Origin of the sequence: Pseudonocardia phyllosphaerae, assembly GCF_046546475.1 — a bacterium.
Classification (GTDB): Bacteria; Actinomycetota; Actinomycetes; order Mycobacteriales; family Pseudonocardiaceae; genus Pseudonocardia; species Pseudonocardia phyllosphaerae.
The window spans coordinates 115,343-169,198 of sequence record NZ_JBKGXS010000002.1; the positions used below are offsets into that span (position 1 = coordinate 115,343).

The 53,856-nt window shown below is 72.2% G+C and carries 60 protein-coding genes, 8 tRNA genes and 1 riboswitch (1 of these 69 running past the window's edge); of the genes, 36 read left to right on the plus strand and 32 right to left on the minus strand.

From position 1 onward, the window contains the following. Nucleotides 1-160, plus strand: partial view of a MerR family transcriptional regulator gene (locus ACLE50_RS05795; RefSeq protein ID WP_410942356.1) — the end only. Its footprint begins 572 nt before the window's first position; 160 of the gene's 732 nt are visible here — the last part of the coding sequence; its start codon lies off the left edge, out of view; its stop codon occupies nt 158-160. 113 nt (nt 161-273) lie between these two features. On the opposite strand, the gene ACLE50_RS05800 is transcribed toward ACLE50_RS05795, so the two are convergent. Next, nucleotides 274-1,731, minus strand: a complete 1,458-nt coding sequence (locus ACLE50_RS05800; protein WP_410942357.1) for a dienelactone hydrolase family protein — start codon at nt 1,729-1,731, stop codon at nt 274-276. A 126-nt stretch (nt 1,732-1,857) separates the two neighbouring features. Further along, nucleotides 1,858-1,920: riboswitch (Fluoride riboswitch) on the plus strand. 19 nt (nt 1,921-1,939) lie between these two features. On the opposite strand from ACLE50_RS05800, the gene ACLE50_RS05805 reads away from it, so the two are divergent. The 3 genes from ACLE50_RS05805 (at nt 1,940) to ACLE50_RS05815 (ending at nt 3,381) form a co-directional block, all read left to right on the plus strand. After that, complete coding sequence (locus ACLE50_RS05805; RefSeq protein WP_410942358.1) at nt 1,940-2,209, plus strand: DUF3040 domain-containing protein; 270 nt, start codon at nt 1,940-1,942, stop codon at nt 2,207-2,209. Nucleotides 2,210-2,219: 10 nt separating this feature from the next. Beyond that, nucleotides 2,220-2,657 (plus strand): DUF6153 family protein, encoded by a 438-nt coding sequence (locus ACLE50_RS05810; RefSeq protein WP_410942359.1) that lies wholly within the window; start codon nt 2,220-2,222, stop codon nt 2,655-2,657. Nucleotides 2,658-2,724: 67 nt separating this feature from the next. Beyond that, nucleotides 2,725-3,381, plus strand: coding sequence for a DUF305 domain-containing protein (locus ACLE50_RS05815; RefSeq protein ID WP_410942360.1), 657 nt, complete (start codon nt 2,725-2,727; stop codon nt 3,379-3,381). A gap of 146 nt (nt 3,382-3,527) precedes the next feature. Here the strand turns inward: ACLE50_RS05815 and ACLE50_RS05820 are convergent, their stop codons facing one another. After that, nucleotides 3,528-5,147 carry a DUF222 domain-containing protein gene (locus ACLE50_RS05820; protein ID WP_410942361.1) on the minus strand — a complete coding sequence of 540 codons (1,620 nt, stop codon included), beginning with the start codon at nt 5,145-5,147 and terminating at the stop codon, nt 3,528-3,530. 154 nt (nt 5,148-5,301) lie between these two features. Between ACLE50_RS05820 and ACLE50_RS05825 the strand changes: the two genes are divergently transcribed. Then, nucleotides 5,302-5,847 (plus strand): DUF1990 family protein, encoded by a 546-nt coding sequence (locus ACLE50_RS05825; RefSeq protein ID WP_410942362.1) that lies wholly within the window; start codon nt 5,302-5,304, stop codon nt 5,845-5,847. On the opposite strand, the gene ACLE50_RS05830 is transcribed toward ACLE50_RS05825, so the two are convergent. Beyond that, nucleotides 5,816-6,349, minus strand: a complete 534-nt coding sequence (locus tag ACLE50_RS05830) for a helix-turn-helix domain-containing protein (RefSeq protein WP_410942363.1) — start codon at nt 6,347-6,349, stop codon at nt 5,816-5,818. The genes ACLE50_RS05825 and ACLE50_RS05830 overlap by 32 nt on opposite strands. A gap of 56 nt (nt 6,350-6,405) precedes the next feature. Between ACLE50_RS05830 and ACLE50_RS05835 the strand changes: the two genes are divergently transcribed. Beyond that, on the plus strand, nt 6,406-7,575 hold the full coding sequence (locus ACLE50_RS05835; RefSeq protein WP_410942364.1) for a benzoate/H(+) symporter BenE family transporter: 1,170 nt from the start codon (nt 6,406-6,408) through the stop codon (nt 7,573-7,575). Between the two features lie 41 nt (nt 7,576-7,616). Continuing rightward, entirely contained in the window at nt 7,617-8,006 is a 390-nt protein-coding gene (locus ACLE50_RS05840) for a hypothetical protein (RefSeq protein WP_410942365.1), read from the plus strand. On the opposite strand, the gene ACLE50_RS05845 is transcribed toward ACLE50_RS05840, so the two are convergent. From ACLE50_RS05845 to ACLE50_RS05855, 3 genes are all read right to left on the minus strand, one after another. Continuing rightward, complete coding sequence (locus tag ACLE50_RS05845) at nt 8,003-8,260, minus strand: GNAT family N-acetyltransferase (RefSeq protein ID WP_410942366.1); 258 nt, start codon at nt 8,258-8,260, stop codon at nt 8,003-8,005. The two genes, ACLE50_RS05840 and ACLE50_RS05845, sit on opposite strands and share 4 nt — an antisense overlap. An 89-nt stretch (nt 8,261-8,349) precedes the next feature. Then, entirely contained in the window at nt 8,350-8,544 is a 195-nt protein-coding gene (locus ACLE50_RS05850) for a hypothetical protein (RefSeq protein ID WP_410942367.1), read from the minus strand. A gap of 57 nt (nt 8,545-8,601) precedes the next feature. Next, nucleotides 8,602-9,054 (minus strand): anthrone oxygenase family protein, encoded by a 453-nt coding sequence (locus ACLE50_RS05855; protein WP_410942368.1) that lies wholly within the window; start codon nt 9,052-9,054, stop codon nt 8,602-8,604. A gap of 94 nt (nt 9,055-9,148) precedes the next feature. On the opposite strand from ACLE50_RS05855, the gene ACLE50_RS05860 reads away from it, so the two are divergent. Together ACLE50_RS05860 and ACLE50_RS05865 are read left to right on the plus strand one after the other, a co-directional pair. Continuing rightward, a complete protein-coding gene (locus tag ACLE50_RS05860) occupies nt 9,149-9,709 on the plus strand; it encodes a TetR/AcrR family transcriptional regulator (RefSeq protein WP_410942369.1) in 561 nt (186 codons plus the stop codon). A gap of 44 nt (nt 9,710-9,753) precedes the next feature. Beyond that, complete coding sequence (locus ACLE50_RS05865; protein WP_410942370.1) at nt 9,754-10,593, plus strand: MBL fold metallo-hydrolase; 840 nt, start codon at nt 9,754-9,756, stop codon at nt 10,591-10,593. Here ACLE50_RS05865 and ACLE50_RS05870 read toward each other — a convergent pair. Continuing rightward, nucleotides 10,565-11,443 (minus strand): helix-turn-helix domain-containing protein, encoded by an 879-nt coding sequence (locus ACLE50_RS05870; RefSeq protein ID WP_410942371.1) that lies wholly within the window; start codon nt 11,441-11,443, stop codon nt 10,565-10,567. The two genes, ACLE50_RS05865 and ACLE50_RS05870, sit on opposite strands and share 29 nt — an antisense overlap. 102 nt (nt 11,444-11,545) lie before the next feature. Here ACLE50_RS05870 and ACLE50_RS05875 point away from each other — a divergent pair, with 102 nt between their 5' ends. Further along, entirely contained in the window at nt 11,546-12,955 is a 1,410-nt protein-coding gene (locus ACLE50_RS05875) for an MFS transporter (RefSeq protein ID WP_410942372.1), read from the plus strand. Nucleotides 12,956-12,983: 28 nt separating this feature from the next. On the opposite strand, the gene ACLE50_RS05880 is transcribed toward ACLE50_RS05875, so the two are convergent. Together ACLE50_RS05880 and ACLE50_RS05885 are read right to left on the minus strand one after the other, a co-directional pair. Further along, nucleotides 12,984-13,715: a 2-phosphosulfolactate phosphatase gene (locus tag ACLE50_RS05880; RefSeq protein ID WP_410942373.1), complete on the minus strand. Its 732-nt coding sequence runs from the start codon at nt 13,713-13,715 to the stop codon at nt 12,984-12,986. Between the two features lie 31 nt (nt 13,716-13,746). After that, complete coding sequence (locus ACLE50_RS05885) at nt 13,747-14,517, minus strand: SDR family oxidoreductase (RefSeq protein WP_410942374.1); 771 nt, start codon at nt 14,515-14,517, stop codon at nt 13,747-13,749. A gap of 50 nt (nt 14,518-14,567) precedes the next feature. Here ACLE50_RS05885 and ACLE50_RS05890 point away from each other — a divergent pair, with 50 nt between their 5' ends. Next, a complete protein-coding gene (locus tag ACLE50_RS05890) occupies nt 14,568-15,164 on the plus strand; it encodes a TetR/AcrR family transcriptional regulator (RefSeq protein ID WP_410942375.1) in 597 nt (198 codons plus the stop codon). Nucleotides 15,165-15,316: 152 nt separating this feature from the next. Further along, on the plus strand, nt 15,317-16,075 hold the full coding sequence (locus ACLE50_RS05895) for an SDR family NAD(P)-dependent oxidoreductase (protein WP_410942376.1): 759 nt from the start codon (nt 15,317-15,319) through the stop codon (nt 16,073-16,075). A 26-nt stretch (nt 16,076-16,101) separates the two neighbouring features. Here ACLE50_RS05895 and ACLE50_RS05900 read toward each other — a convergent pair whose 3' ends face one another. Further along, a complete protein-coding gene (locus ACLE50_RS05900) occupies nt 16,102-16,995 on the minus strand; it encodes a LysR family transcriptional regulator (RefSeq protein ID WP_410942377.1) in 894 nt (297 codons plus the stop codon). Nucleotides 16,996-17,044: 49 nt separating this feature from the next. After that, nucleotides 17,045-18,997, minus strand: a complete 1,953-nt coding sequence (locus ACLE50_RS05905) for a DUF6541 family protein (RefSeq protein ID WP_410942378.1) — start codon at nt 18,995-18,997, stop codon at nt 17,045-17,047. Nucleotides 18,998-19,191: 194 nt separating this feature from the next. Here ACLE50_RS05905 and relB point away from each other — a divergent pair, with 194 nt between their 5' ends. The 3 genes from relB to ACLE50_RS05920 all read left to right on the plus strand — a co-directional run bounded on the left by relB (nt 19,192) and on the right by ACLE50_RS05920 (nt 21,228). Next, on the plus strand, nt 19,192-19,413 hold the full coding sequence (gene relB / locus ACLE50_RS05910) for a type II toxin-antitoxin system RelB family antitoxin (protein ID WP_410942379.1): 222 nt from the start codon (nt 19,192-19,194) through the stop codon (nt 19,411-19,413). A 65-nt stretch (nt 19,414-19,478) separates the two neighbouring features. Continuing rightward, a complete protein-coding gene (locus ACLE50_RS05915; protein WP_410942380.1) occupies nt 19,479-19,934 on the plus strand; it encodes a helix-turn-helix domain-containing protein in 456 nt (151 codons plus the stop codon). Nucleotides 19,935-20,031: 97 nt separating this feature from the next. Continuing rightward, nucleotides 20,032-21,228, plus strand: a complete 1,197-nt coding sequence (locus tag ACLE50_RS05920) for an MFS transporter (protein ID WP_410942381.1) — start codon at nt 20,032-20,034, stop codon at nt 21,226-21,228. A gap of 42 nt (nt 21,229-21,270) precedes the next feature. Here ACLE50_RS05920 and ACLE50_RS05925 read toward each other — a convergent pair whose 3' ends face one another. Next, complete coding sequence (locus ACLE50_RS05925) at nt 21,271-22,314, minus strand: TroA family protein (protein WP_410942382.1); 1,044 nt, start codon at nt 22,312-22,314, stop codon at nt 21,271-21,273. Next, entirely contained in the window at nt 22,311-24,407 is a 2,097-nt protein-coding gene (locus ACLE50_RS05930) for a S9 family peptidase (RefSeq protein WP_410942383.1), read from the minus strand. Before ACLE50_RS05930 ends, ACLE50_RS05925 begins: the two co-directional genes overlap by 4 nt. A 110-nt stretch (nt 24,408-24,517) precedes the next feature. On the opposite strand from ACLE50_RS05930, the gene ACLE50_RS05935 reads away from it, so the two are divergent. Then, nucleotides 24,518-25,348 carry an AraC family transcriptional regulator gene (locus ACLE50_RS05935; RefSeq protein ID WP_410942384.1) on the plus strand — a complete coding sequence of 277 codons (831 nt, stop codon included), beginning with the start codon at nt 24,518-24,520 and terminating at the stop codon, nt 25,346-25,348. Nucleotides 25,349-25,367: 19 nt separating this feature from the next. Here ACLE50_RS05935 and ACLE50_RS05940 read toward each other — a convergent pair whose 3' ends face one another. The 9 genes from ACLE50_RS05940 to ACLE50_RS05980 all read right to left on the minus strand — a co-directional run bounded on the left by ACLE50_RS05940 (nt 25,368) and on the right by ACLE50_RS05980 (nt 31,701). Then, nucleotides 25,368-25,937, minus strand: coding sequence for a hypothetical protein (locus ACLE50_RS05940; RefSeq protein ID WP_410942385.1), 570 nt, complete (start codon nt 25,935-25,937; stop codon nt 25,368-25,370). 429 nt (nt 25,938-26,366) lie between these two features. Continuing rightward, nucleotides 26,367-27,026 (minus strand): class I SAM-dependent methyltransferase, encoded by a 660-nt coding sequence (locus ACLE50_RS05945; RefSeq protein ID WP_410942386.1) that lies wholly within the window; start codon nt 27,024-27,026, stop codon nt 26,367-26,369. 354 nt (nt 27,027-27,380) lie between these two features. After that, on the minus strand, nt 27,381-27,818 hold the full coding sequence (locus ACLE50_RS05950; protein WP_410942387.1) for a YdeI/OmpD-associated family protein: 438 nt from the start codon (nt 27,816-27,818) through the stop codon (nt 27,381-27,383). 486 nt (nt 27,819-28,304) lie between these two features. Then, complete coding sequence (locus tag ACLE50_RS05955; protein WP_410942388.1) at nt 28,305-28,715, minus strand: type II toxin-antitoxin system VapC family toxin; 411 nt, start codon at nt 28,713-28,715, stop codon at nt 28,305-28,307. Continuing rightward, on the minus strand, nt 28,712-28,966 hold the full coding sequence (locus tag ACLE50_RS05960) for a FitA-like ribbon-helix-helix domain-containing protein (protein ID WP_410942389.1): 255 nt from the start codon (nt 28,964-28,966) through the stop codon (nt 28,712-28,714). Before ACLE50_RS05960 ends, ACLE50_RS05955 begins: the two co-directional genes overlap by 4 nt. Nucleotides 28,967-29,296: 330 nt before the next feature. Then, nucleotides 29,297-29,368 (minus strand) — tRNA-Val (locus ACLE50_RS05965). A gap of 73 nt (nt 29,369-29,441) precedes the next feature. Continuing rightward, the gene (locus ACLE50_RS05970) at nt 29,442-29,876 is read right to left on the minus strand and encodes a TIGR02611 family protein (protein WP_410942390.1); all 435 of its coding nucleotides are present in this window, start codon (nt 29,874-29,876) and stop codon (nt 29,442-29,444) included. A gap of 173 nt (nt 29,877-30,049) precedes the next feature. Next, nucleotides 30,050-31,039 (minus strand): anti-sigma factor domain-containing protein, encoded by a 990-nt coding sequence (locus tag ACLE50_RS05975; protein WP_410942391.1) that lies wholly within the window; start codon nt 31,037-31,039, stop codon nt 30,050-30,052. After that, a complete protein-coding gene (locus ACLE50_RS05980) occupies nt 31,036-31,701 on the minus strand; it encodes an RNA polymerase sigma factor (protein ID WP_410942392.1) in 666 nt (221 codons plus the stop codon). The genes ACLE50_RS05975 and ACLE50_RS05980 overlap by 4 nt, the downstream gene beginning before the upstream one ends. 275 nt (nt 31,702-31,976) lie before the next feature. On the opposite strand from ACLE50_RS05980, the gene ACLE50_RS05985 reads away from it, so the two are divergent. The 12 genes from ACLE50_RS05985 to ACLE50_RS06040 all read left to right on the plus strand — a co-directional run bounded on the left by ACLE50_RS05985 (nt 31,977) and on the right by ACLE50_RS06040 (nt 36,218). Continuing rightward, entirely contained in the window at nt 31,977-32,405 is a 429-nt protein-coding gene (locus ACLE50_RS05985) for an SsgA family sporulation/cell division regulator (protein WP_410942393.1), read from the plus strand. Nucleotides 32,406-32,557: 152 nt separating this feature from the next. Further along, a tRNA-Gly gene (locus ACLE50_RS05990) sits at nt 32,558-32,630 on the plus strand. A 24-nt stretch (nt 32,631-32,654) separates the two neighbouring features. Continuing rightward, nucleotides 32,655-32,726: transfer RNA gene (locus ACLE50_RS05995), tRNA-Cys, on the plus strand. Nucleotide 32,727: 1 nt separating this feature from the next. Next, nucleotides 32,728-32,802: transfer RNA gene (locus tag ACLE50_RS06000), tRNA-Val, on the plus strand. Nucleotides 32,803-33,065: 263 nt separating this feature from the next. Further along, nucleotides 33,066-33,138 (plus strand) — tRNA-Gly (locus ACLE50_RS06005). Between the two features lie 32 nt (nt 33,139-33,170). Continuing rightward, a tRNA-Cys gene (locus ACLE50_RS06010) sits at nt 33,171-33,242 on the plus strand. 1 nt (nt 33,243) lies between these two features. Continuing rightward, nucleotides 33,244-33,318, plus strand: a tRNA-Val gene (locus ACLE50_RS06015). A gap of 115 nt (nt 33,319-33,433) precedes the next feature. Beyond that, nucleotides 33,434-34,324 carry an SMP-30/gluconolactonase/LRE family protein gene (locus ACLE50_RS06020; protein ID WP_410942394.1) on the plus strand — a complete coding sequence of 297 codons (891 nt, stop codon included), beginning with the start codon at nt 33,434-33,436 and terminating at the stop codon, nt 34,322-34,324. A gap of 58 nt (nt 34,325-34,382) precedes the next feature. Continuing rightward, nucleotides 34,383-34,455: transfer RNA gene (locus tag ACLE50_RS06025), tRNA-Gly, on the plus strand. A 100-nt stretch (nt 34,456-34,555) separates the two neighbouring features. Next, nucleotides 34,556-35,206, plus strand: coding sequence for a VOC family protein (locus ACLE50_RS06030; RefSeq protein ID WP_410942395.1), 651 nt, complete (start codon nt 34,556-34,558; stop codon nt 35,204-35,206). Nucleotides 35,207-35,249: 43 nt separating this feature from the next. Continuing rightward, a complete protein-coding gene (locus tag ACLE50_RS06035; RefSeq protein WP_410942396.1) occupies nt 35,250-35,669 on the plus strand; it encodes an NUDIX hydrolase in 420 nt (139 codons plus the stop codon). Between the two features lie 57 nt (nt 35,670-35,726). Then, the gene (locus ACLE50_RS06040) at nt 35,727-36,218 is read left to right on the plus strand and encodes a pyridoxamine 5'-phosphate oxidase family protein (RefSeq protein WP_410942397.1); all 492 of its coding nucleotides are present in this window, start codon (nt 35,727-35,729) and stop codon (nt 36,216-36,218) included. A gap of 63 nt (nt 36,219-36,281) precedes the next feature. Here ACLE50_RS06040 and ACLE50_RS06045 read toward each other — a convergent pair whose 3' ends face one another. After that, entirely contained in the window at nt 36,282-36,710 is a 429-nt protein-coding gene (locus ACLE50_RS06045; RefSeq protein WP_410942398.1) for a hypothetical protein, read from the minus strand. Between the two features lie 74 nt (nt 36,711-36,784). On the opposite strand from ACLE50_RS06045, the gene ACLE50_RS06050 reads away from it, so the two are divergent. Then, nucleotides 36,785-37,033, plus strand: a complete 249-nt coding sequence (locus tag ACLE50_RS06050; RefSeq protein WP_410942399.1) for a type B 50S ribosomal protein L31 — start codon at nt 36,785-36,787, stop codon at nt 37,031-37,033. 129 nt (nt 37,034-37,162) lie between these two features. Further along, entirely contained in the window at nt 37,163-37,450 is a 288-nt protein-coding gene (locus ACLE50_RS06055) for a hypothetical protein (protein WP_410942400.1), read from the plus strand. 264 nt (nt 37,451-37,714) lie between these two features. On the opposite strand, the gene ACLE50_RS06060 is transcribed toward ACLE50_RS06055, so the two are convergent. Both ACLE50_RS06060 and ACLE50_RS06065 read right to left on the minus strand, forming a co-directional pair. Further along, nucleotides 37,715-39,040 (minus strand): FAD-dependent oxidoreductase, encoded by a 1,326-nt coding sequence (locus ACLE50_RS06060; RefSeq protein ID WP_410942401.1) that lies wholly within the window; start codon nt 39,038-39,040, stop codon nt 37,715-37,717. After that, entirely contained in the window at nt 39,037-39,987 is a 951-nt protein-coding gene (locus tag ACLE50_RS06065; RefSeq protein ID WP_410942402.1) for a metallophosphoesterase family protein, read from the minus strand. Before ACLE50_RS06065 ends, ACLE50_RS06060 begins: the two co-directional genes overlap by 4 nt. A gap of 117 nt (nt 39,988-40,104) precedes the next feature. On the opposite strand from ACLE50_RS06065, the gene ACLE50_RS06070 reads away from it, so the two are divergent. Next, nucleotides 40,105-41,451 carry a cytochrome P450 gene (locus ACLE50_RS06070; RefSeq protein ID WP_410942403.1) on the plus strand — a complete coding sequence of 449 codons (1,347 nt, stop codon included), beginning with the start codon at nt 40,105-40,107 and terminating at the stop codon, nt 41,449-41,451. A 90-nt stretch (nt 41,452-41,541) separates the two neighbouring features. Here ACLE50_RS06070 and ACLE50_RS06075 read toward each other — a convergent pair whose 3' ends face one another. Further along, entirely contained in the window at nt 41,542-42,042 is a 501-nt protein-coding gene (locus tag ACLE50_RS06075; RefSeq protein ID WP_410942404.1) for a DUF6069 family protein, read from the minus strand. A gap of 259 nt (nt 42,043-42,301) precedes the next feature. Here ACLE50_RS06075 and ACLE50_RS06080 point away from each other — a divergent pair, with 259 nt between their 5' ends. After that, complete coding sequence (locus ACLE50_RS06080; protein WP_410942405.1) at nt 42,302-42,781, plus strand: SRPBCC family protein; 480 nt, start codon at nt 42,302-42,304, stop codon at nt 42,779-42,781. A gap of 28 nt (nt 42,782-42,809) precedes the next feature. Here ACLE50_RS06080 and ACLE50_RS06085 read toward each other — a convergent pair whose 3' ends face one another. The 3 genes from ACLE50_RS06085 to ACLE50_RS06095 are packed head-to-tail and all read right to left on the minus strand — an operon-like array spanning nt 42,810 to nt 44,700. Beyond that, a complete protein-coding gene (locus ACLE50_RS06085; RefSeq protein ID WP_410942406.1) occupies nt 42,810-43,250 on the minus strand; it encodes a DUF3037 domain-containing protein in 441 nt (146 codons plus the stop codon). Further along, on the minus strand, nt 43,247-44,170 hold the full coding sequence (locus ACLE50_RS06090; RefSeq protein WP_410942407.1) for a HipA family kinase: 924 nt from the start codon (nt 44,168-44,170) through the stop codon (nt 43,247-43,249). Before ACLE50_RS06090 ends, ACLE50_RS06085 begins: the two co-directional genes overlap by 4 nt. Nucleotides 44,171-44,199: 29 nt before the next feature. Continuing rightward, entirely contained in the window at nt 44,200-44,700 is a 501-nt protein-coding gene (locus tag ACLE50_RS06095; protein ID WP_410942408.1) for a DoxX family protein, read from the minus strand. Between the two features lie 334 nt (nt 44,701-45,034). Here ACLE50_RS06095 and pgi point away from each other — a divergent pair, with 334 nt between their 5' ends. Continuing rightward, nucleotides 45,035-46,729: a glucose-6-phosphate isomerase gene (gene pgi / locus ACLE50_RS06100; protein ID WP_410942409.1), complete on the plus strand. Its 1,695-nt coding sequence runs from the start codon at nt 45,035-45,037 to the stop codon at nt 46,727-46,729. After that, nucleotides 46,726-47,382: a phosphatase PAP2 family protein gene (locus ACLE50_RS06105; RefSeq protein ID WP_410942410.1), complete on the plus strand. Its 657-nt coding sequence runs from the start codon at nt 46,726-46,728 to the stop codon at nt 47,380-47,382. The genes pgi and ACLE50_RS06105 overlap by 4 nt, the downstream gene beginning before the upstream one ends. A 99-nt stretch (nt 47,383-47,481) precedes the next feature. Here ACLE50_RS06105 and ACLE50_RS06110 read toward each other — a convergent pair whose 3' ends face one another. Continuing rightward, nucleotides 47,482-48,090, minus strand: coding sequence for a hypothetical protein (locus ACLE50_RS06110; RefSeq protein ID WP_410942411.1), 609 nt, complete (start codon nt 48,088-48,090; stop codon nt 47,482-47,484). A 147-nt stretch (nt 48,091-48,237) separates the two neighbouring features. On the opposite strand from ACLE50_RS06110, the gene ACLE50_RS06115 reads away from it, so the two are divergent. Beyond that, entirely contained in the window at nt 48,238-50,046 is a 1,809-nt protein-coding gene (locus ACLE50_RS06115; protein ID WP_410942412.1) for an NHL domain-containing thioredoxin family protein, read from the plus strand. Nucleotides 50,047-50,062: 16 nt separating this feature from the next. On the opposite strand, the gene ACLE50_RS06120 is transcribed toward ACLE50_RS06115, so the two are convergent. Together ACLE50_RS06120 and ACLE50_RS06125 are read right to left on the minus strand one after the other, a co-directional pair. After that, a complete protein-coding gene (locus ACLE50_RS06120; RefSeq protein WP_410942845.1) occupies nt 50,063-50,704 on the minus strand; it encodes a response regulator transcription factor in 642 nt (213 codons plus the stop codon). A 20-nt stretch (nt 50,705-50,724) separates the two neighbouring features. Next, complete coding sequence (locus ACLE50_RS06125) at nt 50,725-52,293, minus strand: sensor histidine kinase (protein WP_410942413.1); 1,569 nt, start codon at nt 52,291-52,293, stop codon at nt 50,725-50,727. A gap of 234 nt (nt 52,294-52,527) precedes the next feature. On the opposite strand from ACLE50_RS06125, the gene ACLE50_RS06130 reads away from it, so the two are divergent. Continuing rightward, on the plus strand, nt 52,528-53,685 hold the full coding sequence (locus tag ACLE50_RS06130) for an acyl-CoA dehydrogenase family protein (protein ID WP_410942846.1): 1,158 nt from the start codon (nt 52,528-52,530) through the stop codon (nt 53,683-53,685). The last annotated feature ends 171 nt before the right edge of the window (nt 53,686-53,856 follow it).

Here is a 53,856-nt window from a genome sequence, read left to right on the forward strand (position 1 = left end):
CACCTACCCGCAGATCCGCGAGGCCGACACCGGCGGCCCGCACGACAAGCGGTTCGCCCAGCGCACCGTCGCGGCCGCACTGCAGGAGCTGTACAACCCGGCACAGATCGACGTCATCCGGCGGGCCGACGAACTGGCGCGGCAGGATCCCGACGACTGAGTGGCTGCCTGACCGAGTGGCTGCCTGACCGAGTGGCTGCCTGACCGAGTGGCTGTCTGGCTGAGTGGCCGGCTGACCGAGTGGCCGGCTGACCGGCAGCCCGAGTGGACCGGTCAGCCGGACCGGACCGGCCGCTCGAACAGGTTCCCGCCGAGATAGGCCTTCCAGTCCTCGGCCTTCAACCCGTGGTCACCGGAGCGCAGGTGGTAGCTCATCGCCGCACCGCGGAACGGGGTGTCGAGGGCGGGCTTCCAGCCCGTCGTCGCCAAGCCGGTGTCGCCGAGGCCGTAGAGCGCGTACACCGGTGCCGCGGCGCGGTAGGACAGGAACTCGCCCTGCGGGTCGGCGTTGTGGTCGTCGGCGGCGCTGCCGATCACGAGCCGGCGCGGCGCGGCGAGCGCGAGCAGCTCGTGCTGGTCGACGGGCAGCTCGTCGACCCGGTCGCCGTAGTCCTGGTAGGTCTGCGGGAACCAGTGCGGGAACGATGAGTTGATCTTCGAGTTGGTCTCCGCGCCGACGCCGCCGTCACCGCGCCGGGCCGGTTTCGTGCCGGTCGAGCCGGCGTTGTTGGCGATCACCGCGGCGAACCGGGTGTCCTGCGCGCCCGCCCAGAGCGCAGCCTTCGCCCCGCGCGAGTGCCCGATGACGGCGACCTTCCCCGGGTCGAGGTCGCGGTCGGTCTGCAGGTAGTCCATGGCGCGGCTCGCGCCCCACGCCCAGGCGCTGATCGTGCGCCCGGCGTCGGCGGGCAGGTCCCGGCCCTTCGGGTGGAACAGGTCGATCGCCTTCGAGCGGTAGGTCTCGGCGTCGTCCGGTGCGACGGCCTTGGCGTCGAGTACGGCGAGCGCGTACCCGGCGCGGGTCACCGTCGAGATCGGCGCGAACTCCGAGGACTCGTCCGGGGAGTCGCCCGCGGAGCCGCGGTGGTCGATGAGCAGGAACGTGCCGCGCGGCGCCGTGTTCTTCGGGGCGTTCTTCGGGGCATTCTTCGGGGCGGACATGGCCTTCGGGATGAACACGGTGAGCGGGATCGAGCCGCTGCCCTGCGGCCCGGTGATGCCGATGCGCACCTTCTTGCGGGTGACACCGTCCTCGGGGGTGGCACCGTCCTCGGGGGTGGCACCGTCCTTGCCGGTGGCACCGTCCTTGCGAGTGGCACCGCCGACGTCGGTGGTGTCGACGTCGAAGGTCTCCTTCTGCGGGCGCGGCAGGCTCTGGCCGAAGACGTGCTCGCGGAAGTCGTCGAGCAGCTCGCCGCGGCGGGTGCGCTCCCACTCCGCGGTACTGCGGACCGGGCGGCCGTTCTTCATCCGCAGCGGGTCCGGGTACGCGACGCCACCGATGTCCACGATGCCGCCGCCGTCGTCGTCGGGAGTGCTCGCAGCGGCGCGCTGCACGGGTGTGACGGCCTGCGGACCGACCGAGCCGCCGATCGTGGCTCCGTCGGTGTCTCCGGCTCGGGCTCCGGTAGCGGTTCCGATACCGGCCACGACGCCCGTCAGCACGGCGACCGCGACTGCACGACGGCACGCCTGCAGCCCGGCGGAACGGCGTCGTGATGCGGTGCCCATGTGACAGGAGAGTACCGAGCGCACAGTGATACCGAAGTGCACGAAGTGGTGGATGTGACGCACGAAGGACTGACGGTCGAGAGCGTTCCCGGCACTCGGTGAGCGCCGGATCCGGGTGTAGCATCGACGGCGAAAGGTGATGGGGCTCACCTCAACCGCCCGTCCCGGGCTGATGGCTCCTGCGGCTGACCGATGCCCAGGAGACGCCATGCTGTTCCACGAACGTCGTGAGCTCGCCGTACTGAGCCGCCGGCTCGAACGCGAGGATCCTGCGCTGGCCCGGCTGCTCACCCATCACCCCGGCGCCGCGTCGATGATCGCGACGGCCCTCGGGCGCGCGATGGCGGTCGCAGGACCGGTCGTGCTGACGGTCGGCGTGCTCGGCGACGCGCACGTGGTCTCCGCCGTCGGGGTCCTGCTACTGGGGCTGTGCTGGCTGCCGCAGCTGCTGGCGTACGGATCGGGGCGGCGTGGGTAGCCTGATGGCCGTGTCGGACAGGCGGTGCGGACGGCGGCTGGTGCTGCTGGTCCTGCCCGTGCTGTTCGGGTTGCTGGGCATGCACGCGCTGGTGGCGCCGGGCTCGACGGGACCTGCTTCGGCGGCGCTCCACGCAACCCACGCCGATCATTCGTCCGCACACACGGCACCCACCGTCGTCGGAGAGCAGGCCGACGATCACTCCGGCCGTTCCGCAGGCCACCCCGGTGGCCACGACGGCCACGACGCCGCCGGGCACGCGCTGCATCTCTGCATGGCCGTCCTGGGCGGTGCCGGGATCGCGTTGCTGCCGCTCCTGGCGCTGCTCGCCGTCGTCGTACCGCCCGTGCCGCCGCTGCCGATCCGACGCGGCGGCCGGGGCGAGCCCGCGGAACGACCACCACCAGTCCCGCGGCGGCTCGCGCAACTCTGCGTCCTGCGGACGTGATCGGCCCCCGGTGCGGCAGAGCACCGGCGCAGGCCATCACCCGTTCCGAACGACGGAGCCACACCTGATGAAGATCTCGAACACGGCGGCCGCCGCCGTGGCACTGACCGCTGCCCTCGTCCTGACCGGCTGCGGGGGCGGCGACGCGCCCGCCCCACCTGCGGCCTCGGCGTCCCAGCACACCGACGCCGACGTCGCCTTCACCCAGGGCATGATCCCGCACCACCAGCAGGCCGTGGAGATGGCGAAGCTCGCCGACGGCCGCGCCGGCGACGACGTCCGACGTCTCGCCTCGCAGATCGACGACGCGCAGGGCCCGGAGATCGCGCAGATGCAGCACCTGCTGAAGGACTGGGGCGCACCGGACTCCGGCGGGATGCCCGGAATGGACCACGGCTCGATGGACCACGACTCGATGGATCACGAGAGCTCGGATCACGCGGGCACGGATCACGCGGCCATGGACCACGGGGGCGCGGACCACGGTTCCGGTGGCCACGACGGCATGATGACCGCGGACCAGATGCGCGGCCTCGAGCAGGCCCGCGGCCCGGCGTTCGACCGGCAGTTCCTCACGATGATGATCGGCCACCACGAGGGTGCGGTCCGCATGTCGCAGACCGAGCTCGCCGACGGCACCAGCCCGGACGCGAAGGCCCTCGCCCAGAAGATCGTGGACGCGCAGAACCGCGAGATCGGCGAGATGAAGCGGATGCTCGGGTAGGGCCTCGGCCCGGGTGGCCGCCGGGCATCAGCTGACGTCGGCGCAGCGGAAGTCGGCGACGGCGACCAGCGACCTGGTGCGCGACAGCAGCCGGCTTCGGAAACGGTCGACTGACGCCGTCGTCGCACGCCCTCTGGCCCCGGCGGTCACGACGGGTCCTCCTCGAGTCCGGAGAAGTTCGCGACCCGCACGGTGCGGCGGGGTGCGCCCTCGCGGCAGGCCTGCTCGACGCGGTCGAAGTCGAAGACCCGGTAGGTCGGGGCAGGTTCGGGTGGGGTGATCTCGTCGAACGGGATCACCTTCCGCAGTTCCGGCTCGGCCCCGGGCTCGGTCCCGGGCTCTGCTTCGGGCTCGGGTTGAAGTTCGGTCCGTAGTTCAAGTTCGGGCTCGGGTTCAAGGGCGCGCTCGGTCCCAGGGGCGGGCTCGGGGACTTGTGGTGGGCCGGTATCGCCCGGTGGCCTCGGCGCGGGGACGGTGATCGGGGCCTGGTTGAGGTTGGGTCGCCGTCGCGGTTGCTGTCGTGGGTCGATCCAGGCGGGTGGGAGGAACTCGGGGATGCCGTCGGTGAGGCGCACGGTCCAGCCGGCGTGGTGGACCTGGCCGTGGTGGACACGGCACAGCATGACCAGGTTCGACACGGCGGTGGGGCCGCCGATCTCCCAGGCGATGATGTGGTGGATTTCGCACCAGGAGGGTGGGCGGTCGCAGCCGGGGTGGGCGCAGCCGCGGTCGCGGGCGGCCACGGCGCGCCGGATCGCCCGCGGGATGGTGCGCCGCGCCCGGCCCACGTCGAGGGGCTGTCCGGCGCCGTCGAGGACGACGGGGATCACGGCGGCGTCGCAGCACAGCATCCGCAGCGCCGACGCGGAGAGTCCGCCGGTGTGGTCGAGCAGCGCGGATCGGGCGCGGTTCTGCAGGTCGTCGAGCCGGACGGTGACCGTGACCTGGGGCCGTTGCCCACCGGTGTCGGGCAGCAGCTCGCCGCCGGCGTGTTCTAACCCGTATCCGCAGATCTCGGCGAGGGCTTCGGCCTGGCGTTCCGGATGGGATCGGGGGTCGTCGGGGTGTCCGGGGCCGGTGAGGGCGTCGACGGCGGTGCGGATGCGTTCGAACATCTCGGCGTCGTCGAAGCGGCCGCGCAGGATCCCGCCGGGCCGGCTGCCGCGGTGGGAGGTGAGGCGGAGTTCGTTGATCTGTGGTGCGGGGCGGTCGTCGGGTTCGGGGCCGTCCTGGTCGAGGTCGGCGAGTAGTTGCCGTCCCCAGGTCTGCAGCTCGGCCGGTGTGCACAGGACCGCCTGGGCGGCGAGCTGTATCTCGGCTCCGGCCCACACAGCGGGGTCGAGGCGCCCGGCCTCGGCGGTGTCGAGCAGGGTCGCGACGACCTCGGCGTGGCGCAGCGAGATCTCTCCGGCGGCGAACACCTGCGCGGTCGCCGGGAGGCTGGGGTCGAGGGGTTGTCCGTCGAGGGTGGTGCGGGGTGCGAGCTGCTGCGCTGCGGTGGTGAAGCGGCGGGAGTGGCGGGGGTCCCAGCGCAGCAGGTCGGCCAGGGCACCTGCGGTGGAGCGGTAGCCGCGGGCGGCGTAGAGGTCCTCGCGTTCGGCCTTGGCGACGGCGCGGACGGCGATCTGGTCGAGGCGGCGTTGCAGGGATTCCACGGCGAGCTGGACCGCGCAGATCTCGGTGCCGGTGGCGGTGGTGAGGGTGTCGGCGAGCGCGTCGACGGCCGCGGCGATGCGGTCGCAGGCGGTGGTGACGCGCTCGGTCATGGGCTCCATGATACTCGAACTGGCGTTCGATGTGTGGTCCGTCGTCGCAGGTCAGCGACCACTCGGCGCAGCAGAGAGCCACGCATCCGAGCAGCTACTCCGAACGGCCCAGCCCGCTCCCCTGCACTCCCGCGAATCCGTCAGAATCGGCGCCGTGAGCGTCGACCCGGGCCTGCTCGCGCGCGCCCACGCCCGCGCGGAACATCTGTCGCCGCGCGTCGTCCCACCGCACGACGACCGCGATCGCCGCATCTCCCGCACCCGCCTCGTCGGCACCGGACGACCGGCATTCGAGCGCGTCGCCACCGCACTGCTGGCCATGGAGATCCACCGCCGGGCAGGCGTGGCCGTCACTCCGGACGGTGACGTCACTCCCGGCGCCACCGTCGTCCTCGGTATCGGACTGCGCCGGCTCGCGGTCGTCGCCCCGTGCTGGGTCCGCACCGTCCGACGCGACACGAGCAGCGCCGGCTTCGTCTACGACGCACTCGACGGTCATCCCGTCATCGGCTGGGAGCACTTCACCGTCGCGATCGTGAACGACGCCGTCACCTTCTCCGTCGAGGCCGAGTCCCGGCCGGCGTGGCCACTCCCCCGGCCGACCCGGCCACTGCAGAACCTGGTGCAGGACACCATCATCCGGCGCTACCTGCGCGCAGCCGAGCGGGTCAGCCGCGACCTGCCGCTGCGCTCCGGATGACCAGCACCGCCTCCGCTGTCCGGTCGCCGAGCGCGCGGTAGCTGTGTTCGACGTCGCTGACCCACTCCACCTGCTGCCCGACGCCGAGATCGGCCTCGGACCCGGTGCGGCCGACCCGGGCCGCGCCGCGGGTGACCAGCAGATGCTCGACCACACCTGGTCCGTGCGCGGCCGAGACGTGCGTCGCACCGGGCGTGAGACTGAGCGCGTAGACCTCGACGGTGCCGTCGTCGTCGGTCGTGGTCTCCAGCAGTCGCGCGACGATCCCCGGCGACGCGACCTCGGCGCCCGGCCGGTCGGCGAGCAGCTGCGACAGCGGCAGGTCCAAGGCGTTGGCCAGCGTGTACAGCGTCGACAGCGTCGGGTTGCGGGTGCCGTTCTCGATCTCCGACAACGAGCCCTTGCCCACCTCGGCCGCCGTCGCGAGTGCCCCGAGCGAGAGGCCGCGTTCGCCGCGGGCGGCGCGCAGACGTTCGCCGACGGCCTTCCGGAGCGGATCCACGACGACGACCCTAGCCGGGGTTCTGTTCATGGAACGACTCCCGTAGGGTTCTGTTTGTGGAACGATCCTGGATGCAGCCGGTGTCGGTCGGCGTCGTCGCGGCGGTCGTCGGCGTCACCAGCTCGTTCGCCGTCGTGCTCGCCGGACTACGCGCGGTCGGCGCGGACCCGGCGCAGGCGGCCTCCGGGCTGGTGGCACTCACCCTGCTCCAGGGAGCCGGCACGATCTGGCTGAGCCGCCGGTTCCGGCGTCCGCTGACGATCGCCTGGTCGACGCCCGGCGCGGCGCTGCTCGCCTCGACCGGCGCCGTCACCGGTGGCTGGCCCGCGGTCGTCGGAGCGTTCGTCGTCACCGGGGTGTTGATCGTCCTCACCGGACTGGTGCGGCCGCTCGGGCGGCTGGTCGCGTCCATCCCGACGCCGGTCGCGCAGGCGATGCTCGCCGGTGTCCTGCTGCCGCTGTGCCTGGCGCCGGTCCGTGCGCTCGGCGAGCGGCCGTGGCTGGTCGCGCCGGTCGTCGTCGTGTGGGTGGTGCTGCATCGCGTCGCCCCGCGATGGGCGTCGCCGGCCGCGTTCGGACTGGCCATCGGCATCGCGGTCGCGACGGCGGGGAGCACCGACTGGCTCCGCGCGCCGGTCCTGGCGCCGACCGTGCCGACGTTCTCGCCGGCCGCGATCGTCGGTGTCGCGCTGCCGCTCTACGTCGTCACGATGGCCTCGCAGAACGTCCCGGGCGTCGCCGTGCTCTCCGCCGCCGGGTTCGAGGTGCCGTGGCGGCACGCGATGGTGGTGACCGGCGCCGGAACGATGCTCGGCGCACCGGTCGGGGCGCACGCGATCAACCTCGCCGCGATCACCGCGGCCCTGCCCGCGTCACCGGAGGCACACCCGGACCCCGCGCGGCGCTGGATCGCCTCACAGGCCAACGGCTGGACCTGCGTCGTGCTCGCCCCGGTCGCGACGACGCTGGCCGCGCTCGTCGCCGTCGCCCCGCCCGGGCTGATCGAGGCGGTCGCCGGCCTGGCGCTGCTCGGGACGTTCGCCGCGTCGCTCGGGTCGGCGTTCGGGCACCCCGAGGGCCGGATCCCCGCGGCGGCCACGTTCCTGGTCGCCGCGAGCGGGCTCGTGGTCGCCGGGATCGGGGCGGCGTTCTGGGGGCTGGTGGCGGGAGTGGTGCTGTACGCGCTCGACCGTGCCCGCCGACGGGATCCTGTCGGATCATCGTGAGATGATCGAGCCACCGACCGGCGACTCAGGACGGGGACGACATGACCACGGGTGCACGTACGCACGGAGAGCGGTCCAGGTTGGTCGCGTTCGACCGTCCGATCGAGATGTGGTCCGGCGGGTCGGCCAAGGTCGAGTCCGCGATTCTCACCGGCTGCCACCTGCTCGTCCGGACGCAGGTCGAGTTCACCCTCGGAACAGCGGACGTGGAACGACCGGACAAGGTCATCAGCGCCATTCTCGAGCAGAACGGCGAAACGGTCCCCTGGGAGCGGAAGGGTGCGTCCGCAGGCCAGTGGCAGGCCCAGCTCGCCCACGAGGTCGACGTCGACCCGGATCTGGGGCCGGTCACGATCACCTACCGGAACGCGCAGTCCGAGGTCAGCACGACGTTCGAGATCGATCTGGAGCAGGATCTCCTGGGGCGCTAGTCCCGATTGCTTCTCCGCATGTGCAGCAACGGCAACGGTCGCCCCTGATCGTCGCGTTCCGATCGCTCGACCACTACGAACCCCTGGCGCCCGCAGAACTCGACTGCCGATGGGTTCTGCTCGTTCACATCCAGCGCTACCTCCGGCATCCCCGCCGTCGCGGAGGCCGGCAGGGAAGCTCCGATCCCCTGCCGGTGGGCGGTGGGGTCCACGAAGAGTGCCTCGACGTCATCTAACTCTGGGAGAGCGCACATCCGGATCTCGTGGTCGTCCAGGACCGCTGCACGTAGACCGGAACCTCGTCATCCACGAATTCGCGCTCCGAGCGACCGGGACCAGCCGCCTACGCCTCGCCCTCCACGACCCGCCGATGGTTCTCCGCACGCCACGCGTCGTACTCGGTCCGGTCGGGGTTCGTCCCGATCTGCGCGATGCAGTCCGGGCAGAACTCGGCGAGCCGCAGCAGCGCCGTGTTGCTGCAGCGACCGCACGGGCGCGGCTCGGCGAGCCGGTCGGACGCGGAGACGTCAACGCTCATGCGCACACGCTACCGAGCGCGGCGCACGGCTTGACAGCGAGAACGGGACCGAGGAGGTCATCGCATCGCTGCGCCCACCGTGACCAGCACGAAAGCCGCCACGATGATCACGACACGGACATAGTGCAGGCGGTCCCAACGTTGCTGCTGTTGGCGCCAGTCAGCCGGATGGTCGTCCGCGGTCCATGTCGCCGAGCGGTCGTTGATCGGCACCAGCAGGACGACGGACATGACGATGCCGACCGTCAGCAGCAGCACGGCGACGAGCGTCGCTGTCGCAGCCGGAGTACCCCACAGAAGTACGGTGAGCACTGCGGTCAGGACGAGGGATCCGATGTACCAGAACGGCATCGCGCGCCCCATCACGCGCGCGCCGTCCGCCCGTGCCGCCAGCGATGCCGCGGTAGGTAGCCGCAGCGTCATCGGGTGGACGACGAAGGCGACCGCGAGCTCGACACCGACCATGAGGCCGACGACCGTCACCGTGCTGACCGCGAGCACCACGGACATGACAGACACCCCTCTGAACCTAGCACTGCTAGATTTCTAGCGGCGCTAATCTAGCGTTGCTCGCACGGAGACCACAAGAGAGAGAGGTGGGTCGATGCCCGGGGTAACCACGCGGGAGCAGCGCACCCAGGAACGACGCCGTCGCATCCTCGACGCCGCCCGCGACCGCGCCGACGCCGAGGGATGGGCGGCCGTGACGACCCGCCACCTGTCCGACGCGATCGGTTTCAGCCAGCCGGTTCTCTACGGCCACTTCCCCGGCGGCAAGCCGGAGATCATGTCGGCGGTCGCCCTCGACGGTTTCGTCGACCTCGCGGAACGCTGTCGCGCCGCGCTCGGCGACGCGCAGGGCACGAGTGCGATCGAGGCCGTCGCCGTCGCCTACCTGGACTTCGGCGACGAGCATCCCGCCGTCTACGAGGCCATGTTCCAGCAGCCCATCGACGCCGAGTTCGCCACCAACGGCACCCGGCCCGAGATGCGCGCGGCGTACGACGTCCTCGTCGACACGATCGCCGACGACGGCGACGGCACCGCGACCGAGGTGTTCTGGGGCGCCCTCGACGGCATCAGCAGGCTGGAACGTGCCGGGCGCATGCGCCCCGGCCATCGTGCCCAGCGGGTGGCCGAGCTGAGCCGGCGCTTCTTCACGTAGCCGGCGCTTGACCTCGAGTCCGGTTCATGTCCGACCCTGCATCCGTGAACACCCCGGGAACGCCGACGGAGCCGGACCTCATCAGCTGCCTGACCTGCGGCGTCGAGTACGGCACCGACGTCTCGGCGCTCCCGGCCGTGTGCCCGATCTGCGCCGACGAGCGCCAGTACGTCCCCGCGTCCGGCCAGCAGTGGACGACACAGGCCGAGCTCGCCGGACGCACCGAGGTGCGGATCGCCGAGCTCGGCAGTGGCCAGTGGGGCGTGACCGCGGCGGGAGTGGGCATCGGGCAGACGATGCAGGTGCTCCGGACGGCGGCCGGAACGCTGCTCTGGGACCCGATCGGCCTCGTCGAGTCCGCCGCCGTGGAGTTCGTCCGCAGCCTCGGCCCGGTACTCGCGATCGTGCCCAGCCACCCGCACATGTACGGCGCGCAGGTCGCCTGGTCCCGTGCCCTCGGCGGTGTTCCCGTCCTGGTCAACACCGCCGACGACGAGTGGGTGCAGCGCCGCGACCCGGCCCTGACGGCCTGGTCGGGCGAGCACCGGATCGCCGACGAGCTCACCATGTACACCCTCGGTGGCCACTTCCCCGGCAGCGCGGTCGCACACCGGACGTCCGGCGACGGCGTCGTCCTCGCCGGCGACACGATCATGGCCAACCCGGACCGGCGGACGGTGAGCTTCGAGCGCAGCTACCCGAACCGGATCCCGCTGTCGGGTGCGGTCGTCGCCCGGATGGCGAGGACGATCGCCCCGCTCCGGTTCGGGCAGCTCTGGTCGAACTTCGGCAACGCCATCACCTCCGACGCCGACGCCGCGGTGCAGCGTTCCGCGGAACGCCACGTGCAGTGGGTCAAAGGCACGTTCGACGCACTGACCTGAGGGCGGACGTACCCGGCCGGTCCAGCAGTCGGAGTGCGTCCGCCGAGGCGGTGTCGGCTGCGATCATCGTCAGCAGCGACTGTCCAGGCGCAGCGGCGACCGTGAACGACTGCTGGGTTACCGAGAGCGTCCCGATCACCGGATGGTGCAGCACGTAGGCGGCAGCGTCGCAGACACGGATTCGATGGTCGGACCACATCGCAGCGAAATCAGCATCGGTGATCGTGAGATGCCCGACCAACGCGGCGAGCACCTCGTCGTCGGGATCGTGACCGGCGGCCGCCCGTAGATTCCCGACCACAGCGCGCGCCTTGCGGTCCCAGTCGTCGTAGAGCTCGCGACCGTGCGGATCATCGAAGATCAGCTCAGCGGTCGTCGGCCGCGCTCGCGGGTCGTCGACGGCACCGAACGGCACGTGCCCCGCGATCAGCCCGTGTGCCAGCCGGTTCCACGCCAGGATCTCCGTACGCGGTCCCTGGACCCAGGCCGGTACGGCCGGAATCGCGGCGAGCAGCTCGCGCGTCGCCGGGTGTACCTGTTGGAAGCTTCGACGCCGACTCACACGACGGGCCGGGGGCGTCGCGAGACGCCGAAGATGGTCCCGCTCGGCGTCTCCCAGACGCAGCGCCGTAGCCAGGGCCTCGAGCACCTCGGCGGAGGCATGCCTGGACTGCCCCTGCTCGAGACGGGCGTAGTACGAAGGGCTCACCCCCGCGACCAGCGCCAGCTCCTCGCGCCGGAGGCCCGGGACCCGGCGTCGTTCGCCGTACGTGGAAAGCCCGACGTCCTCCGGCCGTAGCTGAGCGCGGCGCGCGGCGAGAAACTCGCCGAGGTGGGACGGACCGGGCATGTATCCAGTATCGGCGCGACCGATCCTGCGCTGCCACACCCTCGTGGGGAGAGGATCGTCCGGGGCTGGCTGCCGGCCTGCCTCGACTCCACGGTGTGCGTCGTGACCACCTACGTCTCGACCGTGACCCGCTGGTGGGTGCTCACCGGTGTGAGCATCGTCAGCTTCCTCGGCTGCCTGGACCTGACGATCGTGAACACCGCAGGACCCGAGATCGGACGGGACCTCGGCGCAGATATCACCACTCTCCAGCTGGTGGTCAACATCGTCGTGGTCGCGCTGTCGATGTTCATGGTGACCGCGGGACGCGTTGGCGATCTACTGGGCCGTCGCACCGCGCTCTACATCGGGACAGTCGCGTTCGGAGTGGCCTCGCTGGCGGCCGGGTTCGCCCCGACTGCTGCCTGGCTGATCGGATCCCGGTTCGTCCAGGGCGCGGCGTGCGCGTTCCTCTACACCAGCTCGAGCACGATCGTCTCCGACGTCTTCGGTGACGCACAGCGCGGACGGGCGATCGGGACCCTGTTCGCGGTGAACGGACTCGGCCTGGCCGCTGGACCGCTGCTGGGTGGCCTCGTCGTCGGCTCTCTCGGCTGGCCGTGGATCTTCTGGCTCAACGTCCCCCTGGCCCTGCTCTCGCTCGCCATCTGCCTGCCGACCGTCCCGCCGAACGTCCCGGACAAGACCCCGGCAGGTCTCGACTGGCCGGGCCTCGCGCTGCTGACCCTCGGTCTTTCCGGACTGCTGTTCGGGCTGACCTTCTTCGACCTCTTCCCAATCACGGCCTGGTCTGCCCTCGCCGTCGGCGCGCTGACCCTCCTCGCGTTCGTCCAGGTGGAGCGCCGCGTACCGGATCCGATCGTCCCGTTCGCGCTGCTGCGCCGCCCGCTGTTCCTCGCCGCGATCACCGCGGAGTTCGCGCTGGCGTTCTTCTACACCACGGTGCTGTTCCTGACACCGTTCTTCCTCGGCCTCACCCGCGGTCTCGACGCAGTTGGGGTGGGACTGTGGATGCTGCCGATCACTGCGACGATGGCTGTGTTGTCGCCGCTGGTCGGGCGAGTTGTCGAGCGGGTCGGGCCTGTCCGCGTGATCGCGGCCGGGTTCCTCGCCTTCCTTCTGTCGGCGGCGCTCCAGATCGCGGTCGGTCCTGCCGACGACTCGGTTGTGCTGTTCGTCGCGTTCGCCTGCATGGGCGTGGGTTGGGCCTGCGTGCTCGGTCCGTCGGCGGTCGCGGCGCTGTCGTCGGTGCCCACGAGCCACGGTGGGCTGGCCGTCGGCGCGGGGTGGACCTTCCACAATGTCGGCGGCGCCATCGGCTTGGCGCTGAGCCTCGGCCTCTACCGCGCAGTCTCCGGAACGACGTCGGTCACCGCGATCCCGATCGAGAACTTCGTCGCCGGACACCGCGCCGCCCTGGCTCTCGTCGCCGTGGTCGCCACCGTCGCATCGGTTGCCGTACTCCTGCTGGGCCGGTCCGCGACACGACCAGGATCAAGACACGACCGGTGACGTGGGGACCCGGACGGCGATGAATGTGTCAGCTCGAGATGCTGGGCACGAACACCCCGTCGCACAGCACCGGCAGCGCCGACGAGGCGTCCAGCTCCGCCGCGACGTCGACGTCGTCACCCCACCCGGCTGCGATCAGCTCCCGCCCACTCGCGCACGCGCGCAATGCATCCCGCGGATCGCCGAGGACCGGCCCCGCGGCAGCGACGGCGGCGCGCGCCTCCGGTGAGAGCAACTCGGCCGGGAACGAGGACAGCACCGCCCCGGCGCCCCACAGGTCCTCGACGGCCGGGCGCAGCGACCCGTCGGGCCATCGCTCGCCGGAAGCGATGACGACAACCGTCGCGCCGTCGTCCAGCCGCTCCCCCAACCACGACGACGCCGCGGCCCGGTTCCGTAACGACACCCCGAGCACCGGGCCGGTGGCCGCTGCGGAGATCGTCGCCCCGTTCGGCGAGGGCAGGACCAGGCGCTCCAGCCCGTCGGCCGCACGCACCGAGCCGGGCGAGAGGGACACCCCACCGCAGCCGCGCGGGCCGGCCCGGGTGGCGTCGTACTGCACGGCGAGCGCGTCCGCGCGGTTGTCGCGCCAGCGGCACGGGATCACCGGGACGCCGCGGTCGGCGGCGACCGTCAGCGTCGTCGTGAAGCTCAGGACGTCGACGACCACGAGCAGGTCCGCCGTGAGCGCCCCGGCGGCGGACGGCCCCCAGTCGAACCGCACCCGGTACGACGTCTGTCGATGCTCGCTGTCGCTCATGTCGAGGCCGGAGCCTAGAACGCCGTCAGCTCTAGAACGTCGTCGTCAGCCCACCGTCGACGGCGATGCTCTGCCCGGTGACGAAGGTGGCGGCGGGCCCGGCGAGGAAGACCACGGCGCCGGCGATCTCCTCGGGTCGCCCCCAGCGACCGAGCGCGGTGCGCGAGTCGAGCCACGCCGTCCACTCCGGGTCGTCGGCAAGCTCCGCGTTGACCTCGGTGGCGAACGTGCCCGGCGCCACGGAGTTGACGGTGATCCGGTGCGGCCCCAGCTCGGCGGCCAGCGCGCGGGTCATGCCGTCGAGCCCGGCCTTCGCCACCGGGTAGGCGATGTCCCCGCGCCGCCCGAGGCGGCCCATGACCGACGAGACGTTGATGATCGCGCCGGGCTCACCGCGCTCGACCAGGCCGGTGGCGACGAGTCTGCTCAGCGCGTAGCTGCAGGTCACGTGCACATCGACCAGATCGCGCAGCGCCTGCGCCGTGACCTCGCCGAGCCCGCGGCGGTTCCGGTGGCCGACGTTGTTGACCAGCACGTCGACCGGCGGGCCGGCGGCCATGGCCGTGGTGGCGGCGTCCACATCGGTCACGTCGAAGCTGGCCGCGTGCGCGTCCAGGCCGTCCTCGCGCAGATGCCCGACCGCGTCGTCCACGGTGCCCGGGTCGCGGCCGTTGACCAGCACTCGCGCCCCGGCGGTGGCCAGGCCGCGGGCCATCGCCAGCCCGAGGCCGCGGACCGATCCGGTCACCAGGGCCGTCCGGCCGTCGAGGGAGAACATCGCGCCACTGCCGTCCGACGTCATCGCCCGACCTCCGCTGAAACAAGTGTTTCAGTCGACGGTAGCATCGGCGCGTGCCGACCGAGGAGCTGCCGATGAGCGACGCCGGCCCGCCGGTTCCGGAGTCACCGCGCCGGGCCGAGCTGCTCGACCTGGCCTACGGCTACGTGCTCGACCACGGCATCGAGTCGCTGTCGCTGCGGCCGCTGGCGAAGGCGATCGGCAGCAGCCCGCGAGTGCTGCTCTACCTGTTCGGCAGCAAGGACGAGCTGGTGCGCGAGCTGCTGGCCCGCGTGCGGACCGAGCAGCTCGCCGGGCTGCGCGCCGCCTTCGACCGGCCCGCCGACGCCGCCGGCACCGACCCCGGGGTCGACGAGCTCGTCGACCGTGTCTGGACTGTCCTGGGCGCACCGGAGCAGCGGCCGCTGGTCCGGCTCACCTACGAGGCCTTCCTCGGCGCCCTGCGCCCTGACGCGGGGCCGTGGACCGGGTTCGCCGCGGAGCAGCTCGGTGACTGGCTCGACGTGCTGCGCGACGCCCAGCCCGCCACCGCGCCGCGGGTCGCCGACGCCCGCGCGACCCGCGCGCTCGCGATCGTGCGCGGGCTGCTGCTGGACCTGCTCGCGCGCGACGAGCCCGACCGCGTGCGCAGCGCCCTCCGGCAGAGCTGAACCCTCCGGCAGAGCTGAGCCTCGGCACCGCCGAACACCCGAGGAGCACGCGATAGTGGCTCCGGCTATGGCGTCATGTGTTCCGCGTCTTGGACGACGCCCCGACGCTCCTGATCTGCTGCTGACTCATCATCTCCAGGGTCGGGGGGCGCATGAACCAGTTCGATCTGCAGGGCCGGCGCGCGATCGTGACCGGCGGGGCCAGTGGCCTGGGACGCGCTGTCGTACAGCGGTTCCTCGAGTCCGGGGCGTCGGTGGTCATCTGGGACCTGGCCGAGGATCTCCTCGCCGAGGCCCGCTCCTCCCTCGAGCAGTACGGCCACGTCGAGACCGAGGCCGTCAACGTCACCGACGTCGACGACGTCGACCGGGCCGCAGCCGCCGCCGAGGAGAAGCTGGGCGGCGGCATCGACATCCTGGTCAACAGCGCCGGCGTGACGTGCGCACCGCAGGCGATCGACGGCTACCCGATCGACGACTGGAAGCTGGTCATCGACGTGAACCTGTCGGGGTTGTTCTACTGCTGCCGCGCCGTGATCCCGGGAATGATGTCCCGCGGCTACGGGCGGGTGGTCAACGTCGCCTCGATGGCAGGCAAGGAGGGCAACCCGCAGGAGACCGCGTACTCGGCGGCGAAGGCCGGCGTGATCGGCCTGACCAAGTCGCTGGGCAAGGAGGCCGCCGTCAAGGGGGTCCTGGTCAACGCGGTGGCGCCCGGTGTCTTCGAGACGCCGATGCGGACGAGCGGGGCGTCGAAGGACCTCGTCGGGCAGCTGCTGGCACGCATGCCGGTCGGCCGGGCCGGCCACGAGGAGGAGCTCGGAGCGCTGGTCACCTGGATCGCCTCCGAGGACTGCTCGTTCACCACCGGCTTCTGCTTCGACGCCTCGGGCGGCCGCGCCACCTACTGAGCCGGCGGACGGAGCCGGACGTGCCGTCACGCGGGCGGTTGCCCGGCCAGCGTGGCGAAGTTGAGCACGAGCTGGTTGACCGTCCCCGCGCGGTAGGCGAGGGCGAGGCCGACCCGCGGGACCGGATCGGTCAACCGTCGCAGGGTCACACCGGCGACGCGCAGTCCCTCGGCGCGGTGCTCGGGCACCGTCGCGAGGCCCGCCCCGTCGGCGACGGCGCGCATCAGCTGCTCGTCGTCGGGCTCCTCACGCACGACGATCGGGCCGTCCTGCGGCCAGACCTGGGCGCGGATCTCGTCGTACCAGCCCGCGCCGTTGTCCCGTGACCAGAACACGACGGGCTCGCGGGCGATCTCGCACCGGTCGATCCGCTCGCGCGCGGCCAGCGGGTGGAAGTCCGGCAGGGCGATCAGGATCTCCTCGGTCCCGATGATCTGGACCGTGAGTGCCGCAGCGACGACGGGCGGGCGCACGAACGCGATGTCGATCGCATCCTCCTCCAGCCGCTCGATGTTGCGGCTGGTCCAGCCGGTCTCGGTCTCGATCCGTACCTGCGGGTGGCGCTGCCGGTAGGCCGACACCAGCGCACCGGCCTGCGGCCCCGGGGCGGAGCGGGTGTAGGCGATCCGCAGGCAGCCGGACTCCCCGCGGCCGGCCGCGCGGACACGGTGGCTCGCCAGCTCGACCTGGTCGAGCAGTGCCTTCGCCTCGGTGGCGGCGACGTACCCGGCCTCGGTGAGCCGGAACCGCGGACCGTCGCGGTCGAGCAGCGCGACGCCGAGCTCGCGTTCCAGGATGCGGATCTGCTGGCTGAGCGACGGCTGGGAGACGTGCAGGCGCACCGCGGCCCGGGTGAAGTTCAGCTCGTCGGCGAGGACGGTGAAGTAGTACCACCGCCGAAGGCTCACGTCGGGCCCCATGCGGCGACTATAGGCAGCGCCCGGCCGCGGCGGAGCCCAGGAGTTGCGGCTACGCGTCGGCGTCGCTCGGGACCTCGGCGTCGCACGCGGTGATCCGGTAGAGCGTACTCGGCCCCTCCCCCGCCATCGGCTCGAACCCGGGCACGCCGCGCAGGTCGTCGAGACCGGGGAACGTGCGCGACTGCGGGTCCCACGACCACAGCGTCGGCGGCCCGGTCAGCGCGTAGCCGGTGCCGGTGGCGCGCACCGCGGCGCAGACGGCCGGGTCGGTCGCGGCGTCGCGCAGCCGTTCGGCGATGATCCGCTGCTCGGGCGTCCACTGGCCGGTGAGGTGCGGGAACAGCACCTGCCGGTCGGCGAGTGTCCACAGCAGCGCGTTGCCGGTCCACGGGTTCTCGGCGACGACGGCGTCGGGCGGCAGCATCGCCCCGGCGCGGGTCAGGAACTCCTGCTGGCCGGGCAGCAGCAGGACCTCGCTGGGGTGCTGGTAGATCCCGGCGAGGCTCTCCGCGTGCGCGCGCTGGTACAGCCCGCCGGAGGCGGCGACGAGCGCGGCCAGCGCCGCCGCCGACGCCACCGCGGGCCGCATCGTGACCTGCACCCGGGGCAGCGACGCGGCGGCCCGGCGGACCAGACCGGCGAGCGCGAGCGTCCCGAGCACGGCCAGCGGCACGGCGACGACCGGCACCATCGCGGCCAGGCGGGGCGAGTCGTTGTACCAGACCCCGGTCCACTTCGACGACGGCGTGACGGCCGCCATCACGTAGAGCGCGCCGGTCGTGATCCAGGCCGCGACCAGCCAGCTCGTCCGCGCGCGGCGCAGCGCCGTGACCGCTCCGGCGACGACGAGCGCGGAGATCGTCCAGGCGGCGGTGAAGTCGTTCGGCGAGCTGGTCAGCACGCTGTACCAGCCCGACGCCCAGGTCTCGAACGGCTGCCACTCGTAGCCGCGGATGCCGTCGAGCACCGGCCAGACGACCATCACCCAGTACGCCGCCGCCAGCGTCCCGGCCGCCACCGCGACCAGCGCGGACGCCGTGATCCACCGGTGCGCGAGCAGCCGTCGCAGGACGGCGCCCGCCGTGCCCCAGATCAGCGGCCACATCGCGACGACGGCGAGGCCGAACACCGCGTTCGGATGCCCGAACCCGACCGCGGGCACTCCGACGACGGTCAGCGCCAGCGCCCCGCGCCTCGACAGTGATCCACCGCGGACGAGCCCGGCGAGCACCGCCACGACGGCGACGGCGGCGGGCATCAGCGCGACACCGAGCAGGTTCGGCCACAGCGCGCCGTAGGTGACCAGCGCCCACGGGAACGCGCCGAACCCGAGCGCCAGCAGCGGCGTCGCGAGTGCGGCGCCGGCCGACGGACCGACCAGCTGGCGTACGAGCAGCAGCTGGGTCGCGGGCCACACGACGACGGCGACCGCGAGCGCGGTCATGTTCGACGCGGTGACGATGCCGGCGCCCGACGACGCGACGAGCGAGACGACCGCGTGCCAGCCCGCCGGGTAGAACGACGGCGAGTTGACCAGGCCGCCGAGGGCGAGCGCCGAGGCGTCGCCGGTGTCGAGGATCCGGGCGACGGCGTTGTAGTGGAAGCTCGCGTCGAACGTCTGGGACACCGCGTCGGGGCGCCCCATCCCGACCAGCGCCGCGGTCAGCCCGATCCCCGCGGCGACGACCGATCCGGCGGCCGCGGCCGGGCCCGTCCAGCGCCCGTCGGGCTCGCGTACGCCGCGCCCGCTGCGGAACCGGCGGGCGCCGAACGCACCGACGGCGACCAGGACCGTGGCGAGGATCGGCACCGCCGGCCCCCATCCGATGCCGAGCTTCCCGCCGACGACCGCGGACCCGGCCAGCACGCCGACCGACACCAGCGGTGCCGCGCCCCAGGCGGTGACCCCGCGCAGCCCGGCCGCGCGGACGACGGCCAGCCCGGGCAGCTGCAGCCATCCGGCGGCGAGGAGCAGTACGCCGACGGCGGCCGTCCAGCTCATCGGGCGGCCTCCTCGGGGCGGGCTGACGACAGGGAGAACCCGGGCGTAAGGGACGCGCCGGGTGTGTCCTCCACGTTACCGAGTCGCCCGGCGAGGGGTCCGAGGGCCGGGCGCCAACGGCAGGCGGGGTCGTCGGAACCGCCCGACGACTGCCCGGTCGCGCTACGATACGTGTATCGCAGGAGGTGGTCCCCATGCCGTTGTCGGTCCGGCTGACCGAAGACGAGGAAGCACGCCTGGACGCGCTCGCGAAGCGGACCGGCCGATCCAAGACGTTCTACGTTCGCCAGGCGATCCAGGCCCACCTCGCCGAGCTCGAGGAGCGCTACTGGGCCGACGCCGCCGTTCGCGAATGGGAAGCGTCCGGCCGGAAGTCCCGCCCCGCCGAACAGCTCTGGGATGAACTGGATGTGTGAGCCGGTGGCGTCTCGAGACCTCCCCTCAGTGCGACCGGGCGACGCATCGACGAACGGAGAACGGCATGGCCGGGGACGCGTCCGAGCTGGCCACGATCGGTGAGGTCGCCGAGCGGTTCGGCCTGACCACGGCCACCCTCCGGTACTGGGAGGACCGCGGCCTGATCACACCGGAGGAGCGGCGATCGGGAAGACGGCGGTATGGGCCCGACCAGATGCACCGGATCGGCCTGATCCAGATGTGGCAGAACACCGGCCTCATGAGCCTCGACGAGATCGGCGCGATCCTGACCGGCGGCGTGCCGGCGGACGGCGGCTGGCGCGCCGTCGTCCTGGATCGCATTCAGGCCATCGACGAGCAGCTCCGCATCCTTGCGACCGGCCGAGCTCATCTCGAGCATCTCCTGACCTGTCCTCGTGACAATCCGGCGGTGCAGTGCGAACGGCTGCGCACGACGGTCCAGGAACGCATGGCCGGAAACGACGTCACCCCGGACCAGGTTCCCGCGCCCCGACCGTGACGGGGACTCCGAGCCTTGACTTCATGTCGACATGAAGTTGAAGACTCCCCGGCGATCGAGATCGCCGAGATGATGCGCTGCGGCGCCGGGGAGAGTCATGAGCCGAGCACACGGCATGGCGGGCACGCCTGTTCCGGACCGTTCCCGGCGAGGCCCGGGAGCGCTCGTCGTCGCCGCATTCGTCCTGCTCAGCCTGAACCTCCGCATCGTGTTCGGTGGCGTCGGGCCGCTGATTCCGAACCTGCAGCTGAGCCACACCGCCACCACGGCACTGACGACGTTGCCGCCGCTGTGCATGGGACTGTTCGCGCCCGTCGCCGCATCGCTGCGCGGGCGACTCGGTGACGAGCGGTCGCTGTTCGCCGCGATGGCCGTACTGGTGATCGGCATTCTGATCCGGTCGTCGGGCACGACCGGACTCTTCGTGGGCACCGTCGTCGCCAGCATCGGCGTCGCGGTGATGAACGTGATCACGCCGGTGCTGGTGAAGAAGCGGTTCCCGCCCGAGCGCATCGGCGTGATGATGGGTGTCTACGCGATGATGATGGGCGGTGGCGCGGCCGTGATCGCCGCGTTGACGGTCCCGATCTTCCGCGCCTCCGGCGGCTCGGCATCCACGGCCCTCGGCGTCGCGGTGGTCCCGGCGGTTGTCGCTCTGGCCGCGCTGACGACGCAGCTGCGGCATGGGCCGGACCGCAGCCGAGGAGGCTCGGTGAGCTGGACCGGGCTCCTGGCCAACCGGATCGCCTGGAGCACCACCTGCTTCTTCGGACTCCAGTCGCTGATGCTCTACACCGTCTTCGCCTGGCTGCCGACGATCTACGTAAGCAACGGTGCCGACCCCGCCACCGCGGGCGTCTACCTGTCCCTGTGTGTGATCGCGGTGTCCCTGGGTGGCTTCTTCGGTCCGAGCCTGGCCGGCCGACGCGCCGACCAACGACCGTACGTCCTACTCACGGCGGCCCTGTGCTTCGTCGGAATCGCCGGTGTCCTGTGGGCGCCACTGTCCAGCGCGCCGGTCTGGTCGGTCGTCCTCGGTATCGGTCTGGGTGCAGGACAGGGCATTCCGGGCGTCCTGTACGTCGCGCGGGCCCGGGACCGTCAGACCGCGGCGGCCCTGTCCGGTATGGCCCAGACCATCGGCTACGTCATCGCCGCGACCGGACCGATCCTGACCGCTGCGCTGTTCGCGGCGTCCGGGACATGGACGATGCCGCTGGTGCTGCTGCTCGTGCTGCTCGTGCTCAACGCCGTGGTCAGCCTGCCCGCGGGACGTCCGGGGACGGTCGACTGAGCACCGGACCTCGTCCGTCGTTGTCCGAGATGGTCCCGTCCGTCACCGTGGAGCCTTCAGCAACGGCGCCAGCGACGTGTCGATCGCGTCGAGCGTCGCGCGTGCCCCGCCGTAGGTGGTGGCCTCGGTCAGCCGGAGCGGAAAGGTCCGCTTCGCCTTCACCCCGGGCAGCGTCGCCCACAGCGGCGTGTCGAGCACCTGCTTGACGGGGTCGGGCACGGAGCCATCCGGGTTCACCGAGTAGGTGATGGCGTCGGCCTGGCCGAGGCTGGGGACGAGCTCCTCCAGCGAGGTGTACTCGCTCACCGCGCGGGCGCCCGGTCCGGGCTCGCGCACCTGGCCGTAGTAGTTGACGCCGATGTCCTGGGCGATGTTGGTGCCGCCGGAGTTGGCGTACTCGCGCTGGAACGTGCCCTGCGCGATCTGCCCGTAGCTGCCGACGTGGCCGAACTTCAGGCCGGGCAGCACCCGCTGGTACTTCGTGCGGAGCTCGGCGGCGCGGGCCTCGTAGGCGGTGCGGGCGGCGTCGAATCCGGCCAGCGACGCGGCCGCGTCGGCCTGCTGACGGGAGTAGTTGCGCCAGTCCGACGGGACCAGAGGCCCGATCGCGACGACCGGGGCCGTCGGCGTCAACTGGTCGAGAGCGACGCCGCCGACGGCGACCTTCGGCACTCCCAGCACGATGAGGTCCGGCTTCAGCGCGGCGATCGCCTCGTAGTTGATGTCGGTGTTGGTGTCGCCCGCGACGCGGGGCAGCGAGTCGTAGGTCTTGCGCTGCTCGGGGGTCAGGAACGGCAGGGCCCGCGCGAAGTCGGAGATCCCGACCAGCGGTGTGCCCGCCTCCAGCAGCGTCGGGACGGCGTAGCCGATCGCGATCACCCGCTTCGGCTGGACCGGGATGGTGACGGTCCCGTTGTCCGCCTGGAACTCCCGGGTCGGACCCGCGTCCTCCTGCGCAGCGGGACCGGAGGCGCACGACGCGACCAGCGTCAGCAGGGCGATCAGCAGGGCGAGCGCCCATCGCGCCCGCGCCGATCCGTACCGGTCCATGTGGTCCTCCACGTTCACGATCCCGTTCTGGTTCACGATCCGACCTCGACCAGGTGCCGATACAGCCATCGCCACTCGCGGCGCTCGACGTACTCGCGGTGCCGCCGAGCGAGCACGTGGTCGCTGCCGGGGACGAGCAGCATGTCGACGTCGCGGTCCGCGCCCATGAGGGCGTCGATCAGCCGCCAGGCGTGATGCATCGTCACCTGGGTGTCGGACTCCCCGTGCACGACGAGCACGTCCCCGGTGATCAGTGGCGCATAGCGGACCGCGTCGGCACGGGCCCAGCTCGCCGGATCGTCCGGGTGGTCGTAGGCCTCGAGGATCATCGCCATGACCAGGCGTCCGTCGTAGCGGCCGGACGCCAGGATCCCGGCGCGGTAGAGCTCGGGGAACCACGCCATCGCCATGGCCGCGGCGTAGCCACCGGCGGAGTGGCCGTAGACACCGGCCCTGTCGAGGTCGAGGTAGGGGCGTTCCGCGGCGAGCGTGCGCAGGACGGCGGCGTGGTCGTCGAGCCCGGCGCCGGCCAGCGCGGAGAAGGAGGCGTCGTGGAAGGCGCGGCCCCGCCCGGGCGTCCCGCGGCCGTCGATGGTGACGCCGACCAGTCCGAGCGCGGTGAACGGTTCGACCTCGTCGGCGGCGAACCACGGGGCCGCGCGGAACACCTGCGGCCCCGGGTACAGGTGGTCCAGTACGGGCCAGCGGCGCCCGGCGTCGAAGTGCGGCGGGAAGTGCAGGGTGCCGTGGATCGTCGTCCGCCCGTCCGCACCGAGTGCGCGGAACCGCTCCGGCGGCGTCCAGCCCAGTGCGACGAGCTGGGAGACGTCCGCCTCGGCGACGGTGGCGAGCTCCGCGCCGTCCCAGCCGCGCACCGTGGTCACCGGCGGGTCGGACACGGTGGAGGCGACGTCGATGAAGCCCGGGAGATCGTCTCCGCGTCGCGGCAGGCCGGGGTGGGCGTGGTCGAGGTCGGGGTCGACGAGCGGGACGAGCGGCTCCCCGCCGGGTGCGCCGTCGAGCGAGACCCGGCACACGGTGCGCCGGTACGGGTCCGTCGCGCACAGCCCGGACACCGAGATCCAGGCGGTCCGCGACGCCGCATCCACCCGCAGGATCGCCTGGGTCACGATCTCGCCGGAGGTGATGCGCCGCAGGCACTCCCCCGTCACGGCGTCGTAGAGGTAGAGGTGACCCCAGCCGTCGCGCTCGGAGAACCAGAGGACCTGGGACGGCTCCCCGGCGTCGTCGGCGAGCACCCGCACGACGGCCGGGGTGTGGAACTGGTCGGCCGGCCGCACCCGGCGCCCGGTCTCGGTGGCCAGGACGCGGCTCGCTCCCGTGGCCGGGTCGATCGCGAACAGCCGCAGGGTGCGCCAGTCCCGGCTGCTGTGCAGGGCGTAGACGTACTGCCCGTCCGGCTGCCACCACACGTCGCCGCGGGCCAGCGGGGTCGTGTGTGTGCTCGGCAGCCCCGGCACGTCCGGCTCGACGACCCGTCCGGTGGCGGCGTGCACGACGAGCAGCTCCGCATGCGGGACGTACGGGTCCCCCGCGTAGGCCTCGTGGAACACGAGCTCCTGCGGGGGACCCCCGTCGGCGGGTGCGGAGTCGGTGACCCGCCGCTGCGCCACCCCCTCGGTGCGCAGTCGCTGGGTCACCACCATCGACCCGTCGTCGGACCAGATCGCGATCGTGCGTTCGGACAGCCCGTCGATCTGACCGGGGGCGCGGGGTGCGCCGTAGCGGGCCTCAGGCGTGCCGTCGGTGGTCAGGACCCGGCGGCTCCCGTCTGCGTCGTCGAGGACGAGGTCGTCACCGTTGCGGCCCAGGGTGTCGGCGCCGTCCGGGGAGGTCCTCCGGAACTGCTCGGGGACGAGCAGGCGGTGCGCCTCGCGCTCTTCGGTGTCGGTGGCGGGGCGCCGCTCGCCGTCGGCCGGGTCGAGCACGGTCAGGGAACCCTGCGGGGCGGCGGAGGTCCGGTAGGCGAGCCGGGGCGGGTCGCGGAGCCACACCGCGGTCTCGACCAGACCGTCCACCAGCGACGAGCGGTGCCGCGGGAGGAGCTGGTCGGCGAGCCGGAGCCGGTCGGCCATCGGGTCGTCGACGCCGTCGCTCACCTCGCGCACCTCCGGCTCCCCCGCCTCTCCCCACCCGCCCGATCGCTGGTGAGGCTAGCCTCGCCATACAGCACAGACGTGTCGCTGGACAGACACCCGATGTAGGCAGGAGGACTCGCATGGGACGTCCGCTGCTGGGCCGCGGGCTCGATCCGGCCGAGCCCGCGCGCTACGACGAGTTCGGCTACGGCCTCGGCCGGGCGGACGGCATCTACATCCTGCGGTACCGGGTCGACGACGTCCTGGACTTCACCGGCACCCGCCAGGACTTCCTGCACCAGCTCTACGTCGCCCCGGCCGGGATGCTGTCGGTCCGGCGCGGGACCGCGTTCGGCTTCGTCGGGCCCGGCGAGGCGTTCTGGGCGTCGCGCGCGGCCCGCCACGAGGTGTGGGCGTCCGGGGCACAGACGGTGCACCGGGTGTGCCTGCGCGAGCCACCGCCTGCACTGCGCGACGTGAACAGCGGGATCGTCCGGCTCGACCATGCCGCCGCCGACGCCGTCGTCGCGATCAGCCGAGACGGCGTCTCCGAGGACGAGGGGCTGCGTGCCCGCGCCGTGATACTCGACGGCGTCGACCCGCCCGCCGGCGACGACCCGCCCGGTCACCCCGACGACGGCCCCGCGCTGCTCGTCGCCCGCCGGATCGCTCACGACCTCGCCGACCCGCGTCCACTGCAGGAATGGGCGGCGGAGCTGCACCTGAGCGGCCGGACCCTGCAACGCGACTTCCACCGCGTCTTCGGCACCACGTTCGCCCGGTGGCGCACGGGATTCCGACTGGAGGCGTCGAAGACCCTGCTGCACCTGGAACCGTTGTCCACAGTGGCCCGGCGGGTCGGTTTCTCCGGGGCGTCGTCGTTCGTGGCCGCGTTCCGGACGGCCTTCGGGGAGACGCCGATGGCCTACCGGCGACGGACGTCGTCGCACCTCGGGAGGATCACGACATGACCCGCATCGGGATCACCGGCTACCCGCCGCAGACCGATGCGACAGGGTTCTTCACGCACGTGCGGTACTCCGCCGAGCCCGGCGCGTAACCGCCGCCGACCGGGACGAGGCCATCAGCGATCAACTTCCGCTGCGTGGCCTCGCTGGGCGGCCCAGGGTTGACCGACCGTGACTGCTGCAGGCCGTACTCCCGCTGAGCCCGTTCCTTGGCCGCGTTCAGCGCGGGGCAGTCCTTGTTCACGATGATGTTGCCGACGAGGCGGGCAGCTGCCTGCGGCTCGCACGTGAACTCGAGCCCACCGGTCGTGGGCTGCGGCTTCTCGACAGCCTCGACCTTCCGGACGCGATCCGCCTCTGCTGCCTTCCGGGCGCGCTCAGCTGCCGTCACCGCCCGGCTCGCGTCCGCGACCACCTCTGCAGCCACGCCCCGCTCGGCCGGAACGATCGACACCGCGCGCGCCGAGACCGAAGGCTGGGCGATGACACTCTCGGCGGCGGCAGGGGCAGGGCGGGCCACCGTCACCGCTGCGCCGGCGGCTACCGAGGCGCCGACGACGAGGCCGGCCAGGGAGCGGGTGATCGTGTTCATGGCAGCCTCGTGTGAGCGTCGGGACCCCGACTCGGTGTCGGCGTCTCTCACCCGGCTCATCGGCCCGCCGAACGCCGTATTACCCGCCGCTGACCAGCGTCAACAGTTCTGACGAGCTGAGCCTCGAAGGCTCTGACTCCGCGCGTAATGCCGGTTCGCCTTCGCCCGGTTGCCGCACGACGTCATCGAGCTGCGGAGCCCCCGAATCGGGATCGCCTTCCCCCTCAGCGGGGGCCGACCTCGAATGCCAAGTCCGTTTCCCGCCGGAACTCATCGCTCGGCTGGGGTGTGATCGACATCGATTAGAACCGCTGCATCCCGGACCGACCTGAGGAGACCCCCGATGGCCGCAACGACCGGTCGTCTACAGCGGCGCCCCGACCGGCTGCTCGTCCAAGAGCCATCGGTCTGATGCGAGTTCTCGCGGGGCTACCTCTGGCCGTCATAAATGGGCTTCCTCCATGTCACGCAGTACCGCCACATCGAGAGCCTTCGCCAGCGGCTTCCGGGCAGCGTTGCTTCCGCGACTGCGCGGACCTCTGAATAGGTGTGTGCCGGCGGCCAGACCATTGGAGCGCTGTGCTCCCACCAGCCGTACCGACGACGGAGGACCGCGTGCTGTGCCATCCCCGCGATATCGAACATCCGGTCGACGGGCCCCCCAGAGCGTGCGAGCCCGACGTTGACGACGACACCACCGGGAGCGGCCAATTCTGCAAAGCGGCGAAACGCCTGCTCCACATGCGGAAGGTGGTGGACCGTGGCGGCCGAGGCGACCACGTCGAATGAGCCCGGCACGAAGGGATAAGACATCACGTCGCCGTGGACCCAGTTGACGGACGGGTCCTCGGTGCGAGCGGTCACAAGCACTGCGGCGTCCTGGTCGACAGCAGTGACGGAAGGGACCCTCCGCCGGAGGTCAGCGGCGAGGAGACCGTTGCCGGTTCCGACGTCGAGCGCAGTGCGCGCCCCGTCGGGTACGACATTCAGGATCTGCCGGTGGTAGTGAATGTTGTGGTTCCACCGGCCCTCGAGCGTGCGCGACATCCGCACAGTCTGCCAGGGCAGGTAAGCATGGGAGACGATCATGTCTCGGTGGTAGGCCGCCAACCTTCTTCGGTTACGGCGACAAGATCGTAGAGATACGACTTATGACTCTTCCAGCTGCGCCAAGGGCCCGTTGGGGGATTCGTCCCATGCGAGGGATGGAGCGGCCAACCATTATACGTGCCGTCGGCACCGACTATGCACCAACCCCGTGGATCAACATATCGACATTCGACCAGACCATCCGAGCGACGGAAGATCCCGCGATTTCGCGCCATGCTCGAAAGAGCAAAGATATATTGGAACCCGTCGAGCCGACGTCGAAGGACGAAAAAGTCCATGGCGCCAGAGTACGCCCGACTCGCCGCCGTCGAGGTTCGTTGACGTTGGGCCGCGCTATGGGCGCAGCTCGTCGACGACCTTCTGTATGCGTCGCTGTCGGGTTGGCGCCTGCTTCGCTGCCTCGACGCTGTTGACTCGCTCTCGGCGCTTGCTGAACGACAAACCGTCGAACGTGTCCCGGAGCCCGGCGTCGTCCAGGGCCGCAGCCAGATCATCAGGCACGGTGACAGTCCGCTCCTCGGTGTCCAGCTCCAAGCCGACTTCCACCTCGTCGCCGGCGGCGACCCCCGCCGACTCCCGATTGTCGGCGTTGAGCGGGATCATGAACTCGCCGCCGTAGACGGCGACCGTGCTGCGATAGGCATGACCGCCAACTTGCACGCGTACCCGCGGCTTCTTGCCGCCGGCCAGCTCATCGATGACTGATCCGGGCACCCGGAACCCGGTCGCCGTCTTGCCGCCCAGCTCGATCGTGGTCCTGAAACTGATCATGAGACCCTCCCGCGCCGCTTCCGAAGAGACTCTCACGAAGCCAGGAACGCAGGAAGCCTCTCGTCTCCGGACACGACGTCCGACGACCAGCCTGTGGCGAGGCTCCGGACAGATCGAGAAGATCTTCCGGGAGACCACGCAGGCTGCCTGATCACAGAGGGCGGAATGGCGCTGACCAGCGCGGGAGCTTCTCCCAACGGTCAGCGTCGTTTCCCGTCGTCGGGTGATCTCCGAGCCGATGATGGCCTGGGAACGGCCCCACCAGCCCGCTCCCTCACAGGCATCGGCTGCGGTTCAGGTTCCATCCGTCGCCCTGGCGCAGCCCGACCGCCGGCTGTTCCTCGCGATCCCGACTCCTATGGCCGCACCGCAGTCCGCTGTGCGTGGGACAACGACCGGACAGCGCGGTGGGGAGTACTACCTCTCCAGCGGACGATGGGGCGTACCGCTCGGCGAACGAGTACGCGATCATCCCCGACTCGGAACTCACTTCCCCCACGGATTGATCACTCTGACGCCGGTGTCCTCGAAGTCGCCGGTGTTCCGGGTGGCGAGCGTGGCCTCCCGCGAGACGCAGATCGCGGCGATCTGGGCGTCGGCCATGGTCATGGGTCGACCTGATTGCTCCCGTCCGGAGACGATGCCCGCGTACTGCCCGGCCGCGCGAGCATCGAACGGCAGGATCACGTCCCCGAAGTCGAGGAACGCTCTCGCCGCGGTCTCGGAGAGGCGATCCTTGCGGCGGCCGTCCGGGAGCCGGGCGATGCCGTACTCGACCTCGGCGAGGGTGATCGCGGTGGTGTAGAGCCGACCCGCCGTATCGACCCAGGCGAGCACGTCCGGGTCCGGTCGGTCCCGCATCATCTCCGAGACGACGTTGGTGTCGATGACGATCACGGAACGTCCGGTAGGTCGGCGGCACGGGGCATGTCCGACCGACGCGGAGGCTGCAGGTCGGCACCGCCGATCGCCGCGAAGCGCTCGCGGATGGCCTGGGCCAAGTTGGGTTGTTCGTCCTCCGGCGCAGTGACCGCATCGGTCAGGATCGCCCGGACCTCGGCTTCCATCGACCGTCCGTGACGAGCAGCCCGAACCTTCAGTCGGGCTGCGACGTCCTCGGCGAGGTCGCGCACGCTGATCGCGGCCATGGCTCCCACCTCCTGCTGTCAATGCTAGCAACGCACTCCGCGCCCGGACAGCACGCGTTACCCGGGGGCCGAGTCAGGAAGCTGGTAGCGCATGCCACGTCGTTGTCCGGACTCACCTCCAGCTCTCCGAGCTGCGCGTCGAGGGGGTCTGCTGCAGCAGACCCCACCGTCGCCGTGTCGCTCGCGCTGGGCATGGCCTACTTCGGGACGACCGGCGAGCGTCGACAGCCGCCAGAACCATAGTGAAGCAGTTAGTCAAGCAGCCGCTTCAGAACGACGAAACCCCTGGCCACATCCGGCTCATCGAGCCTGTGACCAGGGGTTTGACTGTGGGCGATACTGGGATCGAACCAGTGACCTCTTCGGTGTGAACGAAGCGCTCTCCCCCTGAGCTAATCGCCCTCAGCGGTGTCGTTGACTCTACACACCGCCTGCACCCACCCGTCACCGGGGGTGCACGTCCGGACCGCCGTCCCTACTTCCCGGGCATGAGGTGCGCGATCGGCGACTCGAGCCAGGACCAATGGATCCCGACCCAGCCGGCGACGGTCGAGAACACCCCCAGCAGCCAGGCGCAGCCGGCGACGATCGCGAGGATCCCGGTCATCACGAGCAGCTGCACCGGCCGCGACTGGCGGCCCATCCAGGCCACCCAGGCGTCGTAGCGGACCCGTACCCAGTGCAGCAGCTTCCCGGCCCAGGCGAACTCGGCGGCGAGGATGCCCAGCCCGGCGAAGATGATCACCCAGCCGGGGCCGGGCGCGGGCAGCGCGATGATGCCGACGATCACGACGACCGTCCCGACGACGCCCATCATGATCCGGTAGGCGAGGTCGAGGACCGGGTTGCGCGCGATGCGCCCGCGGAACACGCGGTAGCGGACCCGCGCCCGCCGCAGCGCCACGCGCATCGACTCGCCGCGCCGGCTGGTGCGGCTCGACGTCGCCTCGCGGGCGCCGTCGGATCCGTCCGGGGGCGCCGGCGAGGACTCCGTTGTGGGCGAGGACTCCGTTGTGACTGACGAGGGGTCCGGTGTGGCTGGACGTGCGCCGCCGGAACGAGCGCCCTCGGGTGTCTCCGTACTCAGGTCTGCACCTGCCCTGCCGCGACGACATCGGTCGGCGCGGCCGGGGCCACCCGTCCGCGCTCGAGCGAGACGGCGTACTGCGCGAACGCCCCGCTCCCGGACGATGCTACGGAAATCGGACCGGACGTACCGGACGCCACGTCGAACGTGCCGATCGGTGTCGGCTGCGCGGCACCGTTTCCGATGCCCCAGAGGACGTAGGTCTGGTCGTCGGTCCGGTTGGGCGGCATGCCCATCGGGACGAGCTCACGCGTCCCGTCGCGGACGACGAGCGCGGCCATCGTCGCGCCGTTGCCTCCGTCACCACGCAGGAACGCGTGCTCGCTGCCGGGCTGCGCCATCTGCCCGAGGACGTCCTGCATCCGGCGGCTCTGCTCCTGGGCCTGCTGGGCCTGGGCGAGCGTCGCATCGCGCTCGGACCGCAGTCCCTGCACCTGGTTCACGAGGATTCCGCCGCCGACCAGGAGGGCGAGCACGGCGGCCCCGGCGACGAGCAACCGTCCGCCCCGGCGGGGCCGGGCCCGGCCGGGACCGTTGTTCTCCCGGCGCGGCGCCGGCCCGGGCGTGCGGCGCGGCTTCGCGGCGTGCCGGCCGCGCGGCATGTCGTCGTGCGGTCCGGCGACGTGCGGTGCATCGGCGCGGGGTGCGTCGCTGCGCGGCGCGTCGTCCTGCGGGGCGGCCGCGGCCGGGGCGATCCGGTCGGCCGGGATCTCGGGAAGGGTCCGCTCCTCGGCGGGCTCGGCCTGCGGGGTCCGGCGCGCCTGCTCGACGATCGCGTCCCGCAGCCCGGGCGGCGGCTCGTACTGGGGCAGCGCGGTCGCCAGTCCGGACGTGACGCCCGCGACGTCGTCGGCGATCCGGCGGCACTCGGCGCAGTGCGCGAGGTGCTCGGCGGCGGCCATCTCCTCGTCGGGCTCGAGGGCGTGCAGGGCCCAGCCGACCGTCTGCTCGGCCATCGGGCAGCCCCTCCCCTCGTTCCCGCTCACGCCATTCCTCCTGCCAGGCCGTCGCCGACGGCGGGGCCCAACGTGTTCCGCAGCCGGCCGACGCCGGCGAACATCCTCGACTTCACCGTGCCCAGCGGCACACCGATCAGCGCCGCGACCTCGCGCTGGGTGTAGCCGCCGTAGTACGCGAGGGCGAGCACCTGCCGCTGCTCGGCGGGCAGCCTGCCGAGGGCGTCGCGCACCTGGGACGCGACGAGCCCGCTGATCGCGCCCTCGTCCGCACCCGGGCCGGCCGGGGCGGACCACTCGGCGCCGTCGTCGGTCGCGGGCACGGTCCGGCGCCGGATCACGCTCTCGCGCCGGACGGCGTCGACGGACTTGTGGTGGACCAGGGTCAGCAGCCAGGTGCCGAACTTCCCGCGCTCGGGGTCGAACCGCGACGGGTCGCGCCAGAACGCGAGGAAGACCTCCTGGACGACGTCCTCGGCGAGCCCCTCGTCGGCACAGATCCGCCGGGCCAGTGAGTACGCCTGCCGCCCGAACCGGTCGTACAGCTCACCCAGGGCGGTGGAGTCGCCCGACACGATGCGCCCCACGAGCGTGCGGTCGACCTCGTCGTCACGCCGGGGCCCGGAGCGCGCACCACGAGCCGCGGGCCGCTCCTCCTCGGGGCGGTCCGGCGAGTCGGCGATGCCAGCCACCAGCGTTGTCCTCACGAGATGTCTTCGACGTGTACGCCCGAAACGGTTCGGTTGACGGCGAGGGTAGTCGTCCGCCGTCCCCCATCTCACACACACGGCGCCCGGCCCGCCCGTTCGGCCGTCACCCGGGCGCGGTGAGTTACACGGTTGTGACTCGATCGGGCGTCATCCCGTAGGTGATCAACGTTGATCCGTACCGACCCGTCACCCCGGGGGCCGCAGTCTCGTTCTCCGGATAACGCCCCCACGCGACGCCCCCAGAAAGAGGATGACCGATGCGCGACGACACCAAGACGATCCGGGCGACGGCCATGTTCGAGCTCATCGCTCCGGACGCCCCGGTCGTGCCCGTCAAGGTCGAGCTGTCCTACTCGAGCCGGGACCCCTACGCCGTGCAGGCCTCCTTCCGCACCGGCCACGACAGCACCGTGGACTGGGTCTTCGCCCGCGACCTGCTCGGCGACGGCCTGGTCGACTCGGCAGGCACCGGCGACGTCCGGGTCCAGCCGATGGGTGACGACCCGACCCGGATCGAGCTGGAGCTGACCTCCCCGTCCGGCCACGCTCTGTTCACCACCTCCGCGCAGACCCTCTCGGAGTTCCTGCAGGCGACCTACGACGCCGTCCCGCCGGCCCAGGAGTACTCCTGGCTCGACTTCGACGCCGCGCTGTCGGACCTGCTGGACACCACCGCCCAGGACTGATCGGACGCACCTCGCCGCCGGGCGGAGCGCCGAGCTCCGCACCTGAGGAGACCACCGGCGGCGCGGAGGGGGTCGCATCCCGCCCCCGGGCGGGGTGCTAGGGTCTCCTCACCGCATCGGAGACGGGCCCACGGCCCGGATCCGATGCACGTGCGGACGTAGCGCAGCTGGTAGCGCATCACCTTGCCAAGGTGAGGGTCGCGGGTTCGAGTCCCGTCGTCCGCTCGGAGCAGGAGAAGTCGGCACTCCGGCGGAGTGGCCGAGTGGCTTAGGCAAGGGCCTGCAAAGCCCTGTACGCGGGTTCGATTCCCGCCTCCGCCTCGCGCGATTAGCTCAGCGGGAGAGCACTACCTTGACACGGTAGGGGTCACTGGTTCAATCCCAGTATCGCGCACCACGCAGAGATCCCCGGCGCCCATGCGGCGCCGGGGATCTCTGCTTTTCCGGCCCTGTCTCCTTTACCGGCCCCGTCTCTCCGCGGGCCCGCTCCCCCGGCCGCGCCGCCGTCCGGGCCGCGCCTCCGGGGGCCGCACCGGGCCGCACGCCTCCGACCAGCGGAAGTCGATCAACCCGACCCCCTCGACGAGCGCCACGGACAGTGCGCTACTGTTCTCCCAACGCACCGGGAACGGCCGGAGACGGCCGGGAAACGGTGGAAGTGCGGACGTAGCGCAGCTGGTAGCGCATCACCTTGCCAAGGTGAGGGTCGCGGGTTCGAGTCCCGTCGTCCGCTCGAGCCGGGTCTCGTTCACGAGCCGGGTATCCGGCGGCGTGGCCGAGTGGCTTAGGCAAGGGCCTGCAAAGCCCTGTACGCGGGTTCGATTCCCGCCGCCGCCTCGCGCGATTAGCTCAGCGGGAGAGCACTACCTTGACACGGTAGGGGTCACTGGTTCAATCCCAGTATCGCGCACCATTTCCGGGAGATCCCCGGGCCGATCCGGCCCGGGGATCTTTTCGTTGCCGGGCGCTCGCCGATCACATCGGCGACGATCGAGGGGCCCGCCCCGCCGACGTCGCCGGAGGACCTGATGACCCGCGAGTTCCGCACCGTCGTAGCCGACCTCACCTACACCGAGTGCCCCCGCTGGCACGACGACCGGATCTGGTTCGTCGACTTCTACACCTACCGGGTGCTGTCGGTCCGGGAGGACGGCAGCGACCTGCGTGTCGAGGCCGAGGTGCCCGAGCAGCCGTCCGGGCTCGGGTGGCTGCCCGACGGCCGGCTGCTCGTGGTCTCCATGCGCGACCGGCGGATCCTGCGCCGCGAGACCGACGGGAGCCTCGTCACCCACGCCGACCTGTCGGCGTACGCGACCGGGCACGTCAACGACATGGTCGTCGACGACCGCGGGCGCGCCTACGTGGGCAACTTCGGCTTCGACCTCATGGGCGGCGCCGACCTCGCCACCGCGTCGCTGGTGCGGGTGGACCCCGACGGCACCGTCACAGAGGTCGCCGACGACCTGTGGTTCCCGAACGGCAGCGTCCTGACCGACGACGGCACGCTGCTGGTCGACGAGACCTTCGGCAACCGGATCACCGCCTTCGACGTCGCCGACGACGGCTCGCTCACGAACCGCCGCATCTGGGCACGGTTCGGGGACCTCCCGAGCACCGACCTGGCGACGGCGGTGGGCCAGGCCGTCGTCGCCCCGGACGGTTGCGGGCTCGACGCCGAGGGTGCCCTCTGGGTCGCCGACGCCACCGGCGGGCGCCTCCTGCGCGTCCGCGAGGGCGGCGAGATCCTCGAGGAGGTCCCGGCCGGGACCGGGGTGTTCGCCTGCCTGCTCGGCGGCGCCGACGGCCGGACACTGTTCGCGAGCGCGGCACCGGACTTCCACGAGCACGCCCGCAAGCAGGCGCGCGAGGGATCGGTCATCGCGACCCGCGTCGAGGTGCCGCACGGGGGCCGACCCTGACGGCCGGGTGCCACGACCGGTGCGCTAGAGTTTCCGGGTCGCACCGCGGAGTGCGTGTGCGGACGTAGCGCAGCTGGTAGCGCATCACCTTGCCAAGGTGAGGGTCGCGGGTTCGAGTCCCGTCGTCCGCTCGCAGCCGGGAGCCCCGGCCGGATCATCCGGCCGGGGCTCTTCCGCATTCCAGGCCCGCTTGCCACTCTGATGACAATCGTTGTCCTTCGGAGGGACCCCATGAGCGGACCGCAGCTCGACCACGTGGTGCTCGCCACCCGCTCCCGGGCCGACGCCGACACCGCGATCGGCGACCTCGGGCTCACCGCGGGCAGCCGACGTGCCCTCCCCGGCACCGGACTCTCGAACGTCGTCGTGGCCGTCGGGTCACAGCTGCTGGAGATCCACCATCCCGACGGCAGCGAGGTCACGCCGGACGCACCGCCGTACGGCCGGATCGAGCAACGCGTCCTCGCCGACCGGCCGGACGCGTTCGCCGCCCCGGTCGCGTGGGTGCTGCGGCTGCCGACGGAGACCGCACTGCGGGAGACGGCCGAACGTCTCGGATACCCCGTCGTCGAGATCCCGGCCGAGCCACCCAACAATGCCGGCCACCTGCTCACCGGCCTGGGGGCCAACCTGGACCGGCCCTGGCTGCCGATCTTCATGCACTGGGTGGCGCCGCCGCACGTGCCACCCAGGCTCGCCGACGCGACCGGCGAACCGCCTGCGGGGCATCTGGAGCTGGAGATCTCCGCCCCGGAGGACGCGCTGCGGGAGTGGTGCCCGGACCTTCCCGACGCCGTGTCCGTGCAGCCGGGCCGGGACGGCCCGCTGCGCGTCCGGATCGTGCTCGACGACGGTACGACGCACGTCCTCGGCGGCCCCTGACCCGCGGAGCCGACCGCAACACCCGGCTGCGACGCTCGGCGGTGTGGAACGCATCCATTCGGTCGCCGTCGTCGGGGTCGTCGTCTCCCCCGACGGCCTCGTCCTGGCCGCGCAGCGACGCGACGACGGGCGCTGGGAGCCGCCCGGCGGCGTCCTGGAGGCCGGGGAGCGCTTCGAGGACGGCGTCGTCCGCGAGATCCGCGAGGAGACCGGGCTCGACGTCCGGGCCGAGCGGCTGACCGGCGTCTACAAGAACCTGGTGCGCGACGTCGTGGTGCTCGTCTACCGCTGCTCCCCCGTCGCCGGGGCTCCCGGCCCACGGGCCGAGACCAGCGCCGTCGAGTGGATCACCCCGGACGAGGCCGTGCGCCGGATGCCGCCGGTGTTCGCGGCCCGGGTCACCGACGCACTCGCCGACGGAGCGCCCGCGTCCCGGGCGCACGACGGGCACGACCTGGTCTGAGCGCCCCCGTCCGATCGTCCCGGAAAGTGTCGGGGGTCACCTCTACTCTGCGGCCCCATGACGACCTGGGACGAGTTCGCCACCGCGGCACCGCACATCGCCGCGATCTTCCGTCGGCGCCACGCGGCCACCGGCAACCTCTGCCTGCTCGGCACGCTGCGCGCCGACGGCTTCCCGCGGATCTCGCCGGTGGAGCCACGGTTCCTCGACGGTGAGCTGTGGATCGTCGGCATGCCCGGCACCCGCAAGTTCGCCGACCTGCAGCGCGACCCGCGCTTCACCCTGCACACCGCCACCACCGACACGACGGTCTCCGACGGCGACGCCAAGATCTGGGGCACCGCGCACGACGTCCGCGACACCGCCCTGCACCAGCGCTTCGCCGAGATGGTCTACGCCGACATCGGCCTCGACCTGCGCGGGCAGGAGTTCGACTACTTCCCCGCCGCGGACGTCCTCGGCGGGTCGAGCGTCGAGGTCGGCGAGGACGGCCTCGCCGTCACCGTCTGGCGGGCGGGTGACACCGAGGAGGTCGTCCACAAGCACTGAGGCTCCCGGTCGGCGCTGTGGTGCCGGTCGGCTCTGCGGTGCGGCCGGCTCCGTGGCTCCGGGTCAGTGCTGCGCCGGAGTGCGCCGGATCGCGCAGCGCAGCCGGACCGGCAACCGGACCGGGTCGGGCGCTCCCCCGCCCTGCAGCCAGCGGGTGACCGCGCGGACGTCACCGGTGCTGCGGACCGGCCCGACCACGACCACCGGCGACGTCGGGCGCCGCTGCGCGTCGCAGGCCTGCACGAGCAGCATCAGGCCGGGCCGGCGCGTCGCGCACAGCCCTGCGCCGAGGCGGCAGCCACTGGTCACGAGCACACCGTGCCGACTGTCGCGGACGACGGCGGCGAGCCCCTCCAGCAGCACCTCGTCGACGCCGGGCAGCGACGCCACGACGCCGGTGTCGGCAGTGCCGTCAGTGCTGCCGGTGTCGTCGTCGAAACCCGAGGGCGCCTGCGCGCAGGATCCGCACCGGACCGCGGTGAACCCGTCCATCGGCCACCTTCCTGCAAACCGCAATCATTACCGTTTAGACTGACGGTAGCAGTCGAACGCGCAGGAGGAACCCCGTGAAGCCCGGCATCCACCCCGAGTACGGCCCGGTCGTCTACCAGGACATGTCCACCGGTGACCAGATCCTGACCCGGTCCACCGAGTCGTCCCGCGAGACGATCGAGTGGTCCGACGGGAACACCTACCCGCTGATCAAGGTGGACATCACGTCCGCCTCGCACCCGTTCTGGACGGGCGCGACCCGGGTCCTCGACGCCGCGGGCCAGGTGGAGAAGTTCCGCCGCCGCTACGGCGCCCGCCGCTGACCCGGCCCCACCGGCTGCGTCCCGCCGAGCGCGGTACGGGCGCAGCAGCAGTACGGCTCAGCAGCAGTACGCAGCCCGCCCCGGGCGCACGGACGACACCGTGCGCCGGGGCGGCGTAGTTTCGGACGCGTGCGCCGGCGTCGTCGCGAGCCCGTGCAGGTCGTCACCGACCTGCGGGAGCCGCTGGTCGTCGAGCACCGGCGGCGGATCCGGGTACGCCTGGTCGCGATGGTCGTGTGGATCATCGGCTGGGTCGTGGCCGGCGCCCTGTGGCAGCACGGCTGGCTCGCGACCGGGATCCTGCTGGGCAGCGGCCCGGGGATCTGGATCCTCTGGTGGCTGGTGATGCCGTCACCCGCCCACGGCCGCCGCAGGGATGTCGACCCCCGTCCGCCGCGGGCACTGCCACCCGGTTGATCAGCACTGCCACCCGGTTGATCAGCACTGCCGCCCGGTTGATCAGCACTGCCACCCGGTTGGTCAGCACTGCCGCCCGGTTGATCAGCACTGCCGCCCGGTTGGTCAGCACCGAACCGCTGCGATCCCCGCAGGAACGTGTTGATCGGCTCCCGGGCTGAGGCGGGCATGAAAAACGGGTGGGCGACCACGGTGATCCGTGATCGCCCACCCGGGTGTCCGGCTCGGCCGGGTCGCCCCGGCTCCGACGGAGGGTGTCTCGCGTCAGGCCCGGCTGACGCGCACCATGTCCTCGCGCGGGATGACCTTCATCCGCTCGCGGCCGCGGTCCTCACCGAGGCTCCGCTCGTGCTTGTCCAGCGCCAGCCAGCCGTCCCAGGTCGTGAACTCGACACCGCGCTCGTCGAGGAGCTCCGGGATCGCGTCCAGCTCGGGCTTGGCCGCACGCGGCAGCTGGTCGACGTCGGCGAGCAGGCTCTTCACCGTCTCCGACGCGCAGCTCTTGGTGTGGCCGATCAGGCCGACCGGGCCACGCTTGATCCAGCCGACGGCGTAGACGCCGGGCAGGTCCTGCACGCGGCCGGCCTCGTGCGGGATGACGCCGCGGCCGTGGTCGAACGGGATCTCGGCCAGCTCGGAGCCGGTGTAGCCGACGGCGCGGTAGACCGCACCGACCGGGTAGTCGACGAACTCGCCGGTGCCCCGGACGTTGCCGGTGCCGTCGTACTCGGTCCGCTCGATGCGCAGGCCCTCGACGTGGTCGGTGCCCAGCACCTCGGCCGGCTTGGAGAAGAAGTGCAGGTGGATGCGGCGCTTCTCGCCACGCGGGTCGCGCAGCGCCCACTCCTGCAGGATCTTCACGACCATGCCGACGTGCTTGCTGGAGCGCGCCTCGTTCTCCGAGGCCTCGTCGAACTCCATGTCCTCGGGGTTCACGACGACCTCGAGGCCCGGGACGTGGTCGAGCTCGCGCAGCTCCATCGGGCTGAACTTCGCCTGCGCGAGACCGCGGCGGGCGAACACGTGGACGTCGGTCGCCGGGTTGGCGGCGAGCCCGGTGTGCACCGAGTCGGGGATCTCGGTGCTGAGCATGTCCTCGGCGGACTTGGCCAGCACCCGCGCGACGTCGAGCGCGACGTTCCCGGCGCCGATCACGGCGACCTGGGACTGGTCGAGCGTCCAGTCGCGGGGGACGTCGGGGTGCCCGTCGTACCACTGGACGAACTCGGCGGCGCCGTGGCTGCCCGGCAGGTCGATGCCCGGGATGTCGAGGTCGCGGTCGCGCTCACAGCCGGTGGCGAAGACGACGGCGTCGTAGTGCTCGCGCAGGTCGTCGAGCGTGATGTCGGTGCCGTACTCGACGTTGCCGAACAGGCGCACGCCCGGGTTGTCCAGGACGCGGTGCAGGGCGTTGACGATCTGCTTGATCCGCGGGTGGTCGGGGGCGACGCCGTAGCGGACCAGACCGAACGGGGCGGGGAGCTTCTCGAACATGTCCACCGACACCTCGGCGTCGGACTTCAAGAGGGTGTCGGCGGCGTAGATACCGGCCGGTCCGGCACCCACCACCGCGACGCGCAGCGCAGTCATCGTTCTCCTCGTGGTGTCGACGACCCTCGAGCATAATCGTGGTTAGGCTTGCCTTCGTATGACCCCGGTAACACAGTGCGCGGCAACACGTCGGGGAAGTGCCGGCCGATCCGCTCGGAGTGATGACGCCACTCCCGCGGGTAACCGAGCGAGGCCTCGACGAACGGGACGCCGTCGACGGTCACGGTGCGGGGAATGTGCAGGTGACCGTGCACGACGACCTGCGCGCGGTAGCGCCGGTGCCAGTCCGCGGTGGCCGTCGTGCCGCACCAGAGCGCGAACTCCGGGTGGCGGAGAACGTCACAGGGATCACGTACCAGCGGCCAGTGGTTGACCAGGACGGTCGGCACGCCGGGGTGCTCGTCGTCGAGGGCGTCGAGGCGCGTCGTCGTCTCCGCGACCCGTGCCGCGCACCAGGCCGCCCGCGACGGGTACGGGTCCGGGTACAGCAGGTGCTCGTCGGTGCACACCACCCCGGCCGCGTAGGCCGCGGCCAGGCCGTCCTCCGGCGTCGTCGTCCCGGCGGGCAGGAACGAGTAGTCGTAGGGCACGAACAGCGGTGCGACGACCGCGGGCCCGCCCGGCCCGGTCCACAGCGGGTACGGGTCCTCCGGGGTCAGGACGCCGATCTCGCGGCAGCGGCGGACCAGCTCGTCGTAGCGGGCGACGCCGCGCAGCTCCTCCCCCGGGCCGTCCGCGTTCTTCGCCCGGGTCCACAGCTCGTGGTTCCCGGGCACCCACAGCACGCGGGAGAACTTGGCGCGCAATGTCTCCAGTGCACCGAGCGTGCCGGCGACCCGCTCGTCGACGTCCCCGGCGACGATCAGCCAGTCGCCGGGATGACCGGGCACGATCGACTCGGCGATCGCGAGGTTCTCCGGGTAGCGGACGTGCAGGTCGGCGACCGCGAGCAGGCGCGGCCCGGCGGGGACACCGAGGTCGGGCATCGCGCCAGTAGACCGCGCGCGGCGCCCCGCCCGGCGCGCGGGGATGGCCGCGTTCCCCCGTCCGGCGTAGGTTACCGGGAGTAGCCTCAGTGACGAGGGACCAGCGGGAGGTCGGCGATGGCGGGATCACGAGGAGCGCGGCGCTGGATCCGGTGGCTGCTCCGGCACGGGGCGGTCCGCCGGGAGGTGACCCGGCAGGCGAACAAGGGCGACCTCGGCGCCCAGATGATCATCAATCCGGACGCGGTGGCCGACCCGTACCCCGCCTACGAGGCGATCCGCGCCCAGGGCCGGATGGTGCGCTCGGCGCTGACCTACACCACCGTCGACCACGAGATCACCACCGAGGTGCTGCGCAGCCCGGACTTCTGCGTCGGGATGCGGATGCCCGAGGACGCGCCGAGCCTGCTGCGCGGGCTGCTGAAGGTCGGCGGGAGCTGGCCGCTCGGTCCGGCCGAGCCGCCGTCGCTGCTCTCGATCGACCCGCCGGACCACAACCGGATCCGCAAGCTGGTCACCCGCTCGTTCAGCGCGAAGGCGATCACCCGGCTGCGCGGGCGGACCGAACAGATCGCCACCGAGCTGCTCGACGAGCTGGAGGCGCGTGCGGGTACCGACCGGCGGGCCGACGTCGTCGCCGGGTACGCCTCGCTGCTCCCCGCGACGGTGATCACCGAGATGCTCGGCGCCCCGGTGTCGATGCGCGACCAGTTCCTGGCCTGGGGCGAGGGCGGCGCGTACTCGCTCGACATGGGCCTGGACTACCGGACGTTCCGCCGCTCCGAGCAGGACATCGACGCACTCGCGGACTGGATGGCCGGGCACTTCGACGAGCTGCGCCGCCACCCCAACGACTCGATCCTGTCCTCGCTGGTCGGCGCCTACGACGAGGAGGAGGGCCGGCTCACCGCCGACGAGCTGCTGTCACTGGCACTGCTGCTGCTCGCCGCCGGGTTCGAGACGACGGTCAACCTCATCGGCAACGGCACCCGGCTGCTGCTCGCCCACCCCGAGCAGCTCGACCGGCTGCGGGCCGACCCGGGGCTGTGGCCCAACGCCGTCGACGAGGTCCTGCGCGTCGACTCCCCCGTGCAGCGCACCGGGCGGGTCGCGTCACGCGACACCGAGGTGTGCGGCTACCGGATGCGGCGCGGGACGCTGGTGCTCACCCACCTCGGCGGCGCCAACCGGGACCCGCTGGTGTTCAGCGAACCGGACCGCTTCGACGTCGGGCGCGACGGCGCCGACAAGCACGTCGCGTTCTCCCAGGGCATCCACTACTGCCTGGGTGCGGCGCTGGCGAAGATGGAGGGCGAGGTCGGGCTGCGGGCGCTGTTCGACCGCTTCCCGGACATGACCGCCGACGGCCCGGCGCAGCTGCGTGGCACCCGGGTGCTGCGCGGCTACCGGACGCTGCCGGTGCGGCTCGGGACCGCACCGGTCCCCACGCCTGCCGAGGCCTGAGCACACCCCGCACGCACCGGCGCGGCGCCGCCCCCGGATGTCCGGGGACGGCGCCGCGTCGTATGAGTGCAGGTGTCGTACGGGTGCAGGTCAGGACGAGCGCCAGGACCCGTTCGCCGTCTGGGTCACCAGGCTCAGGATCGACGTGCCGATCACCAGGTGGATGATGCCCTGCGCGATCCGCACGGTCAGCGGCCCGGACTCGAAGGCCAGCGGCCACACCGCGGCCACGGCGGTGAGCAGGCCGATGATCCAGCCGAAGTAGCCCATCGGGCTCGGCACGGTGAGCAGCAGCAGGTGTACCAGCGCGGTCGCGGCCAGCGCGGCGATCGCGGCGGCGACGCACAGCCGGACGACCTGGTCGGTGCTCCCGACGACGCCGGCCTCGACCGGTGCCAGGTACGGGATCTGCAGCAGCACGCGCACGATCAGCAGCCCGACCAGCGCGATCAGCGCGGCGATCACGGCGGTCGCGAGACCGCCGGCCCACAGCTTGCCGCCGTCCACCGGCGACCGCCGTCGCACGGGCTTCTTCGGCTGGCTCGCCTTCTCCTGGCTGACCGCCTGGGTCCTGTCCTCGGCTTCGGCCATCGTCGGCTCCCCGGGTCTCGCGCCGGCATTCGCGGCACAGCGTTGTGTGGTCGGTGGTACCCGGCTGGTCCGTTTGCCGCAACACGGACTACTCAAGATCGCCGGACGTGTACGGAAGGCTACGCCGCGCGCCGCGCGCGCGGAACGCCCGGTACCGGGAAGTCCCCCGTCCGGTCAACCGAGCCGGTCGTGCTGCGTATCACGGCGCCCCGGGGCACGATCGGGGCACGTCCGCTTCACCGCCGAAGGAGAGACACCGATGAGTGAGAGCCTCACCGTCACCCGCACCGTCGACGCCACCCCGGAGCAGCTCTTCGCGGTCCTGTCGCACCCCGAGCGCCACGAGGACCTGGACGGGTCGTCCATGCTCCGCGGCCTCGAGGCCCCCATCCGGCTCACCGGGGTCGGCGACGAGTTCGTGATGAAGATGCACAACGACGCGCTCGGCGACTACCGGATGCGCAACACCGTGACCGAGTTCGAGCAGGACCGGAAGATCGGCTGGGCGCCCGCGCTCGACCCGATCGACGGCTACACCGACAAGGTCGGCGACATGCGCGGCGAGGGCCACACCTACACCTGGATCCTCGAGCCCGACGGCGACGGCACGAAGGTCACCCAGGTCTACGACTGGAGCGGCGTCAAGGACGACACGTTCCGCGGCTTCTTCCCGATGCTCACCGAGCAGCAGCTCGCCGAGTCGATCGAGAAGGCCGCCGCGGCCGCCACCGAGTCCTGAGGCCGGGCCCCGACGACGCCGCGACGACTCAGGGCGCCGGGGGCAGGACCAGCCGCGCGAGCAGCCGGTCCGCCTCGGCGTCCGGGTCGTCGGTCAGGCCGGCGTGCACCGGGCCGGGCTGGACGATCGTGCTGCGCGCGGTCGTCAGCCTCCGGAACCTGCGGCCGATGTCCTCCCCCGCTCCCGGCCCGCGGGCCGCCAGCGCCCCGGTGGCGTGCCGGTCCGAGCGCGGCGGCTCCGGCACCGACGCGATCGCGGCGAGGGCCTCCAGCAGGTCGGCGACGGCGTCGGCGTCGGCGTGCGGGTCCAGCGCGGCCAGCCGGTCGCGGTCCAGGTGCACCCGCACCGCCAGCACGTCCTTCGCCCGGCAGTGCAGCAGCACACCGGCGTTCATCGCCTCGCCGCGCTCGATGCGCGGCACCACGCGCAGCAGCGCATACTCGTAGCCGGCCCGGCCCGTCGGGCTCACCGGCCGACACCGCCGAGCCGCAGCCAGGACGGGTGCCGGGGCGCGCGCTCCACCGGCCGCGGCCGCCCCGCGGCGACGGTCTCCACGACGCCCGGCAGCCACGCCTCCCGCTCCGCGAGCCGGCCGAGCAGCGCCGTCCGGTAGGCGGCCCGCACCTCGCCGGGACCGGCGAAACCGACGGGGCCGTCGGTGCCGTCGGTGCCGTCGGTGCCGTCGGTGCCGGCTACGCCGTCGGTGCCGTCGAGCCACTCGTCGGGGACCCGGGCCAGGACGGCGTCGACCAGCTCCGGGGTGACCTGCGGTGCGAGTGCGGCGTCGGCGGCGGCGAGGTCGGGGTGGGCGCCGAGCAGCACGTGGTCGGCGGCGTCGTAGGGCCGGGCGGGCCAGCGCGGCGCCGAGTCCCAGGCGTGCGCGAACGTCAGGGTCGCCCCGTGGTCGATCAGGTACGGGCTGCGGTGCCAGAGCAGCATGTTCGAGTTCCGCCAGGACCGGTCGACGTTCCCGACCAGGGCGTCGAACCAGATCACCCGGCCGGCGAGCTCCGGCCCGACGTCGAACGCGATCGGGTCCAGGTCCAGGGCGCCGGGCAGGAAGTCCACGGCCAGGTTCAGCCCGGCGGAGTTCCGCAGGAGCTCCTGGACCTCCTCGTCGGGCTCGGTGCGGCCGAGGTCGCCGTCGACGGTGATCGTGGCGATCTCGGGGACCGACAGCCCGAGCGCGCGGGCCAGCTCGCCGGACACGATCTCGTTGACCAGCACCGACCGGCCCTGACCGGCGCCGGTGAACTTCACGGCGTAGGTGCCGAGGTCGTCGGCCTCCATGAGACCGGGCAGCGACCCGCCCTCCCGCAACGGCGTCACGTAGCGGGTGGCGGTGACGTGGCGCAGCCCCGGAGCGCGCCCGCCCGGTGGGGTCGGCACGGTCCGAGGCTAGCCGCCGGGGAGCTCGCTCAGACGGCGAGGACCCGCCGGTGCCTGCCGTCCTGCCGGGCCGCCTTGCGCTCGGCGATGCGGTCCAGCCATGCGTCGAGGGAGAACCGGCCCGGTCCGGCCGCGGCGACGAACAGCAGGCCGCAGATGATCACGCCGACCAGCGCCCAGCCCTTGTTGTCCATGAACAGGCCGTTCTTGCCGTGCACGAAGAAGATGGCGCCGCACATCACGAAGGTCATCAGCCCGGCCGGGATCACCATCCGGTACCCGAGGACCAGCGAGACGGTCACGACGACCTCGACGACGATCGTGAACGACGCCGCGGCGATGGCCAGCGGGATGCCGAAGTTCTGGAACACGGCCGCCGTGGTGAACAGGCCGGCTCCCACCTTCTTCAGGCAGTGCATGAGAATGATGTAGCCGAGTACGACCCTGCCGACGAGCAGTGCGACGTCGCGCGGAGTACCGGTGAGCGAGCGGAACAACGTGTCCTCCGGGGCTGGGAACCCAGTGATCACTGCGGGTGGCTCCCCCACCACGCAACGCGCTCACGATAGAGCCGAACCTCGTCCTGTCCACCCTCATCGGCGACGTGGCGCGACGAGAAGACCGCGCGGCGCGACGAAAGTCATTGCTCATGCACACATCGACATGGTTCGGGTGACCGCTCGCCGTGACCGGTGCACCCGGAGCCACCGCCGGTCGCGCACCACCGAATCGATTCGGAGTCCGTCCGCCGCGTCATCCTGTCGCCCGCTGCGACGACCGGTCGGCCGGTTGCTCCGGACGTGTCCGTCGCGCTCGGCCGGGCGCGCTGCGCGATGTCGGTCCCGCTGCGCGATGATGTCGCGCGTGTCCGAGATCAGCAGCACGCCCAGCAGCAGCACCTCCGGTTTCGACATCACCACGACTCCCGAGTGGACCGCGCTGACCGAGCACGCGGCCGCCGTGGAACCCCGTCACCTGCGCGCCCTGTTCGACGAGGACCCGGGCCGCGCCGCCGCGATGACCGCCGAGGGCGTCGACCTCGCCCTGGACTACTCCAAGCACCGCATCACCGGTGACACCCTCGGCCTGCTCGTCGACCTCGCCCGGGCCGCCGGGCTGCCCGAGCGCGTCGAGGCGATGTTCTCCGGTGAGCACGTCAACACCTCCGAGGACCGCGCGGTGCTGCACACCGCGCTGCGCCTGCCCCGCGACGCGTCGCTGACCGTCGACGGCCAGGACGTCGTCGCCGACGTGCACGCCGTGCTCGACCGGATGGGGGCCTTCACCGACTCCGTCCGCAGCGGCGAGTGGACCGGCTTCACCGGGAAGCCGATCCGCACGATCGTCAACATCGGGATCGGCGGCTCCGACCTCGGCCCGGTCATGGCCTACGAGGCCCTGCGCGACTACGCCCAGCGCGACCTGCAGTGCCGGTTCGTCTCCAACATCGACCCGACCGATCTCTACGAGAACACCCACGATCTGGACCCGGCGACGACGCTGTTCATCGTCTCGTCGAAGACGTTCACCACCCAGGAGACGCTGACCAACGCCCGCAACGCGCGCACCTGGCTGCTCGAGGGCCTGGGCACCGAGGACACCGCCGCCGTCGCCAAGCACTTCGTCGCGGTGTCGACGAACGCGGAGAAGGTGTCGGAGTTCGGCATCTCCACCGACAACATGTTCGGGTTCTGGGACTGGGTCGGCGGGCGCTACTCGGTCGACTCGGCGATCGGGCTGTCGCTGATGTGCTCGATCGGCAAGGAGCACTTCGGCGAGTTCCTGGCCGGGATGCACGCGATGGACGAGCACTTCCGCACCGCCGACGCCTACCAGAACCTGCCGGTCATCTCCGGGCTGCTCGGGGTCTGGTACACGAACTTCTTCGGCACCGAGACCCGCGCCGTGCTGCCCTACAGCCAGTACCTCCACCGGCTGCCCGCCTACCTCCAGCAGCTGACCATGGAGTCCAACGGCAAGTCCGTACGCGGCGACGGCAGCCCCGTCTCCACGGTCACCGGCGAGATCTTCTGGGGCGAGCCGGGTACGAACGGCCAGCACGCCTTCTACCAGCTGCTCCACCAGGGCACCCGGCTCGTGCCCGCCGACTTCATCGGGTTCGCCCAGCCGCACCACGACCTGCCCGGCGACGACGCGGCGGACATGCAGGACCTGTTCATGGCGAACCTGTTCGCCCAGTCGGCGGCACTGGCGTTCGGCAAGACGGCTGAGGAGATCCGGGCCGAGGGGACGCCCGAGGAGGTCGTGCCGCACAAGGTGATGCCGGGCAACCGGCCGTCGTCGACGATCCTGGCGGCGCGGCTGACGCCGTCGGTACTCGGTCAGCTGATCGCGTTCTACGAGCACGTGACGTTCGTCGAGGGCACGATCTGGGGCATCGACTCCTTCGACCAGTGGGGCGTCGAGCTGGGCAAGGTCATGGCCAAGCAGTTCGGCCCCGCCCTCTACGCCGCGAACCCGCCGGACGCGAAGGAGGCCGGGCTCGACCCGTCGACCGCGTCGCTGATCGACCGGTACCGGGTCTGGCGCGGCCGGTGACCGCACTCGCCGCGGTGCAGCGGGACGCCCGGCGGCCGGCCCTCGTCGGCGCCGGGCTCCTGCTGCTCGCCGCGGTCCTGATCACGGTCGCGAACACCGGCGGGTTCCAGCCCGCCGACACCGCCGCGCTCGGCGACGGGGTGGCCCTGCGGTCGCCGGACCCGGTCGGTTTCGCCGTCCTGGTGACGACGCTGGGCAACACCGTCGCGCACACCCTGCTCGGCCTGGCCGGTGGCGCGCTGCTGTGGTGGCGCGGGCACCGGGCGGACGGGATCTACCTCGCGGTGACCCCGCCGGTCGCGTCGCTGGTGTTCACCGGGATCAAGCAGCTCCTGGACCGGGCGCGCCCGCCCGCGGAGCTGCAGGTCGTGCGGGAGACCAACGAGTCGCTGCCGTCCGGGCACGCGACGATGGCCGCCGCCGCGGTCACCGCGCTGGTCCTGGCGGTGTGGCCGCACGTCGCCGCCCGGGCGCGCGCGGTGCTGGTGCTGCTCGGTGCCGCCTGGGTGACCACGGTCGGGCTGACCCGGATCTATCTCGGCGTGCACTGGGCGTCGGACGTGCTGGCGGGGTGGACGCTCGGCGCCGGGATCGCCGTCGCGGGGGTGGCGGTGACGGCGTTCGTGCTGAGCCGGCGGCGGGTCGCGGGGTAGGTCAGTCGGCGTAGCACACCGTTTCCGTACGCAGCACATGCTGCGGCGTGTGCTGCGTACGGAAACGGTGTGCTGCGCCGGGGCCGCACGCGTGCGTGGTCAGGAGTGCGGGTCGTCCAGCCGCGGGTCACCGGGCTCCAGATCCGGCTCCGGTGTGGGCGGCTCCAGCTCCCGCAGCAGCCGGTTCGCCCGCGGCCCGGCGTCGGCGATCTCCTGGGCCGCCTCGTGCCAGCCGACGATGTCGCCACGCACCCACGCCGCACGCGTCCGCTCGACCGCCTGCTCGCAACGGACGGTCAGGTGCAGGCCCTGCCGGTAGGCGTCGTTGCGGCGGCGCCACTTCTGTTTGCGGATGAACCGCCCGACCTTGCCGACCGCGCGCAGTGCGGACGCGATGTCCTTCGTCCGCTCGATCGGCACCGGCAGCCCCGCGGTGGCTCGCGTCCGCTGGACCTGGATGGACACGAGTCCGGCGGCGAACAGGGACGCGAACAGCAGCAGCACCCCGACGAGCAGCACGGTCGCACCGAAGATCGCACCTGCGGCGATGAGGATGATCGGCGCGAGGCCGAAGTAGCGCCACCACCCCAGCACGCGCAGCAGGGTGACCACGCGTTTCTGCTGGGCAGGGTCGGGTGGACCCTGGTCCGCCCGGACCAGTCCGCCACGGTCGCCGAAGATCAGTGCGGAGTCGGTGTCCTCAGGCACGCGGCGATTGTGACCGATTCCGCGGAGTTCGGCTCAGTTCTGCTCGTTCGTGCACCACCAGGTCGACCGTCCACCGCAGCTCCGGCATGTCGATCAGTGTGGCGCGGTCGTGGAACACCCGCGCGGCGCTCGCGCGTTGACCCGGTCATGAGCACGACGGAGACGGCTGCCGAGCGGATGAGGGTGCGCGCCCCGGAGCTGCGCGGGCGGCGCTGGCTGAACACCGGTGGCCGGGACGTCACCCTCGCCGACCTGCGGGGACGCATCGTCGTGCTGGATTTCTGGACGTTCTGCTGCGTGAACTGCCTGCACGCGCTCGACGAGCTGCGGCCGCTGGAGGAGGAGTTCGGCGACGTCCTGACCATCGTCGGCGTGCACTCGCCGAAGTTCGTGCACGAGGCCGACCCGGCCGCCGTCGAGGCCGCCGTGGAGCGCTACGACGTCACCCACCCCGTGCTCGACGACCCCGAGCTCACCACCTGGGACGCCTACGCCGCCCGCGCCTGGCCGACGCTCGCGGTGATCGACCCGGACGGCTTCGTCGTCGCCCGGATGGCCGGCGAGGGGCACGGGCCGGGGCTCGCCGCGCTCGTGCGGGAGCTGGTCGAGACCCACGGCGACCGGCTGCGCCACGGCGACGACCCCTACGTCGCTCCCCCGCCGCCGCAGACCGCGCTGCGGTTCCCGGGCAAGGTCGTCGCGCTGCCTGCCGGCACGTTCCTGGTGTCGGACACCAGCCACCACCAGCTCGTCGAGCTGGACACCGATCTGGAGACCGAGGTGCGGCGGATCGGGGACGGCACCCGCGGGCTCGTCGACGGCACCGCGGACACGGCCCGGTTCTCCGAGCCGCAGGGCCTGCTGGTCGACGGCGACTCCGTGCTCGTCGCCGACACCGTGAACCACGCGATCCGCCGCGTCGACCTGCCCACCGGAGCGGTGACGACCGTCGCCGGGACCGGGGAGCAGCTGCGCGAGCGCGTCGCCCCGGGCGAGACCTCGGCGGCGCTGTCCTCGCCGTGGGACCTGGCGTGGTGGGACGGCCGCGTCGTCGTCGCGATGGCGGGCCCGCACCAGCTCTGGACGCTCGATCCGGGTACCGGCGAGGCCCGGGTGCTGGCCGGGACCACCAACGAGGGCCTGCGCGACGGCGCGTTCGACGAGGCGTTCTTCGCGCAGCCGTCCGGGCTGGTCACCGGCCCGGACGGGACGCTGTGGGTCGCCGACTCCGAGATCTCCGCGCTGCGCCGGATCGCGCCCGGCGGGACCGGTGCCGGTGCCGCGGTCGCGACGGCCGTCGGGGCGGGGCTGTTCGAGTTCGGGCACCGCGACGGTCCGGCCGCCGAGGCGCTGCTGCAGCACCCGCTCGGGGTGACCGTGCTGCCCGACGGGTCGGTCGCGATCGCCGACACCTACAACGGCGCCGTCCGCCGGTTCGACCCGGCCACCGGGCAGGTGTCGACGCTGGCCGAGGGGCTCGCCGAGCCGTCGGACCTGCTCGTCGACGGGGAGAACCTGGTGGTCGTCGAGTCGGCCGCGCACCGGCTGACCCGGCTGCCGATCCCGGCCGGGTCGCTGGTCGACGGTGGCGCCCACGTCGTGCGGCGCTCCCCGACCGCGCTCGGCGCGGAGGTCACACTGCGGATCGGGTTCACCCCGCCCGCCGGTCAGCACCTCGACGACCGGTTCGGCGACCCGACGTCGCTGACCGTCGCCGCGGACCCGCCGTCGCTGCTGCTCGACGGCGCAGGCACCGCGACCGGGCTGACCCGCACGCTGCGCCTCGACCCGGCCGCCGGGTCCGGAGTGCTGCAGGTCGCCGTCGCCGCCGCGGCCTGCGACGACACCGGCGACGGGTTCGCCGCCTGCCACCGCTACCAGCAGGACTGGGGCATCCCGGTGGAGATCACGAGCGACGGCCCGGACGTGCTGGACCTGGACCTGCGCTCGGTCTGACCTCCGCCCCGGCCGATCAGCCCTCCATCCAGGCCAGCACCGCCATCACCCGCCGGTGGTCGTCCGACGACGGCGGCAGCTCCAGCTTCGTGAAGATCGACGAGATGTGCTTCTCGACGGCGCCCTGGGTGATCACCATCAGCCGTCCGATCGCGGTGTTGGTGCGGCCCTGCGCCATCAGCTCCAGCACCTCGCGCTCGCGCCGCGACAGCCCGGCCAGCGGGTCCTTGCGGCGGCGCTTGGTCAGCAGTGCCGACACCACCTCCGGGTCCAGGACGGTGCCGCCCGCGGCGACCCGCTGCAGCGCGTCGGCGAGGTCGGTGAGCTTCGAGACCCGGTCCTTGAGCAGGTAGCCGACCCCGCCACCGGCTTCGAGCAGGTCGGTGGCGTAGGACTCCTCGACGTACTGGGAGAGCACGAGGATCCCGACCTTCGGGTGGGTGCGCCGGATCTCCAGCGACGCGCGCAGCCCCTCGTCGGTGAACGACGGCGGCATCCGGACGTCGACGACCGCGACCTCCGGCTCGTGCTCGGCCACCGCGGCGACGAGCTCCGTCCCGTCCCCGACGGCGGCGACGACCGTCGCGCCCGCCTCCTCGAGGAGCCGGACCAGGCCCTCCCGCAGCAGCACCGAGTCCTCGGCGAGCACCACCCGCATCGTCATGTCCTCATCCTGGGTCACGTGTCGCCGAGGCCGGCCACCGGCACCTCCGCGGACAGCAGCGTCGGTCCCCCGTCGGGGCTGTGCACGTCGAGGCGGCCCTCGACGATCTCCAGGCGGTCGGCGAGCCCGGCGAGACCGTGGCCCTTGCCCTGGTGGGCGCCGCCTCGGCCGTCGTCGCGCACGCAGACGCGCAGGGTCTGCTCGTCGACGGTCACGGTGACCGTCGCGCTCGTGGCCTCGGCGTGCTTGGCGACGTTGGCCAGTGCCTCGGTGACCACGAAGTAGGCGGTGTTCTCCACCAGCGCGGGCAGCCGGACTCCGTCGTCGAGCCCGACGTCGAGGTCCACCGGCACCGGGCAGCGGCCGGCCGCCGCGGCGAGCGCCGGGCCGAGCCCGCGGTCGGCGAGGATCGGCGGGGCGATGCCGCGGGACAGCGCGCGCAGCTCCGAGAGCGCCTCGCGGCTCTGCTCCAGGGCCTCGTCGAGCAGCGGGCGGGCGCGGTCCGGGTCGTCGTCGAGCCGGCGCACGGCCGCCTCGATGTCCATCCCGAGCCGGACGAGCCGTTGCTGCGGCCCGTCGTGGATGTCGCGTTCGAGCCGGCGCAGGGTCTGTGCCTCGGCGGCGACCGCGGCCCGGCGACCGGCGGCGAGCGCCTGCGCACGGGCCCGCAGCGCGGCGGTCTGGTTGGTGAGCAGCCCGCGGGCCAGCAGCGCGCGGACGTCGGTCAGCCAGCGCACCACCGTCGGCAGCGTGACCAGCAGCAGCACGCCGAGACAGGTGTTGAGCGCGATGTCGCCCGCCGACGAGTGCATGCCGGTCGTGGAGTGGAACAGCGTCCAGTCGCCCTCCCCGCGGGGCAGCGACCACTGCCAGAAGACGTAGAACACCCCGCCGAGCCCGGTGATCGCCCACACCAGCGCGACCACCGCGGTGATCACCCGCAGCGGCAGCCCGGCGACCGCGTGCGCGACGTCGCGCCAGGACTGCGGGTCGGCCAGCGCGCGGAAGAGCCTGCTCATCAGGCGCCGGCCGCGGTTGGGCCGGTAGTGGTGCGGCGGCAGCGGGCGCCCGGTCGCGGCCACCGTGGCGCGCCGCTCCAGCTCGGCGAACCCACGCGCACCGGCAAGCGTCCCGACGACGATCGGCAGCCCGATCCAGGCCACGAACGTGCCCGCGCCCAGCGCCAGCCCGACGATCACGACGATGCCGCTGACCAGCGCGAGCGGCAGCCCGGCCAGCAGGTAGGTCATCTGCGCGCCGAGCCGGGTCCGGCCCGGCCACCCCGACGGCCAACCCACCGACGACGGCAGGTTCAGCCCGCCGTCACGCAGCAGGTACTCGCGCAGCGCACCGTTGCCCCAGCCCTCCAGCGCCCGCACCAGGTGCGGGTCGAGCGGGTTGCGGCCGGGCTCGGCCTCCGGGTCCGGGGCGTCCGCCGCCACCCGGGGCTCCGGGGGCTCCGGGACCTTCGCCGTCGTCGGGGTCTTCGGCGTCTTCGGGGTCTTCGGGGTGCGGTACGGGCGGGCCCGGGCGGCACGCGTGCCTGAGCCACCGGGGGGCACCGTCTCCTCGGCATCGGCCATGGTCGCGGGTCACCTCCGGTCGTCGGCTCCGGTCCTGCCCGGGCACACGGTGCCGGGTACGGGGCTCACGATAGAGCCCGCCACCGACAGGATGACGTTCGCCGGAGCAGGCGCGACGGGTCGGTGGCGCCCCTCACTCCCCCGCGATCACAGCGGGGCTCGCGCCCGGGCGTCCGGCGTGGTGGGCTGACCATGGACGTGAGCAACCGCAACGACGCGAAGCGAGGAACCACCGTGGACCCCTCCGACCTGCAGGACGTACTGACCTCGGTCCGCGACTTCATCCGCACCGAGGTGGTGCCGCTGGAGGAGACGATCGACGCCGAGGACGCCGTCCCCGAGCGGATCGTGGAGCAGTGCAAGGAGATGGGCCTCTACGGGTTCACCATCCCCGAGCAGTACGGCGGCCTGGGCCTGACCGCATCGGAGGAGGTGCGGCTGGCCTTCGAGCTCGGCTGGACCACCCCGGCGCTGCGGTCGCTGTTCGGCACGAACAACGGCATCGCCGGGCACGTGCTGCTCGAGGGCGGGACCGAGGAGCAGAAGGCGCAGTGGCTGCCGAAGCTCGCCTCCGGGGAGGTGACCGCGTCGTTCGGGCTGACCGAGGCCGACGCCGGATCCGACCCGTCGTCGCTGACCACGAAGGCGGTGCGCGACGGCGACTCCTGGGTCCTCAACGGCTCCAAGCGCTACATCACCAACTCCCCCGTCGCCGACGTGATCATGGTGTTCGCGCGGACCGACCCGGACGCCCCCGGCAACCGCGGCATCTCCACGTTCCTGGTGCCTGCCGGCACGCCGGGACTCTCCGTGGGGCCGAAGGACAGCAAGATGGGCCAGTTCGGCGCGTGGACCGCCGACGTGCACCTCGACGACGTCCGGGTCCCGTTCGACAACGTGGTCGGTGGCGAGGACGGCGTCGACCAGGGCTTCCGGATCGCCGCCCGCTGCCTCGCGCACGGACGCCTGCACATCGCCGCCGTCTGCGTCGGGATGGCCGACCGGCTGGTCCACGAGACCGTCGAGTACGCCAAGGAGCGCGAGCAGGGCGGGCGGCCGATCGCCCGGTTCCAGCTGATCCAGGGCCTCGTCGCGGACTCGGTGACCGACGCCCGCGCCGGCCGCGGCCTGGTCCTCGACGCGGCGACCACCTTCGACGACGGCACCGACACGATCTCCGGGCCCGCGGCGGCGAAGTACTTCTGCTCGGAGATGGTGGGCCGGGTCGCCGACCGTGCGGTCCAGGTGCACGGCGGGGCCGGCTACATGCGCGGCGTCGCCGTCGAGCGCTTCTTCCGCGACGCCCGGCTGTTCCGGATCTACGAGGGCACCAGCCAGATCCAGCAGGTGATCATCGCGCGGGACGTGCTGGGGAAGGCCGCCCGGGACTGAGCACTCCACGTACTCCACGTACTCCACCGACGACGAACGCCCGCCCCGGGACTTCCCCGGAGAACGTCCCGGCCCCGGGAGGACGTCCGACGCGAGATCTCCTTGCCCCGAGGGGCACCCTCGTTCCAGCCCCTGCCCCGAGCGTGCCCCTCGGGGGCGTCGCCGGATCCG

Excerpts from the sequence above, each read along its gene's own strand:
- ACLE50_RS05800 (WP_410942357.1), bottom strand. The coding sequence starts at position 1,731 with ATGGGCACCGCATCACGACGCCGTTCCGCCGGGCTGCAGGCGTGCCGT.
- ACLE50_RS05805 (WP_410942358.1), top strand. The coding sequence starts at position 1,940 with ATGCTGTTCCACGAACGTCGTGAGCTCGCCGTACTGAGCCGCCGGCTC.
- ACLE50_RS05815 (WP_410942360.1), top strand. The coding sequence starts at position 2,725 with ATGAAGATCTCGAACACGGCGGCCGCCGCCGTGGCACTGACCGCTGCC.
- ACLE50_RS05820 (WP_410942361.1), bottom strand. The coding sequence starts at position 5,147 with ATGACCGAGCGCGTCACCACCGCCTGCGACCGCATCGCCGCGGCCGTC.
- ACLE50_RS05840 (WP_410942365.1), top strand. The coding sequence starts at position 7,617 with ATGACCACGGGTGCACGTACGCACGGAGAGCGGTCCAGGTTGGTCGCG.
- ACLE50_RS05845 (WP_410942366.1), bottom strand. The coding sequence starts at position 8,260 with ATGTGCGCTCTCCCAGAGTTAGATGACGTCGAGGCACTCTTCGTGGAC.
- ACLE50_RS05850 (WP_410942367.1), bottom strand. The coding sequence starts at position 8,544 with ATGAGCGTTGACGTCTCCGCGTCCGACCGGCTCGCCGAGCCGCGCCCG.
- ACLE50_RS05855 (WP_410942368.1), bottom strand. The coding sequence starts at position 9,054 with ATGTCCGTGGTGCTCGCGGTCAGCACGGTGACGGTCGTCGGCCTCATG.
- ACLE50_RS05860 (WP_410942369.1), top strand. The coding sequence starts at position 9,149 with ATGCCCGGGGTAACCACGCGGGAGCAGCGCACCCAGGAACGACGCCGT.
- ACLE50_RS05870 (WP_410942371.1), bottom strand. The coding sequence starts at position 11,443 with ATGCCCGGTCCGTCCCACCTCGGCGAGTTTCTCGCCGCGCGCCGCGCT.
- ACLE50_RS05880 (WP_410942373.1), bottom strand. The coding sequence starts at position 13,715 with ATGAGCGACAGCGAGCATCGACAGACGTCGTACCGGGTGCGGTTCGAC.
- ACLE50_RS05885 (WP_410942374.1), bottom strand. The coding sequence starts at position 14,517 with ATGACGTCGGACGGCAGTGGCGCGATGTTCTCCCTCGACGGCCGGACG.
- ACLE50_RS05895 (WP_410942376.1), top strand. The coding sequence starts at position 15,317 with ATGAACCAGTTCGATCTGCAGGGCCGGCGCGCGATCGTGACCGGCGGG.
- ACLE50_RS05900 (WP_410942377.1), bottom strand. The coding sequence starts at position 16,995 with ATGGGGCCCGACGTGAGCCTTCGGCGGTGGTACTACTTCACCGTCCTC.
- ACLE50_RS05905 (WP_410942378.1), bottom strand. The coding sequence starts at position 18,997 with ATGAGCTGGACGGCCGCCGTCGGCGTACTGCTCCTCGCCGCCGGATGG.
- relB (WP_410942379.1), top strand. The coding sequence starts at position 19,192 with ATGCCGTTGTCGGTCCGGCTGACCGAAGACGAGGAAGCACGCCTGGAC.
- ACLE50_RS05915 (WP_410942380.1), top strand. The coding sequence starts at position 19,479 with ATGGCCGGGGACGCGTCCGAGCTGGCCACGATCGGTGAGGTCGCCGAG.
- ACLE50_RS05920 (WP_410942381.1), top strand. The coding sequence starts at position 20,032 with ATGAGCCGAGCACACGGCATGGCGGGCACGCCTGTTCCGGACCGTTCC.
- ACLE50_RS05935 (WP_410942384.1), top strand. The coding sequence starts at position 24,518 with ATGGGACGTCCGCTGCTGGGCCGCGGGCTCGATCCGGCCGAGCCCGCG.
- ACLE50_RS05940 (WP_410942385.1), bottom strand. The coding sequence starts at position 25,937 with ATGAACACGATCACCCGCTCCCTGGCCGGCCTCGTCGTCGGCGCCTCG.
- ACLE50_RS05945 (WP_410942386.1), bottom strand. The coding sequence starts at position 27,026 with ATGATCGTCTCCCATGCTTACCTGCCCTGGCAGACTGTGCGGATGTCG.
- ACLE50_RS05950 (WP_410942387.1), bottom strand. The coding sequence starts at position 27,818 with ATGATCAGTTTCAGGACCACGATCGAGCTGGGCGGCAAGACGGCGACC.
- ACLE50_RS05960 (WP_410942389.1), bottom strand. The coding sequence starts at position 28,966 with ATGGCCGCGATCAGCGTGCGCGACCTCGCCGAGGACGTCGCAGCCCGA.
- ACLE50_RS05970 (WP_410942390.1), bottom strand. The coding sequence starts at position 29,876 with ATGCGCGTGGCGCTGCGGCGGGCGCGGGTCCGCTACCGCGTGTTCCGC.
- ACLE50_RS05985 (WP_410942393.1), top strand. The coding sequence starts at position 31,977 with ATGCGCGACGACACCAAGACGATCCGGGCGACGGCCATGTTCGAGCTC.
- ACLE50_RS06020 (WP_410942394.1), top strand. The coding sequence starts at position 33,434 with ATGACCCGCGAGTTCCGCACCGTCGTAGCCGACCTCACCTACACCGAG.
- ACLE50_RS06030 (WP_410942395.1), top strand. The coding sequence starts at position 34,556 with ATGAGCGGACCGCAGCTCGACCACGTGGTGCTCGCCACCCGCTCCCGG.
- ACLE50_RS06040 (WP_410942397.1), top strand. The coding sequence starts at position 35,727 with ATGACGACCTGGGACGAGTTCGCCACCGCGGCACCGCACATCGCCGCG.
- ACLE50_RS06045 (WP_410942398.1), bottom strand. The coding sequence starts at position 36,710 with ATGGACGGGTTCACCGCGGTCCGGTGCGGATCCTGCGCGCAGGCGCCC.
- ACLE50_RS06060 (WP_410942401.1), bottom strand. The coding sequence starts at position 39,040 with ATGACTGCGCTGCGCGTCGCGGTGGTGGGTGCCGGACCGGCCGGTATC.
- ACLE50_RS06065 (WP_410942402.1), bottom strand. The coding sequence starts at position 39,987 with ATGCCCGACCTCGGTGTCCCCGCCGGGCCGCGCCTGCTCGCGGTCGCC.
- ACLE50_RS06070 (WP_410942403.1), top strand. The coding sequence starts at position 40,105 with ATGGCGGGATCACGAGGAGCGCGGCGCTGGATCCGGTGGCTGCTCCGG.
- ACLE50_RS06075 (WP_410942404.1), bottom strand. The coding sequence starts at position 42,042 with ATGGCCGAAGCCGAGGACAGGACCCAGGCGGTCAGCCAGGAGAAGGCG.
- ACLE50_RS06080 (WP_410942405.1), top strand. The coding sequence starts at position 42,302 with ATGAGTGAGAGCCTCACCGTCACCCGCACCGTCGACGCCACCCCGGAG.
- ACLE50_RS06115 (WP_410942412.1), top strand. The coding sequence starts at position 48,238 with ATGAGCACGACGGAGACGGCTGCCGAGCGGATGAGGGTGCGCGCCCCG.
- ACLE50_RS06120 (WP_410942845.1), bottom strand. The coding sequence starts at position 50,704 with ATGCGGGTGGTGCTCGCCGAGGACTCGGTGCTGCTGCGGGAGGGCCTG.
- ACLE50_RS06125 (WP_410942413.1), bottom strand. The coding sequence starts at position 52,293 with ATGGCCGATGCCGAGGAGACGGTGCCCCCCGGTGGCTCAGGCACGCGT.